At 69.4% G+C, this 57,671-nt stretch carries 36 protein-coding genes and 4 pseudogenes (2 of these 40 cut by a window edge); 21 read left to right on the top strand and 19 right to left on the bottom strand.

Going from position 1 to position 57,671, the window contains the following annotated elements; translation table 11 throughout:
- The 8 genes from eccD to ABZS42_RS03940 all read left to right on the top strand — a co-directional run.
- Nucleotides 1-229: the 3' end of a type VII secretion integral membrane protein EccD gene (gene eccD, locus ABZS42_RS03975; protein ID WP_355142321.1), read on the top strand. Its footprint begins 1,178 nt before the window's first position; the window shows 229 of its 1,407 coding nt (coding positions 1,179-1,407); its start codon lies off the left edge, out of view; it ends in the stop codon at nucleotides 227-229.
- A 7-nt stretch (nucleotides 230-236) separates the two neighbouring features.
- Nucleotides 237-1,592, top strand: a complete 1,356-nt coding sequence (gene eccB, locus ABZS42_RS03970) for a type VII secretion protein EccB (RefSeq protein ID WP_355142319.1) — start codon at nucleotides 237-239, stop codon at nucleotides 1,590-1,592.
- Nucleotides 1,593-1,602: 10 nt separating this feature from the next.
- Nucleotides 1,603-4,413, top strand: a complete 2,811-nt coding sequence (locus ABZS42_RS03965) for a hypothetical protein (RefSeq protein WP_355142317.1) — start codon at nucleotides 1,603-1,605, stop codon at nucleotides 4,411-4,413.
- 7 nt (nucleotides 4,414-4,420) lie between these two features.
- Nucleotides 4,421-7,741 carry a right-handed parallel beta-helix repeat-containing protein gene (locus ABZS42_RS03960; protein WP_355142315.1) on the top strand — a complete coding sequence of 1,107 codons (3,321 nt, stop codon included), beginning with the start codon at nucleotides 4,421-4,423 and terminating at the stop codon, nucleotides 7,739-7,741.
- 11 nt (nucleotides 7,742-7,752) lie between these two features.
- Nucleotides 7,753-8,052: a YbaB/EbfC family nucleoid-associated protein gene (locus ABZS42_RS03955; RefSeq protein WP_355142313.1), complete on the top strand. Its 300-nt coding sequence runs from the start codon at nucleotides 7,753-7,755 to the stop codon at nucleotides 8,050-8,052.
- A 44-nt stretch (nucleotides 8,053-8,096) separates the two neighbouring features.
- Nucleotides 8,097-9,077 carry a GlcNAc-transferase family protein gene (locus tag ABZS42_RS03950; protein ID WP_355142311.1) on the top strand — a complete coding sequence of 327 codons (981 nt, stop codon included), beginning with the start codon at nucleotides 8,097-8,099 and terminating at the stop codon, nucleotides 9,075-9,077.
- A gap of 166 nt (nucleotides 9,078-9,243) precedes the next feature.
- Nucleotides 9,244-11,466 (top strand): discoidin domain-containing protein, encoded by a 2,223-nt coding sequence (locus ABZS42_RS03945; protein WP_355142309.1) that lies wholly within the window; start codon nucleotides 9,244-9,246, stop codon nucleotides 11,464-11,466.
- Between the two features lie 601 nt (nucleotides 11,467-12,067).
- A complete protein-coding gene (locus ABZS42_RS03940; RefSeq protein ID WP_355142307.1) occupies nucleotides 12,068-14,167 on the top strand; it encodes a BTAD domain-containing putative transcriptional regulator in 2,100 nt (699 codons plus the stop codon).
- 10 nt (nucleotides 14,168-14,177) lie between these two features.
- On the opposite strand, the gene ABZS42_RS03935 is transcribed toward ABZS42_RS03940, so the two are convergent.
- Nucleotides 14,178-15,122 carry an NmrA/HSCARG family protein gene (locus ABZS42_RS03935; RefSeq protein ID WP_355142305.1) on the bottom strand — a complete coding sequence of 315 codons (945 nt, stop codon included), beginning with the start codon at nucleotides 15,120-15,122 and terminating at the stop codon, nucleotides 14,178-14,180.
- A gap of 249 nt (nucleotides 15,123-15,371) precedes the next feature.
- Between ABZS42_RS03935 and ABZS42_RS03930 the strand changes: the two are divergent.
- Together ABZS42_RS03930 and ABZS42_RS03925 are read left to right on the top strand one after the other, a co-directional pair.
- Nucleotides 15,372-15,842 (top strand): annotated as a pseudogene (locus ABZS42_RS03930) (ATP-dependent RecD-like DNA helicase); the annotation flags it as partial.
- A 92-nt stretch (nucleotides 15,843-15,934) separates the two neighbouring features.
- A pseudogene (locus tag ABZS42_RS03925) lies at nucleotides 15,935-16,662 on the top strand (IS5 family transposase).
- A gap of 283 nt (nucleotides 16,663-16,945) precedes the next feature.
- On the opposite strand, the gene ABZS42_RS03920 reads toward ABZS42_RS03925, so the two are convergent.
- Complete coding sequence (locus ABZS42_RS03920; RefSeq protein WP_355142303.1) at nucleotides 16,946-17,830, bottom strand: ABC transporter substrate-binding protein; 885 nt, start codon at nucleotides 17,828-17,830, stop codon at nucleotides 16,946-16,948.
- A 192-nt stretch (nucleotides 17,831-18,022) separates the two neighbouring features.
- Between ABZS42_RS03920 and ABZS42_RS03915 the strand changes: the two genes are divergently transcribed.
- Entirely contained in the window at nucleotides 18,023-18,313 is a 291-nt protein-coding gene (locus ABZS42_RS03915) for a transposase (RefSeq protein ID WP_355142301.1), read from the top strand.
- A gap of 120 nt (nucleotides 18,314-18,433) precedes the next feature.
- Here ABZS42_RS03915 and ABZS42_RS03910 read toward each other — a convergent pair whose 3' ends face one another.
- Nucleotides 18,434-21,439: an AAA family ATPase gene (locus ABZS42_RS03910; RefSeq protein ID WP_355142299.1), complete on the bottom strand. Its 3,006-nt coding sequence runs from the start codon at nucleotides 21,437-21,439 to the stop codon at nucleotides 18,434-18,436.
- Nucleotides 21,440-21,588: 149 nt separating this feature from the next.
- Complete coding sequence (locus tag ABZS42_RS03905) at nucleotides 21,589-24,918, bottom strand: S8 family peptidase (protein WP_355142297.1); 3,330 nt, start codon at nucleotides 24,916-24,918, stop codon at nucleotides 21,589-21,591.
- A 772-nt stretch (nucleotides 24,919-25,690) separates the two neighbouring features.
- Here ABZS42_RS03905 and ABZS42_RS03900 point away from each other — a divergent pair.
- Nucleotides 25,691-25,948 (top strand): hypothetical protein, encoded by a 258-nt coding sequence (locus tag ABZS42_RS03900; RefSeq protein ID WP_355142357.1) that lies wholly within the window; start codon nucleotides 25,691-25,693, stop codon nucleotides 25,946-25,948.
- A gap of 11 nt (nucleotides 25,949-25,959) precedes the next feature.
- On the opposite strand, the pseudogene ABZS42_RS03895 reads toward ABZS42_RS03900, so the two are convergent.
- Nucleotides 25,960-26,235: pseudogene (locus ABZS42_RS03895) on the bottom strand (DDE-type integrase/transposase/recombinase); the annotation flags it as partial.
- A complete protein-coding gene (locus tag ABZS42_RS03890) occupies nucleotides 26,184-26,762 on the bottom strand; it encodes a DinB family protein (RefSeq protein ID WP_355142295.1) in 579 nt (192 codons plus the stop codon). The pseudogene ABZS42_RS03895 and the gene ABZS42_RS03890, both read right to left, overlap by 52 nt.
- Before the next feature lie 217 nt (nucleotides 26,763-26,979).
- On the opposite strand from ABZS42_RS03890, the gene ABZS42_RS03885 reads away from it, so the two are divergent.
- Nucleotides 26,980-28,551: a nucleotidyl transferase AbiEii/AbiGii toxin family protein gene (locus ABZS42_RS03885; RefSeq protein ID WP_355142293.1), complete on the top strand. Its 1,572-nt coding sequence runs from the start codon at nucleotides 26,980-26,982 to the stop codon at nucleotides 28,549-28,551.
- A gap of 1,048 nt (nucleotides 28,552-29,599) precedes the next feature.
- A complete protein-coding gene (locus ABZS42_RS03880) occupies nucleotides 29,600-31,186 on the top strand; it encodes a HEAT repeat domain-containing protein (protein WP_355142291.1) in 1,587 nt (528 codons plus the stop codon).
- A 197-nt stretch (nucleotides 31,187-31,383) separates the two neighbouring features.
- Here the strand turns inward: ABZS42_RS03880 and ABZS42_RS03875 are convergent, their stop codons facing one another.
- Nucleotides 31,384-31,785, bottom strand: a complete 402-nt coding sequence (locus tag ABZS42_RS03875) for a hypothetical protein (RefSeq protein ID WP_355142289.1) — start codon at nucleotides 31,783-31,785, stop codon at nucleotides 31,384-31,386.
- Between the two features lie 375 nt (nucleotides 31,786-32,160).
- Nucleotides 32,161-33,291, bottom strand: a complete 1,131-nt coding sequence (locus ABZS42_RS03870; RefSeq protein ID WP_355142287.1) for a DUF4236 domain-containing protein — start codon at nucleotides 33,289-33,291, stop codon at nucleotides 32,161-32,163.
- 525 nt (nucleotides 33,292-33,816) lie between these two features.
- On the opposite strand from ABZS42_RS03870, the gene ABZS42_RS03865 reads away from it, so the two are divergent.
- The 4 genes from ABZS42_RS03865 to ABZS42_RS03850 all read left to right on the top strand — a co-directional run bounded on the left by ABZS42_RS03865 (nucleotide 33,817) and on the right by ABZS42_RS03850 (nucleotide 36,709).
- The gene (locus tag ABZS42_RS03865; protein WP_355142285.1) at nucleotides 33,817-35,166 is read left to right on the top strand and encodes a hypothetical protein; all 1,350 of its coding nucleotides are present in this window, start codon (nucleotides 33,817-33,819) and stop codon (nucleotides 35,164-35,166) included.
- 200 nt (nucleotides 35,167-35,366) lie between these two features.
- On the top strand, nucleotides 35,367-35,960 hold the full coding sequence (locus ABZS42_RS03860) for a DUF305 domain-containing protein (protein WP_355142283.1): 594 nt from the start codon (nucleotides 35,367-35,369) through the stop codon (nucleotides 35,958-35,960).
- 320 nt (nucleotides 35,961-36,280) lie between these two features.
- Nucleotides 36,281-36,508, top strand: a complete 228-nt coding sequence (locus tag ABZS42_RS03855; protein WP_355142281.1) for a transposase family protein — start codon at nucleotides 36,281-36,283, stop codon at nucleotides 36,506-36,508.
- A 57-nt stretch (nucleotides 36,509-36,565) separates the two neighbouring features.
- Nucleotides 36,566-36,709 (top strand): hypothetical protein, encoded by a 144-nt coding sequence (locus ABZS42_RS03850; protein WP_355142279.1) that lies wholly within the window; start codon nucleotides 36,566-36,568, stop codon nucleotides 36,707-36,709.
- Nucleotides 36,710-36,886: 177 nt separating this feature from the next.
- Here ABZS42_RS03850 and ABZS42_RS03845 read toward each other — a convergent pair.
- The 4 genes and pseudogenes from ABZS42_RS03845 to ABZS42_RS03830 form a co-directional block, all read right to left on the bottom strand.
- A pseudogene (locus tag ABZS42_RS03845) lies at nucleotides 36,887-37,000 on the bottom strand (IS5/IS1182 family transposase); the annotation flags it as partial.
- A gap of 279 nt (nucleotides 37,001-37,279) precedes the next feature.
- Nucleotides 37,280-38,722 (bottom strand): MFS transporter, encoded by a 1,443-nt coding sequence (locus ABZS42_RS03840; protein WP_355142277.1) that lies wholly within the window; start codon nucleotides 38,720-38,722, stop codon nucleotides 37,280-37,282.
- A gap of 61 nt (nucleotides 38,723-38,783) precedes the next feature.
- On the bottom strand, nucleotides 38,784-39,623 hold the full coding sequence (locus ABZS42_RS03835) for a helix-turn-helix transcriptional regulator (protein ID WP_355142275.1): 840 nt from the start codon (nucleotides 39,621-39,623) through the stop codon (nucleotides 38,784-38,786).
- 208 nt (nucleotides 39,624-39,831) lie between these two features.
- Nucleotides 39,832-40,404 (bottom strand): TetR family transcriptional regulator, encoded by a 573-nt coding sequence (locus ABZS42_RS03830; RefSeq protein ID WP_355142273.1) that lies wholly within the window; start codon nucleotides 40,402-40,404, stop codon nucleotides 39,832-39,834.
- Between the two features lie 127 nt (nucleotides 40,405-40,531).
- On the opposite strand from ABZS42_RS03830, the gene ABZS42_RS03825 reads away from it, so the two are divergent.
- Nucleotides 40,532-41,431 carry an NAD-dependent epimerase/dehydratase family protein gene (locus ABZS42_RS03825; protein WP_355142271.1) on the top strand — a complete coding sequence of 300 codons (900 nt, stop codon included), beginning with the start codon at nucleotides 40,532-40,534 and terminating at the stop codon, nucleotides 41,429-41,431.
- A 168-nt stretch (nucleotides 41,432-41,599) separates the two neighbouring features.
- Here the strand turns inward: ABZS42_RS03825 and ABZS42_RS03820 are convergent, their stop codons facing one another.
- From ABZS42_RS03820 to ABZS42_RS03810, 3 genes are all read right to left on the bottom strand, one after another.
- Entirely contained in the window at nucleotides 41,600-42,136 is a 537-nt protein-coding gene (locus ABZS42_RS03820; RefSeq protein ID WP_355142269.1) for a DUF6745 domain-containing protein, read from the bottom strand.
- A 492-nt stretch (nucleotides 42,137-42,628) separates the two neighbouring features.
- On the bottom strand, nucleotides 42,629-43,048 hold the full coding sequence (locus ABZS42_RS03815) for a DUF4231 domain-containing protein (RefSeq protein WP_355142267.1): 420 nt from the start codon (nucleotides 43,046-43,048) through the stop codon (nucleotides 42,629-42,631).
- A 61-nt stretch (nucleotides 43,049-43,109) separates the two neighbouring features.
- Complete coding sequence (locus ABZS42_RS03810) at nucleotides 43,110-44,393, bottom strand: S1 RNA-binding domain-containing protein (RefSeq protein ID WP_355142265.1); 1,284 nt, start codon at nucleotides 44,391-44,393, stop codon at nucleotides 43,110-43,112.
- Between the two features lie 196 nt (nucleotides 44,394-44,589).
- On the opposite strand from ABZS42_RS03810, the gene ABZS42_RS03805 reads away from it, so the two are divergent.
- Nucleotides 44,590-45,774 carry a hypothetical protein gene (locus tag ABZS42_RS03805; protein WP_355142263.1) on the top strand — a complete coding sequence of 395 codons (1,185 nt, stop codon included), beginning with the start codon at nucleotides 44,590-44,592 and terminating at the stop codon, nucleotides 45,772-45,774.
- Here ABZS42_RS03805 and ABZS42_RS03800 read toward each other — a convergent pair whose 3' ends face one another.
- The 3 genes from ABZS42_RS03800 to ABZS42_RS03790 all read right to left on the bottom strand — a co-directional run bounded on the left by ABZS42_RS03800 (nucleotide 45,775) and on the right by ABZS42_RS03790 (nucleotide 56,376).
- Nucleotides 45,775-51,588 carry an ATP-binding protein gene (locus tag ABZS42_RS03800; RefSeq protein WP_355142261.1) on the bottom strand — a complete coding sequence of 1,938 codons (5,814 nt, stop codon included), beginning with the start codon at nucleotides 51,586-51,588 and terminating at the stop codon, nucleotides 45,775-45,777. It abuts the gene before it with no gap.
- A complete protein-coding gene (locus tag ABZS42_RS03795) occupies nucleotides 51,585-55,253 on the bottom strand; it encodes an AAA domain-containing protein (RefSeq protein WP_355142259.1) in 3,669 nt (1,222 codons plus the stop codon). Before ABZS42_RS03795 ends, ABZS42_RS03800 begins: the two co-directional genes overlap by 4 nt.
- 586 nt (nucleotides 55,254-55,839) lie before the next feature.
- Nucleotides 55,840-56,376, bottom strand: a complete 537-nt coding sequence (locus tag ABZS42_RS03790; protein ID WP_355142257.1) for a GNAT family N-acetyltransferase — start codon at nucleotides 56,374-56,376, stop codon at nucleotides 55,840-55,842.
- Between ABZS42_RS03790 and ABZS42_RS03785 the strand changes: the two genes are divergently transcribed.
- On the top strand, nucleotides 56,318-57,031 hold the full coding sequence (locus ABZS42_RS03785; RefSeq protein WP_355142255.1) for an FAD-dependent oxidoreductase: 714 nt from the start codon (nucleotides 56,318-56,320) through the stop codon (nucleotides 57,029-57,031). The two genes, ABZS42_RS03790 and ABZS42_RS03785, sit on opposite strands and share 59 nt — an antisense overlap.
- Nucleotides 57,032-57,069: 38 nt before the next feature.
- On the opposite strand, the gene ABZS42_RS03780 is transcribed toward ABZS42_RS03785, so the two are convergent.
- Nucleotides 57,070-57,671: the 3' portion of a low temperature requirement protein A gene (locus ABZS42_RS03780; RefSeq protein WP_355142253.1), read on the bottom strand. 634 nt of this gene lie beyond the right edge of the window; 602 of the gene's 1,236 nt are visible here — the last part of the coding sequence; its start codon lies off the right edge, out of view; it ends in the stop codon at nucleotides 57,070-57,072.

The raw sequence follows: 57,671 nt of genomic DNA, 5'->3' as shown, positions 1-57,671 counted from the left end.
GAAGCTCTCCCAGATGCTCGGGCCCGGCTGGCGCTACGTTCTGTTCGCCGTGCTGCTCGCCGTGCTGCTCGCGCTGGTCATGGCCGCGCTGCGACCCTGGCCGCGGCGGATGCTGCCGTTCTGGGAGTACTCCGCGACCTTCCTCGACGTGGCCACCGGCGCCGCTGTGCTGCCGGTGCTGGCGCAGACCCTCGGCTTCTACGCCGGGGCCCGTGGACTGTTCGGGTAGGTGACAGGTGCAGACTCAACGTGACCACGTGCACGCCCACCAGTTCATGATGGGCCGGCTCAGCTCGGCACTGGTCGAGGGCGACCCGAGCAATGCGCAGGTCCCCGGGCGGCGCGCCCTGACCGGGCTCACGGTCGGAGTCCTGCTCGCCGTACTCGTGATCGGCGGCTTCGGTGTCTACGGCTGGATCGTTCCGGGCGGCAGCAGCGTGTACAAACAGGACAGTGTGATCCTGGTGGAAAAGGAGAGCGGCACCCGGTACGTCTACCTGGACGGGCTGCTACACCCCACCGCGAACCTCACCTCCGCGATGCTGATCCAGGGCGACCGGGCCCAGGTCAAGCTGATCTCGAAGGCGTCACTGCGGGACCTGCCCCGAGGGGGGACGTTAGGGATCGCCGGCGCACCCCAGTCGGTGCCCACCGACGCCCTGGTCGCCGGTCCGTGGCTGACCTGCCTGCCCGGGTCGGTGGTGGACGACCCCGGCCCCGGCGTCGGCGTGAATCTCGACCCCCGTGCCGTCTCCGTGCCCCTGCCGGCCGACCGGTTCACCGTCGTACGCGGCCAGGACGACGTCGTCTACCTGCTCGCCCACGGTAGGCGGTTACGCGTGACCGACGATGCCGTACTGGTCGCGCTGGGTGCGAGCACCGCCCGCGTGGTTCGCGCCCCACAGATGTGGTTGGCGTGGATTCCGGCCGGCCCGGCACTCGGCCCACCCGACATCCCGGGCGCCGGCGAGCCCGGGCCGGTGATCGGTGGCCGCTCCTACCGGGTCGGCACTCTGTTCCATCAGCGAGCCGCATCCGGGGCCGAGCAGCTCTTGGTGCTCCGCAAGGACGGCCTGGCGGCGATCAGCCGCACCGAGTTCATGGTCGCCGAGGCGGCGAACGATACTTCTCCGGTCGAGCTCGACGCCGCGCAACTCGTGGACGCGCCGAAGTCGGCCGACCGATCGCTGACCAACCGGCTGCCCGACCTGACCGGGCTGACCTGGTATGACCCGGGGGACCTGGTGCTCTGCCTGCGTCAGGCGCCGGTCTCCGCCCAGGAGGTCGGAAGCACGCTCGTGTACGCGGCGCGCGCACAGTCCGGCGTCGACGCGAACGGCGGTGTCTCGACGCTCGTGGCACCCGGCAGCGGCATGGCGGTCGTGCCCGTACCGCTGCAGCAGCGAAGCGAGCCGCAGGTCTCCTTCATCTCCGAGGAGGGCACCGTGTACGCGCTGGCCGGCGACGACAGCGTCAGGGCGTTGAAGCTCGACAAGGCCGGCCTGGTGCCGTTCCCGAAGAGTCTGCTGGGTGCGCTGCGGCAGGGGCCGCTGTTGAGCCGCGAGGCCATCCACGGTCTCGCAACGGGGTAGGTGGGTCGACATGAGATGGGGCATCCGGGGTGCGGCTCAGGGGGAGAAGGACAATCCCCTCAGTTTCGTCCGTCACACCGTGGGCAACGCGCTTGTCCTGCACGTACGGGAGGAGATCAGCCCGGAGGCGCAGTCGCTCGCACTGTCCATGGTCGAGGACAGTGAGAACGACCTGGTCGTAATCGACCTGGCCGAAGGGCTGCCGGTGGCCTCGTGGGAGTCGATGGCCGGTGTGCTGCCCCGCCGCCGTAAGGGCATCCGACTGGTCGCCTGCGGCCGGCACCACAACGCGGCGGCGATGGCCGGCCAGTGGCTGTCCGAGCGATTGGGCCGCACGGTCATCGCTCCCGACGGTGACTTGATCCGTGGCGGGGCGGGCGCGCTGTTCGTGCACTCGACCCCGGGCAGCGGATGGGTGCGCTTCCGGCCAGGTAGGTCACCGGCCTGGGACTCCAAGCGCTACCCGACCCCGCTGTGGGACCGTGCGGTCACCGAGAACTGGACCCCCAGCTCGACCGGGGAGATCGAGCCGCTGCCGGGCGGGGTGTGGATCCACGACACCCGGGAGCTGGAGACCGTGGCCACGCATCGGAAGCTGCTGACCGGCGCGGTGCCGTGCCAGCCGGAGACGATGACGGTGCTGCTCGGCTGCCCGGGCACCGCGCCACTCCCGCTCGACGACGTGGTCCGGTTCTGGCGTGTGCTGGATGCCGACGACCGTTCCCGGGTTCGCTTCGTGCAGTACGGTGACGTCCGGCTACCCGAGGGGGAGTCGTTCGGCCAGGCCCTCGCCGACCTGCTGGAAAGCAGCCTCGTCTGCTACACCGGTTTGCCGGTGGGCAGCCCGCGCCGGTACGACGTCCGCACAGTCCGCCCGGACGGTTCGCTGGGCTGGCCCCCGTTCGCCCGCAGACTCGGCTACGAACCGCGTGCGCACCCGAATTCGAAGGCCCTTCGCCCCGTTGTGCTGAATCACCGTCCGCCGCTGCGCTGGACCGAGGAGATCGCTCCGCGGGTGTACTGGTACGCCCCCGACGCGGTGGTCGAGGTGGTCCAGGCGGGTCTCTGGGTGCGCTCGGCCGAGGAACCGGCGAACGCGGAACGCGTCCGCGCCGCGGTCCTCGATCCGGAGGGGGCGACGGTGATCTTCGACGACACCGTTGAAGCACACTCGACCCGGATGCGTGAGCTGGCCACCGATCTGGCTGCCAGACTGGACGAGCGGGCCGGTACCGGCAGCGCGCTGCTGCCGTCGTCCGTACTGGTGCCGGGCCTGAAGCCGGTCGGCCGCGCGCAGGCCGTGCTGGATCTCGACGCGGTGGCCCGGGTGACCACGTCGCCAGCCCCTGCCGTTGCCAAGGTCACTCCGCCTGAGCCGGCCGCGGTCGAGGCGACGGTCGCATTCGAGATCCCCGCCCCACCCGGCGCGGACCGATCCGCCACACCCGAACGTCCGCAGCCCTCGGCGCGGCCGGTGAGCGCCCGTGCCCAGGTGCCGGCCCCGACGCTCTCCCCACCCAAACTGCCACCACCGCCGGCAGCGGCCCCGCCACCGCCGGAGGGGTTGTCGCCATCCGCACCGGTGTCGGTCGCTGAGCCGCCCCAGCCGCACGACGAGGTCGCGACGAGACCGCGCGTGCTCGATCCGGGAGACTCGATACGTTTCGCCGTGCTACGGCCGGCGGACATCGCCTCCGCTGGGCCGCAGCCGGTACCGCAGTCCCCGGTTCCGCCGGTTCTGGTTCCTCCGGCTCCGGTTGCGCCGCCCGTCGCCCCGGTCTCCCCAGCGGTGGAACCGGTGGCGGCGGTCGAGCCGGTCGTGGTGGCCGACCCGGTCGCACCGGCGGCTCCGGTTGCGCCGGTCCAAACCTTCGAGGTGCCCGAGCCGGTCCAGGCGGCGGGCATTGTCGAGTCGGTGCAGGCGGCCGGGCCGACTGGGGAAGCCGAGGTCGCCGGTCCGCCGTCCGCTGCCGAGCGGGTCCGGACCGATGCGTCCGAGTCGCCGGTACCGGTGCGGATCCAGCCCGTCCCCACCGCCGGTGCCAGCGCCCTGCTGCCCAACCGCGCCCTCGACGACGAGCGGAGCTGGCTGCGCCGTACGCTCAGCCGCGAGTTCGACATGATGGCCAGCTCGGTCTCCCGGATCATGTCCGAGCACCCGGGCATGCAGCACGCGGGCCTGAGCGCCGACGACGTGCTGGCCGACTCGGTGGCGGTGCGCCTCTACCTCACCAGCCGCGGCGAGCGGATCGACGTGGGCTTGCGGTCCGGCAGCAACGGCCCGCACGTGCCGTTCGCCCGGTGCGTGGTCTCCGGCCTTTCCCGGCTCCCGTCGTTCCGTGGCGCCACGATGTTCCGCACGTCCCCGCGCGAGCAGGAGTGGGAGCTCTACCGCAGGCGCAAGCTCGTCACCGACTGGAGCTTCGTGAACGTGCTGACCCAGCCGTACGACGGCCAGGAAGGCGACACCGACGTGCTGATCTGGTCGATGACCGCGCGGCGGACGACTCTGCTGGAGCCGGAGGGAGGCGACCGGATCGAGGACCGGGCGCTGTTCCTGCCCGGGACCAGCTTCAAAATCCTGGAACTGCGGGCACCGGCGGAGAGCGGCCGTGGAGTGATCCTAATGCGCGAGATCGGCAGCAACGAGATCGACGACAACGGCCGGGTCGACCCGAACCGGTTCTCGCTCGACGATCTCGCGGTCACCACCCTGAAACGCAGCATCGAGCGCTGGGCGGGCATGGAGGCGAAGAAGCGCATCGGCGCGGACGGGCGTGGTCGCTTCAGCGTGCTGCCCGGCCTGGAACGAAAGCGGTGATCTGACGATGGGTCGACAGGTTCTGATGGTGGGTGGCCGCGAGCCGGGCTCCTACCCGACGATCGGTGCGGCGTTGGCCCGGGCGGAGACGGGCGCGACGATCGCCGTTCATCCCGGCAGATACGTGGAGAAGCTCGTCGTCGGCAACCGCGTGACGATCGGCGCCGAGCCGGGTGGTGCGGTCGAGGTGCACGTGGAGGAGGGCAGCGTTCTCGTCGTACACGGCGAGGGCGTCCAGCTGCGCGGCATCACGCTGTCCAGCAGCGACCCAAAGCTCGCAGCGGTCGACGTCTACTCGGGTGAGGTCGCGCTCGACGACTGCCGGATCAACGGCTCGGCCTGGGTCGCACTGCTGGCCCGGATGCAGGGTTCGGTGGCCCTGCGCGGCTGCGAGGTGCGCGCCCCGTCCGGCGCCGGCATCGTGGTGATGTCGTCGGGCGCCAGCACGGTCGAGGACACGGTCGTACGCGAGGTAGGCACCTCCGGCATCGTCGTCGGGGAGACCAGCACCCTGACCCTGCGCCGCTGCGAGGTGCACGGAACCCAGGCCAACAGCGTCTGCGTCAACGGCGATGGCCGGCTGGTCATGGAGCACTGCGAGATCAGCGGCGCGGGGAAGCCCGCACTCGTCGTCGAACAGCGCGGGTGGGCGCGGATCACGGGCCTCACCGTCCGGGAGAGCGCGAACGTCGACCTGTTCCTGCGGGGCGAAATCGACGTGGTGATCAGGGACTCGCAGTTCGTCGGCGCGGCCGTGCAGTCAGCACACATCACCGACGGCGCCACGCCCGAGTTCAGGGGGTGCACGTTCAGCGGTGCCGGTCACACCGCTGTGCACGTCACCGGCAAGGCGCGTCCCACGTTCACCGGCTGTGTGGTCGCCGACGTGCCGATCGGCCTCAACGTGGACGGCGAGGCGGCACTAGGCTTCACCGGACTCACCGTGCGCGGCACCCGGGACCACGTGGCAATCATCGGCGGCGCCGGCTCGGCGACCGTACGCAACCTGAGCGCCGAGGTCGGACAGGGCGCCGGCGTCGTGGTCCGCGACGGCGCCACGCTCGACGGGGCCGACCTGGTCTTCAACGCCGGTGGCGCGGTCGCGCTCGAACTCGGCGGTGCCGCGCGGGGCACCGTGCGGGAGGCCCGCTTCAACGGTACGGCTTCCAGCGCGCTCGTCGTGGGCGGCGGTGCCCAGCTGGATCTGCAATCGGCCATGCTGCGCGGCACCGGACTCATCGTGGATGCGGCCGAGCTGCGGTTGCGGGACAGCGAGGTCGCCGACGCCCCCGACGACGGCCTCCTGGTCAGCGGCGGCGGCACGCTCACGGCGAGCCAGCTTCGGGTTCGTGCGGCGCGGCACGCCGGGGTGAGGCTGTCGGCGGGCAGCCGGGCCCAGCTCGTCGACTGCGAGATCCTCGACAGCGGCGACGCCGGCGTCAGCATCGAGACCACCGAGCCGGTGACCCTGAACCGCTGTGTCGTGCGGGCCAGCGGCGGTGTCGACGTGCACCGGATCGACGGCGCGCAACTCACCATGGAGGCGCTGACGACCGGCCAGAAGCCGGCGGCGCCGACGGGCCCGGCCACGTCGGCGGCTCCCGGCGGCCGGCCGGCCACGACTGCGGTGCACCCGGCGGACGACACCCCGGCGACCGAGCCCGAGGGCGAGCTGAACGGTCCGCTGCGCGAGCTGAACGCCCTGACCGGTCTGCGCGGCGTGAAGCACGAGGTCACCTCGCTGATCAACCTGATCAAGATGTCCCAGGTCCGGCAGCAGATGGGCCTGCCCATGCCGCCGATGAGTCGGCACCTGGTCTTCGCGGGACCGCCCGGCACGGGTAAGACGACCGTCGCCCGCCTGTACGGTTCAGTGCTCGCTGAGCTCGGCATCCTGTCCAAGGGGCACATGGTCGAGGCGGCGCGCGCGGACCTGGTCGGCCAGTACATCGGCTCCACCGCCATCAAGACCACCGAGTTGGTCACCAAGGCACTCGGCGGGGTGCTCTTCATCGACGAGGCGTACACGCTTTCGGCCGGCTCGGGAGGCTCCGGTCCGGACTTCGGGCAGGAAGCCATCGACGCCCTGATGAAGATGATGGAGGACCACCGCGACGAGCTGGTCGTCATCGTCGCCGGGTACTCAAATCTGATGGAGAAGTTCCTCGAGTCGAACCCTGGTCTGGCGTCCCGGTTCACCCGGACCATCGAGTTCCCCAACTACTCGGTGGCCGAGCTCGTCACCATCACCTCGAACCTGAGCAGCAGCCTCTACTACGAGTTGACCGACGACGCGATCGACGCGCTGAACGCGTACTTCGAGCGGATCCCGAAGGGCGCCACATTCGGTAACGGGCGCGTGGCACGCAAGCTGTTCGAGGCGATGATCAACAATCAGGCTTCCCGGCTTGCGACCGCGCCACCGGTCAAGGACACCGAGCTGAACCGGCTCACCGCGGCCGACGTCGCGCCCGAGCTGGCCCTGCTCGACGACCTGCCGGTCGAGCAGGCCGATCAGCCGGACGCCAGCACCAACCCGAGCGGCGCGATCAACGCGTCTCGTAGCTGGCGGCGGATCTGCGAACTGGTGGGCGCCACCTCGGTCCGCGACGCCGTGGGCGCCACCCTGCTGCAGCTCTGCGAGCTGCGCAACCGGAACCGGTCGTATGGCAGACACGGCAACGTCATGCTCGGCGGGCCGCCCGGCAGCGGTCGCGGCGAGTTCGCCAGGCTGTACGCGGCCGCGCTGTCCGAACTCACCCTGGTGCCGGTCGGCCAACTGGTGCGGGCCTCGACCGTACGTGAGCTGGCCGCGCAGTGGCCGGGGCAGGCAGGCAGCCTGGTACGCGCGACGTTGCGGGACGCCGAAGGCGGAGTGCTGGTGGTCGAGTACGCCGATGAACCCACCGGTGGTGGCATCGAGGTCGTCGAGTCGCTTGTCGAGCAGGTGCGAAGCGCACCCGGTGACCCGATGCTCGTACTGATCGGCGAGACCGCCGAGCTGGCCGAGCTGCGCAAGGCGGTGCCCGGCCTCGCGGAGGTGTTCGGCCAGCAGTGGGTCGTGCCGGCGTACTCGACCACGGAACTCGCCGAGATCGTGGTGCGACACCTGCTCCGCCGCGGCCACGAGGTGCCCGACGACGTACGGGCCGCGATCGGTGAGCTGGTGGTGGGGCTGCCGGAACCGACCGTACGTGCCGCGCACCAGATCTCGTGGGGGCTTGCCCGTACTGCCGCGTCCCGCACCCTGGCCCTCGCGGACCTGACCGGGTTCGGGCCCGGCCGAGAACCCCTCCGGCAATCGAGCGGCCTGGCCGCCGTCGGATAACAGGAGAAGAAGTGCAGCCAGAGTTTCAGGAGTTTCTCGACAACGCCCGTGCGTTCGAGCAGCAGATGCGCGACGCGCATACCGAGCTTGAGCGTACGGTGGTGACCGGCCGCTCCGGCGACGGCCTGGTGACCCTGCTCGCCAGTGGCCTGGGCCAGCTCAAGTCGGTACTGATCGACCCGCGGGTGTTCGAGCAGCACGACGTGGACCGACTACAGGAGGCGATCGCCGAGGCCATCCGGGCAGCCGCCGGAGCAGCCAGCAGGCTGGCCGAGCAGAAGATGGGCCCGGTCGAGATCAACCTCTCCTGAACGGTGACGCAAGACGTGCGCGAGAAGAACCGCGGCACCGCCCGATGACCATCTTCGTGTCGGTGGCCGCGTACCGAGATCCGGAGTTGGTCCCGACCGTGCTGGACTGTCTCGCCAAGGCGAAGGAGCCGGACGCGCTGCGGATCGTGGTGTGCTGGCAGCATCTGGGCGACGAGGACGTCTCGGCTATTGCCGGCGATCCGCGGGTGGAACTGCTGGACGTCGACGCGCGGCAGAGCCGGGGAGCCTGCTGGGCGCGGGCGGAGATCATGGAGCGGCACGCCAGCGAGGACTGGTTCCTCCAGGTCGACAGCCACACCCGGTTCGCGCCGGGCTGGGATGCCCGGCTGATCGAACTGGCCGACCGGACCGGGTCCGCCAAACCGATCCTGAGCTGCTATCCACCCACATACGACCCGACCGGCGAGCTTGCCGGCGAGGACGTGCCGACCGAGATCACCCTGGACCGCTGGTCCGACGACGGTCTGCCGATCCTCGCGCAGCGTACGATCCCGAACTGGGAGCGGCTGCCGGATCCGGTACCTGCGCGGTTCGTGGCCGGGGGCTTCCTGTTCGCGCCCGGCACGTTCGCCCACGAGGTGCCGTACGACCCGAACGTCTACTTCCAGGGCGAAGAGATCAGCGTCTCGGTGCGCGCGTACACCTGGGGGTTCGACCTGTTCCACCCGACCGACGTGCTGTCCTGGCACTACTACATCCGCCCGGACGGGCCACGGCACTGGAACGACCACGACAACGCTGGTGCGGGCAAGACCTGGTTCACGTTGGACAAGGCGAGCCGTCGCCGGGTCCGTAACCTGCTGCGGTACCCGTCGATAGGCCGGTACGGCGTGGGGCCCGTACGCACGGTCGCGGAGTACGAGGCGTACGCGGGGGTGGGTTTCCGGGCTTGTACCGAACGGAGCTACCTTGATCGTGACTATCGAATGCCCGCCGGGGGCTGCCGTCCTTCATCGACAGTGATCGGGCCGGAAGCTCTGCGTTGCGGCACCGCCCCGCGCTGACCGCCGCGGCCTACCGCCACCTAGTGCGGTAAATGTCCGATGGGCTGTCCCCGATGATCGTTTGTCGCCGTGGGCCGCATCATCCTGCGATCCCTGTTTCCACGCTGCGACGTCAATAACGTACCTACCCGCCAACGTTCGATCTTAATTGCAAGGAGTGGAACGAGTGGTAAATCCCAACAGGTGGCTCGCTGCCGCCGGGGTGATGGTGCTGGCTGCGGCCGTGGGCATCGCCCCGGGGCCCGCGCCGGCCTCGGCCGCGGCGGCCGACGCCGGTTGGACCGGCACCTGGTCTGTCGCGTACGAGAACAGCGGTGGAGTCTTTCCGGCCCAGTCGACGGCCCGGCAGATCGTGCACACCAGCATCGGCGGCACGATGGCTCGGCTGCGCCTGTCCAACGTATTCAACGACGAACCCCTGACGCTGAGTGACTTCCACCTCGCCCAACGATCCTCTGGTGCCTCCATCGTGGCGTCCACCGATCGGGCTGTCACGTTCGGCGGTCAGTCGTCGGTGACCATCCCGGCGGGTGGCCAGGCGACCAGCGACCCGGTGTCGTTCCAGGTGCTGGCCGAATCCGACGCCGCCGTCAGCTTCTACGTCCCGGTACGGACCGAGGGCGTATCGTCGAAGCAATTCGCCTTCTCCGAGCAGTACCTCGCCAACGGCAACGTCACCGGCGCGACCTCGCTGGCGGTGACCCAGACCTACTCCAGCTACTTCATCGTCTCGGACCTGGAGGTGATGAACCCGGCGGCAACGGGTGCCGTAGTGGCGCTCGGGGCGTCAATCACCGAGGGGCACCTCTCGTCGTTCAACGCCAACCGTCGCTGGACGAACCTGCTCGCCACCCGGCTCAACGCCTCCGGGCGTACGGTGGGCGTGCTCAACGAGGGGATCGCCGGAAACCAGTTGCTCGGGGTCGGCGTCGGGCCGAGCGCTCTGGACCGGTTCGACCGGGACGTGCTGAGCCGTTCCGGTGTCCGGTCGGTAATCTTCTCCGACAACCCGATCAACGACCTGGGTAGTGGCCGGGAACCTACCGGCGCCCAGCTGATCGACGGGCTCCAGCAGCTGATCGTCAAGGCGCACGGGGCGGGAGTCGCCTTCTACTGCACCACCCTCACCCCGTTCGAGGGCTCCTCCGGCTGGACCTCCAGCCGAGAGATCGCACGCGGGCAGTACAACGCGTACGTGCGCGGCGCGAACTCGGGCTGCGACGCGACGATCGACTTCGACACGGCCACCCACGACCCGGCCGCGCCGACGAAGTTCCGGCCCGACTTCGACTCCGGGGATCATCTGCATCCCAACGACGCCGGCATGCAGGCGATGGCCAACGTCATCCCACTGACCCTGTTCGGCTCCGCTGCGCCGACGCCGCCCCCGCTCACGCTGGCCGAGTCATACAACAACGTAGCGGTGACCACGGACGCCAACACCAACCCGGGGAACTTCGACGGCGGCGGGGCCAGCTTCTCGGCGGAAGCACTGGCCGGCGTCGGCGTACGAGCCGGCGGTACGGTCACCGCGGCCGGCCTTGCCCTCACCTGGCCGGCCGGCGCGGGCACCGGCCAGCGGGACAACACGATCGCGACCGGCCAGACCATCGCGCTCTCCGGCACAGGCAACACCCTCGGATTGCTCTTCTCGACCAGCTACGGTCCGGTGACGGGCACCGGATCGGTCCAGTACACCGATGGCACCGTCCAAGCATTCGACGTGACGTCGCCGGACTGGTTCGTGACCAATCAGCCCGGCGGCGGAGTCAGCCTTGCGGCGGTGGCGCCATACCAGAACCGGCAGGGCAACACCCGCTTCGACGGTCCCGCGGCGCTGTTCGCCGAGGCCGTGCCGCTCGCGTCGGCTAAGACCGTGGCGAGCGTCAAACTCCCGAATTTGGGCGTCGCGCCGGTGCAGTCTGGCGTACCGAGTCTGCACCTCTTCGCGATGACGGTGGGTACCGTCGACGGTGGTGGCAGTGGCACGCACACGCTGTTGTCGCGTACGGGTTGGTCGGCGTCGGCGTCGCCGAGCAGTGCGACGGATGTGCCGGCCAGGATGTTGGACGGTAATGCGTCGACACGGTGGAGCACCGGGACGGCGATGGCCCCCGGTCAGACGGTCACGGTCGACATGGGTGCGGTACGCAACATCAGTCAGATCACGATGGATTCAGCGGGAAGCACCGGGGATTACGCGCGCAGCTACCAGGTGAGTCTGTCGTCCGACGGGGTGAACTGGGGTCCGCCGGTGGCGACCGGTACGGGTACCGGCCCGCTGGTGACGGTGGGATTCCCGGCTACCACCGCACGGTACATCCGGGTGACGCAGACCGGCAGCAGCTCGACGTGGTGGTCGATCGCAGAGTTCAACGCCTACTCCTGAGGCTCCTCGCCCGGCTGGGCCGCCCACATCACGGGCGGCCCCGCCGCCGGAGCCGGCGCCCGCGGACCCCCGTTACGTCCGAGCCGGCGTCGAATTCCTTGGGATCAGCTCCTTGGGATGCCGATCGGCTCCGGCAAGAGCCACTTGCTCTCCGTGCTAATAGCAACGGAAACGTCGCGCCGGCCCTTTGGGTTGACGGCGGGAAAGCGGCCAGGTCACCCCGTTGGCTCACCATTGGCGATGGACGTGCCATGTCGTCGACGAGGCGCGCTGTCGGCACCCGCAAAGGTTTGTCGATTGAGTATCGCGACGGTCGCTGATGGCGGACCGAACTGGCCGACGTCTTTGACCATTGCCGAATCCCAAGACATTGACCTGAACCAGGGAGGAGCTAGATGGCGAGCACTCTTGAGGCGGGCGTCCGAAGCGAAGCTGGGACCGCGCCATGGAAATCCTCGCCTCAGGCCCTGATCCGGGCGCCGCCACGGCTCACCCAACCCCTACTAACTTCGTAGAACCCGTGATGCCGGAAATGGCCGGATCAGGAATCCTGGTGACCCTTATGGGTGTTGTTGGCCGTTGGCTCGGAAAGAGGACGCCGATGAGGAAGTTGCGGTTCGAGGTACTCGGTCCGGTGCGTGCCTGGTGCGAGAGCACCGAGCTGGAGCTGGGCTCGCCACAGCAACGGGCGATACTCGGCGTGCTCCTGCTGCGCGCCGGGGCGCCGGCGTGCCCCGTGGATCTGATCAACGCCATCTGGGGCGAGAGGCCGCCCAGTGCCGCCGCAGGGATGGTCCGCTCGTACATTTACCGTCTGCGGCAGGCGCTCACCACCGCTGGTGAGCCCGCCGCCTCGGTGATCAAATCCGTACCCGGCGGATACGCGATCCCAGTCGAGTCGATCACCCTCGATCTCACAATCTTCCAACTGCGCCTCAGGGCCGCGCGAGAGGCGCACCGGGCGGGCGATGCGCTGGCCGAGGCCGCAGCGCTGCGCGAGGCGCTCGCGCTGTGGAAGGGGACCCCGCTCGCCGGGGTACACGGAGAGTACGCGGAGAACGAACGTACCCGGCTCATCCAGCTTCGCCTAGCCACGATCGAGGATCGGGTCGCCGTCGACATCGAGCTCGGGCGACACGCGGAGGCCGCCGACGAGCTCGCCACCCTGATCGCCGAGGTCCCGCTCCGCGAACGGCCACGTGAGCTGCTCATGCTCGCGTATTACCGGTCCGGACGACAGGCCGCGGCACTCGCCGTCTTCCACGAGACCCGCAACCTGCTCGAGGAGCAGCTCGGCATCGAGCCGTGGCCGGGTCTGAAGGAGATGCAGCAGCGTATCCTCAACTCCGATCCGACCCTGCTGCTCGCCGCCGCGCCCACACCCTCGCGGCCGGTCACCGTACAGCAGCCGAAACCGGCTCAGCTACCGCCCGATCTGCCGGATCTCGTCGGCCGGGCCGAGCTTCGTGACGTGGTAGTGAGCGCCCTGACCGCGCGCACTCCGAGCGTGCCTGTGGTGGGGCTCACCGGGCCCGGTGGAGTCGGGAAGACGGCCCTGGCGCTGAGTGCCGCGCACGCCGTGATCGAAGAGTTCCCGGATGGTCAGTTCTTCGTCGAGTTCGACGACACTGATCGGTCCTGCCTGGACCCGGGCACCGTTTTGGGCGGCATGCTGCGTTCCTTGGGCGCGCCGGAGGGGACGCTGCCCGACTCCACCGCGGAACGGAGGGCCTTGTGGCGGACGACGACCGCCGGTCGCCGCATTCTCGTGGTGCTGGACAACCCGCCGGACGAGCGGATGGTGCAACAGCTGGTGCCGGGCCCCGATGGTGCCGCAGTGATGATCACGACGTGGCGGCGCTTCACCGGGTTGGCCGGCGTGCAGCGGGTAAACGTGGGTGAACTATCTGAGGAGGAAGGGCTGGCACTGCTTGAGCAGATCATCGGCCGGGAGCGGGTGGCAGCCGAGCCCGCCGCGGCACGCCGACTGATACGTGAGACCGCCGGTCTACCGCACACGATCAGAACACTCGCCGCACAGCTCGCGCACCGCCCCGGCTGGAGACTCACCACCATCTTCGAGCGGGAAGACGGCCGCAGGCCCGACACTCCCGAGCGTCCGTCCGTGTGTACGGTCGTGGACGAGCCCTTCGAACCGGCTTTCCGCGAGCTTTCTCCGGAGCAGGCGCGCGCGCTGCGGCTCGCGGCGATCCCTGACGGCCCCGACGTCTCGCTCCCGGCCGCGGCGGCCACACTTGACCGGACCGTGTTCGAGACCGAGAACCTACTCGAGGCTGCGGCTGACGTTCACCTCCTCGAGCCGACGTGCTTCGGGCGCTACCGATACCACCGTCCGATCCGCCACTTCGCCCGTAACAAGGCTTGGCACGAGGATGGGGAGGCAGGGATACATGCGGCCCTCGGCCGACTCATCCGGTTCTACCTCGCCTCGGTGCGCGCGGCGTTGGGCGCCACTGACGAGCTCCCGCTCACGGTGCCACGGGGACAGGAGCCCGGGCCGCCGACGCGAGGATTCACCTTCCCCGACGCCGAGGCGGCCCGGTCCTGGCTCCTGCTCGAGCAGGAGCACATGCGCGCTATCGCCATACAGTCCGCGAACCAGGCGGAGGCGGAGGCCGAACTGCTGATGTCCCTGCTCGGCTTCCGCCTCGACGCCCGACCTCAGGCTGCTATCGGCTGAGGTCGTACGGTCAGGCCGAGAACCGGTCCTTGTGCTTCTCAGCCCAGGTGGCAAAGTCCTGCAGCGCCGGAAAGACCTTGCGCAGGCTCTCGGGGTCACGGGAGCCCGCGAAGTTCTCCTCGGTCTCGTAGTAGTACTGGAACATGTTGCCGAGGTCGTCCGCACCGGGGAAACCAAGTGCGCGGAAGGCGTCGAAGGTCATCGGCCGGTAGACCACATCCTCACCCAGGGTCTTGCTCAGCTGAGCGGCGTACTGCTCGCCGGTGAGGTTTTCGCCGCCGATGTTCAGCGACTTGCCGATGAACTCCTCGCCGCGCTTGAAGATGGCGAGCGCGACCCCGCCGATGTCCTCGGCGGCGATGCCGGAGAGCTTACGCTCACCCATCGGTACCGTGATTGCGCGCTTGCCGTCGTCGGTGCGAGTGAGAGGGAAGAACGTGCAAAAGTCTTCCCAGTAGAACGTGGTGTTGAGGAAGGTCGTCGGTACGCCAGCCTCAGTGAAGTACGCGTTCCCCTCGCCTTTGCCGTCGAAGTGCGGCACGTTGTATTTGCCCTCGAGCGTCGGCATCCGGTCGTTGTCAACTGGAATCTCGTTGCGGCTGTCGGGCAACGTCGACCAGACCACGTGCTTCAGACCGGCTGCCTTGGCGGCCGACGCCGCGTTGGCGATCTGACCCTTCTCCCGTTCGACCGAAATGTACTCCCAGTAGTTGGTGACGACGAACGCACCATAGGCCCCCTGCAGAACCTTGACGATGCTCTCCCGGTCGTCCAGGTTCGCTGCAACAACCTCCGCTCCCGCCTTGGCGAGCTCCTGCGCCTTCTCCGACTGCGGGTTACGGGTGATCGCGCGAACCGCGAACTCGCCATCCGGGTCTGCCAGGATCGCACGGGCCATCCCGCCGCCCTGAGCTCCGGTGGCGCCGAACACGGCAATAATCTTCTTCTCGGACACCGAGATCTCCTAGCTAGTCAACACGGGCCGATCCGTCGGGCCCCGTGGCTCCGGCCATATAAACCGATCGGCGTTCACGTCGTGTCCACGTCGTGTCCACGTCGTGTCCACGCGCGCATGCACGCTCCTCCGGGCCCTCGTGTCGGCACACTTCACCGGCCTCACCCGGGGGGCTACGGCGACGACCCAGTCAGCCAATCTGCCGGCGCAGGGGAGCGCGCCGACGGAGAGCCAGTGGCAGAGGGCAAGATGATGGCCGTGCCCGCCGCCCCGAGTCCGCCGCTCGCCACACTCGACGCGGTGTTGGAGCGGTTGACCTATGTGAACGAGGAGACCGGATACACCGTCGCCCGAGTGGCCACCGACCTTGGCAGCGACCTGCTGACGGTGGTGGGTGCGCTGCTGGGCGCGCATCCGGGGGAGAGCCTGCGGCTGCATGGACGGTGGTCGTCGCACCAGAAGTACGGCCGGCAGTTCGAGGTCGACTCGTACACCACCGTCTTGCCGGCGACGATCCAGGGCACCCAGCCCTATCTCGGCTCTGGCCTCGCGAAGGGCATCGCGCCGGTGTTCGCCGAGCGGATCGTGGCGCACTTTGGTCTGGACACCACCCTCCAGGTGATCGAGGATGAACCCGCCCTCCTGGTGGAGGTGCCGGGTCTGGGCCCCAAACGCACCGCGAAGATCACCGCAGCGTGGGAGGAGCAGAAGGCCATTAAGAGTTCCTAACATAATGGTCTCTGTGCTTGTCGTCCTTGATAGAGGACGATCTACGATGCTGGGCCGTGAGGCGTGGTGAGCAGCCGCCGTGGATCGTGCCGGACGGGCTGTGGCAGCGTATCGAGCCGTTGCTGCCCAAGCCCGTGCGCAACCCCGTCACCCGGGACGTAAGCGGATTCCGGATCGGCAGTTGGGGTTCGGCTCGGGGATGACGTGTTGGCGGTGGCTGGAGGAGTGGAACCGGGCCGGGGTGTGGCAGCGGCTGCACGAACTGCTGCCGGCCGAACTCCAGTCGGCCGGGAAGTTGGACTGGTCCCGCGCCGTGATCGACTCCTCGCATGTGCGGGCCGCGAGGCGTGGCCCAAAAGCGGTCCGAGCCCGGCGGACCGCGCCCGCCCGGGCTCGAAGCACCATGTCCTGACCGAGGGTGCCGGCATCCCCCTGGCTGTGTCGCTGAGCGGCGGCAACCGCAACGACGTCACCGAACTGCTCCCGCTGATCGACAAGATCCCGCCGGTACGCGGCCGTCGTGGCCGGCCCCGCCAGCGTCCTGACCAGTTGTTCGCCGACCGCGCCTACGATCATGACAAGTACCGCAAGGCAGTGCGCGGCAAGGGCATCCGCCCGCGCATCGCCCGCCGTGGCCAGCCCCACGGATCCGGTCTCGGTGTGTTCCGGTGGGTCGTCGAGCGCACGATCGCTGGTACCACAGCATGCGACGGCTACGCATCCGCTGGGAACGCCGTGATGACATACCGAAGCCTTCCTCGGCCTCGCCACCTGCATCATCACGTACCGACACGTCGTACGACTTTGTTAGGACCTCTAAGACTCTTACGCCGATGATCATCGATCGCCCGTAGGCGCGTGACCTGGTGGACCGCCTGCCTCGGTGTCGATTTAGGGGTCGCATTCGCTCGGAAACTGCTCGGTGGGTCGGGCACCGGCATTCATCGATGTTCTTGGATAATGTCCGGAGCTTGCGGTCGAGGATCGGGATGCTGTAGAGCGCGGCGAGGGCCGCAGCGGTTCGGCCTCGACGGCGCGCAGTTGGCGGGTCGTGACGTCAGCGGGAACCACGGGCTGTAGGGGGTTATCCGTTGTCATGCCACCCGGGTGATGGTGCCCACGGGCGGTTCGGGCACGGCGTCGGGGTGCAGGATCGCGGCGATCGCTTCGACGCCGTCGACGAGCCGCGGACCTGGGCGTACGACGAGGCCGTCCGCGTCGATCGCCCACACCGCGGCCCCGGGAAACCTCGGCGCGACCGTTTCGGCCTGCTGCGCCGCGCCGTCGAGCCGGAATCCACAGGGCGTGACGAGTACGACGTCGGGGGCGGCGTCACTGAGTTCCTGCCAGGTTGTCTGCACCGACCGGGCACCGGGGCGGGCGGCAACCGGGTTGCCGCCGGCGCTTCGCACCAGGTCGGGTACCCAGTGCCCGGCGGTGAACGGCGGGTCGACCCACTCCACGACCGCGACGCGGGGCCGCGGCCGACCGGCGACCGCCGCCGCGACGGCCTCGAGCCGGGCGCGCAGGCCGGTTACCAGCGCTTCGGATCGTTCGGGTACGCCGGCTCGGGCGCCTACCGCAAGGATCGTGTCGAGGACCTCGTCGAGCGTGTGCGGGTCCAGGGACAGTACGTCGGCGTGGCAGCCGAGGTAGTCCAAGGCGTCTGAGACCTGGCCTGAGGGCAGGGCGCACACTCGGCAGAGGTCCTGCGTGAGGATCAGCTCAGGTTTCAGGCCGGCCAGCGCGTCCCTGTGCAGGGTGTAGAGGTCGATGCCTGCTGCCATCTGTGCCTTTACGTAGGCGTCGATCTCGTGTGGAGTGAGGCCGCGGGTGTCCCGGCCGCCGACCACGACGGTCTTGTCGCCCCGTGCGGCGGGCGGCACCTCACACTCGAACGTCACGCCAACCAGGTCGTCACCCAAACCGAGGGAGTAGACGATCTCCGTCGCGGACGGCAGCAGGGACACCAGACGCATACGGCCATACTGCCCGATCCCGCTGCGATGAGCGAGTTGACTCAACCGCGCCGTGAGGGCGCTGTTGCGTTGTCTGATCGGCGGACGTGTTGAACCCCGGTTTGGTCGGAGGTCAGATGGGAGTTTTCCCCTGCTCCTGGACACTTGAGCCTTGGATCGTGATGGTCCGGGGAGATCAGTAGTCCCTGACAGATGGTGAACAAGCACTACCCCGCCGAGGGTAAGGCCGACGCGGTCGCGTTGTACCGGTCTCGACCCGGGGCGACGATCGCGCAGATCGCTGACGATCTCGGGGTCAATCGGGAGACGTTGCGTAGTTGGATCAGCGCCGGGGTGCAGCGCCGGGCCGGCGGCACCGGCGGCCGGCTCGGTGGAGGACGAGAACGCGGCGTTGCGGCGGCGGATCCGGGAGCTGGAGGAGGAACGGGACATTCTGCTGAAGGCGGCCCGGTATTTCGCGTCCGGTACGCCAACAGCGAGTGACGGAGAAGGAGCATGTTCGGACACCTGTCGGTCAGGCGCCCCGCCAGGTTGTGACGGGAGTGGTTCCGCGCCACGCAGGCTGCAGCGGCGGACCCTGGCAACGTCGTGTACCGCGCCTGATCACTTCTCGCTGACACGATTCTGTGTTGGTCCGGTCAGTCGGTCGGCGATGGCCTGGCGCGAATGCACGTCGAGCTTGCGCATCGCAGCGGCCAGATGGCGCTTGACCGTGTTGACGGAAAGGAAGAGGCCAGCTGCGATCTCCTTGTTGGTCTTCCCGCCGGCGGCCATCTCCGCGACCTTGAGCTCCTGGGGCGACAACCTGTCGCCATACCCGCGGCGACCACCGCGAAATGCCGTGGGCACCGGCACGCCGAGTGCGCGCGCCACGCGGGTTGTTCGCGCGAGGTCCCAGGTGGCTCCGAGGCGTTGGTAGCCGGCCATCGCCGAGCGCAGGGTCTCCTCGCCCTGTGTCCGCCCTGTCGGGGCGTCGGCCTTCAGCAGCCACGTGCCCGCCTCCTCGCGTGCTTGTGCTGCCTCATAGGGGCAACTGAGGCGGTCGTACGCATCTGCGGCGGCGAAGAAGTGACGCGCTGCAGCGAACGGCGAACCGGTCGCGCCGGCTATGAAACCGCGGGCATGCGGCACCGCGGCCGCCGCGTAGGGTGCGTCGAGGCCTCGACTCCGGCCGCTCCAATGCGCAAGGAGCTCCCGAGCCTGGCCAGGCTGCTCGTCGGCCACCATCGCCGCGCACATGGCCGGGAGCGCACGCAACGCGGAGACCTCGAACGGCACAGGGTTCAACGTGTCCGCCAATCGGCGGGACTCGGAGGCCGCACGAGCAGCGTCGCCACCGCCCAGCGCCAGGCGAATCAGCGTATTCGCGGCGAGTGGGATCAAATCGAACGCCCCAGCCTTCTCGAGCCGCCTCACGAGTTTTCGGAGTGCCTGGTTGGCGCTCCCGACATCTCCTCTTGCGGCGGCCAGACAGCCCGCGACGAGGTCGAGTTCACGCCTTTCGAAGGCCTCCCGATCGAAGTGGTTGATGAGGACCGAAACCCGCTCGTCCAGGTCAGCCCAGTAACCGACGCCATGGTCGAGGAGCGACCGGGTGGCGCGTACGAGGAGCTCTCGGTACCAGTTCTCACCGTCAATGGCTCCCTCGAGCGCGATGGCAAGCAGCTGGCCTGCGACGGCATGGTGTCCGGCGTAGTAGGCGTTCTGCGCCACGGAATGGAAGGCATTGACCTCCACGAAGTGCCGGGGTGTGTCACCGGTCTGCCGGCGGATCCGCACGGTCATGGCCCGCCACTGGGCATCCCCCACGGCGACCTGCACCATGGCCACCTTGCCCAACAGCGCCACCTGCCAGGCCCTGCCTTCGATCGAGGGAACGATCTCCACGAGCCTGCGCAGCCATCGCTTGTGCTCGGCCAGTGGCACACCGGGCGCGATCGGGGCTGCGAGCCCGACCATCGCCTGCGCGATCGAGATCGCGTTGGTGAGATCCGGGAGTGCGCGGATGAACTGGGCGCGTTGAAGCGTGGCGTCGGCCCCCGCCTGCGCGAGGGCAACTGCTCGGATGAGGTTCAGCTCCCCCCGTGTCTCCGGCGACAATCCGTCTTCCGACACCTGGGACAGCAGTTCGACCGTCTCGTCGACGGAACGCATGGTTCTGATCGCCGCTGACCCGAACTTGATGGCCACGCGGGCCCGCCGCTCGTGCTCGAGCCACTCTTCACGGAGCAGGTCCTGCAGCAGCCGCATCGCCTCGTCGTGATGACCGAGCCGGCCGGCCTGGTCGGCGGCCAGTTCGGCGGCCTCGGCCCACTCGGCCAGACGGCCCGCGTACCGCAGGTGATGCGTCACCTGTCCTCGAGGGCGCGAGGACAGGCCGCTGAGGGCGTCTGCGGCGCGGCTGTGCAGATCCTGCCTGCGCGGTGGGGCGATGTCTTCGTAGACTGCCTGGGCCGCGAGCGTGTGCCGGAACGCGAGGGAGCCGGCATGGTCGACGAGCAGTCGTGACTCCAGCACCTCCTCCAGGGCAAGCCCCGCGTCACCGCGCAGCGTGCGGCAGCTCCGCATCAGCACCCCCAACGTCGCCGGCAGCTGCAGGACCGCCGCGGCCTCCACCATCGCCCTGGCGTCGTCGGAGAGCCGGCTCACTCGCTCCAGCACCGGATCGCGGATGCCGGACGGCACCTCCAGGCGATCGATGTCCTTGCGTTCCCATACTCCGTCGTGCTGCACGAGGGTGCCGCGCGTCTGCAGCAGCGCCAACAGCTCCTCGATCGCAAACGGCAACCCCGACGCCCGCTCACACAGATGTGCCGCAAACTCCTGGGAGACCGCATCCGCGCCCAGGACCGCCGCCGTCAACTCCTGGGTCTGGGCGCCGTCGAACGCAGTCAGATGAATGTGGGTTCGTGTCACCGACGCGGGCATCTTCGCTGTCGCCGCCCGCAGCTGCGCGGTCGCCTCACCGTCCCGGTAGGTCAGCACCATCGACAGCATCCGCGGCGGGTCCGAGACCACGTAGCTCACGAAGTCGAGAGTGTGGTCGTCGGCCCAGTGCAGGTCCTCCAGCACCAGGACCGCGCGGCCGAGGCCGGCCAGCACCTCCAGGAGCGCACGGAACACCCGATGCCGCTCCGCATTCCGATCATCGAGCGCCGGCGGCTGCGGCGGCAGGGAATCCGCCACCTCCGGAACCAGCGGCCGCAACGCGCCGGCCACCGGCGACAACGCCATTCCCCGCAGCTCCGCACCGAGGTCCTTGACCACCTCCATCACCGGGCCGAGCGGAAACGGCTCCCGGATCGGCCGGCATGCCCCTACCAGCACACGCCCCGCGTCGGATCGCACCCGCAGCTCGGAGATCAGCCTGGTCTTCCCGATCCCCGCCTCGCCCTCGACGACGACGATCGCCGGTGGCGCCGACACCGCCGTCGTGAGTGCGGTCAACTCCTCGGTCCGGCCTACCATCGACGGCGCGACCACCCGCTTGCCGCCGGCGACGTTCCGCCCTCTGGCTCCAGCTGACCCCGCCGTGCCACCTCCGTCGGGGTCGCGGCGGGGCTTCGGCCCCGGCTCGGTAGAGCCGTGCCAGACCTCATTGACGGCCACGGTGTCCCTACCTCCAAACACGGTGATCATCGGTGAACGGGACCATACCCAAACGCGCGGTGCCGGGCGCTGGTCGACAGGTCCCGCTCATACGACCGGCCCACCGAACGCCGCGAAGGCGTCCGATGGGCCGGGTCGATGTTGCTGGGCTACGACGTGGTGTAGGCGTCCACGATCGTCTGGCTGAAGGTTCTGTTGCGATTGCGGAACTCCGCCTTGAACGACAGGCTGCCGCCCGCCGCGGGGTTCGCCACGCTCACCGCTCCGTGTGCGACCACAAGGCGATGCCAGGTCGCGCCATGGTCGTAGGAGGCGTACACCTTCGGCGAGGCTGGCTTCCAGGAGTCAGTCGAGCCCTGGACGTCGACCTTCACCTCGCCGCGGGTCCCAGCCGCCGCGGTACCGTCGGCGCGAAGCTTCGGCTCATAGCGCACCACGCCGACCGGGATCGGGGTGGGCGCCTTGGTGTGCGCCGAGGTGAACGTCGCGGTCCAGACGACCTTCTTACTGACGGCGAAGGTGCCCGTGGCGGTCCGGTCTGCTGTGGTGACCAGTTCGTAGGTGGCCTCACCCGGCGGCAGGTCGAAGCTGTTGGCGTCGAGGATGTCGGTCACCCTCGCGTACTCCTTCCCGTTGCGGTAGAGGACGGTGGACGAGGACGCGGTGTCGTACCGGCTCGTGCCATCGTGACCGGCGCCGTCGGCGAACGGGTTGATCGCGCCGCTGAGCCGGTCGCCGTCCCTCGTCAACCCAGCCGGAGCGCCGGTGATGGCGTCCGCCACGAGCGACGGGCCGAAAACGGGTTCGTTCCAGTGCTCCCGGTAGGTGTGACCGGCCTTGTAGTAGCGGAACGGCTGTGCGTACGCGGCCTCGACCGGGCCGAAGCGCTGCTCGAACATCCGCTGCCAGTTCTGGTTTCCCGTCAGGTAGACCGTGTTCGTCATCGGCAGGTCGGGGTCGTCGGAGGGTACCGGCGCCTTGATGGAGGGTGCCGAGTAGAACACCCCCCACCGGTTCGGGGCGTTCGAGCCGGCGTCGACGTCGATCCGGGCGAGGTCCCCCACCGACGGGTGCAGGTCAAGGCCGGTGTAGAAGCCCTCGGCCAGATCCGTGAGGTGGTAGGCGACGCCGGTCGTCGGGTTCACGAGGTTGGCGATGAGATGCGTGTACGCCGTCCCGGCCGGAGGCTTCGGACCGACCCACCGCGTCCGGAAACCCTGCGGGAACTCCTGCACGTACATGCTGACGGGGTTCACCTCGTCAGGCCCGGTGACCGTGGCATACGCGGTTCTCAGCACGGCACCCGGGTCCGGTGCCTTGATGTCGATCGGCCGCGTCGTTCGCGCGTCGACCTCGATGGTCGTGTCCTCGGTCAGCCGCATCTCGGGAGCAGCCACCCAGTCGTCACCGATGTACCGCAACGTGGCGGGCTCGATGAGTGGCACGTCGCCGAGCACCGTGTAGGTGCCCGCGTGCATGCGCAGGGTCGCCGTACCGGCATCGCCGGAGACCTTCGTCATGATGCCGCGGTCGAAGTCGTACACCCATCCGTGCCACTTGTCCTTCCCGGGCACCGAGCCGTCACGGGCGGTCGCCTTGAACGTCAGTTCGTGCATCTGTTCCTCGCGGTTCACCGCACCGACCGTGCGCACGGTCGTGCCGTCACCGGTCGCTGTTATCGCCAGGTCGTAGACGCCGAAAAGGTCACCGCCGAGGCGGGTGTCGGCGATCACGTCCACTGACGCGACACCGTCGGCCGGGATGGTGACCTGAGTCGCCGAGAAGGTGAAGAAGCCGGCGGGGGCGGACACCCCGTCCGGGCCGGTGCCCTCGACGGTGAGGTCCAGCGTCACCGGCTTGGTGCCGAAGTTACGGTACGTCAGTGTCTTCGTCAGCGGCGCGTCGTCGTCGTGCGGCCAGAGCGCGGCGCCGAAACTGAGCGAGGACTGCTCGGCAATCACGTCCTGTGCGATCGCAGCGGCCAGGTCGACGATGCCGCTCCCGCCCTCCATGGGCGTGTACGGGCCGGGCGCGGCCGACCCGACCAGAGCCGACTTGATCTGCGCGGGGGTCCAGTCCGGGTGCTCCTGGCGCAGGATCGCTGCGGCACCGGCGACGTGCGGCGTCGCCATCGACGTACCGGACATCGGGATGTAGCCGGGAGCGGGGTGCGGGCTGTAGCTGTCGATGCGGCTGCCCGCTGCCCCGGCCGCCACGATGCCGACGCCAGGTCCGGTGATGTCCGGCTTGAGACCGCTGTCCCCGGTCCGAGGACCGCGCGAGGAGAACTCCGCGAGCGCGCCCGTGCGGTCGACGGCGCCGACGCTGAGCGCGTCCTCGACGCTCGCGGGGGATCCCAGGGTGCCGTCGATCGGGCCGTCGTTGCCAGCCGCGATCACGAACAGCGCCCGGTCGGAGAGCCGCTCCACGGCCTCTTCCACCGGGCTGACGCCGGGCTGGTCGGCTTCGCCGAGGGACATGTTGATGATGTCGGCGCCCTGCTCGACGGCCCACTCCATGCCGGCCACGATCCAGGAGTCGACGCCGAGCCCGTCGTCGTTCATCACCTTGCCGTTGATCAACCGGGCGCCCGACGCGACGCCCCGGTACTTGCCGTCGGAGGCGGCACCGGTGCCGGCGACGGTGGAGGCGACGTGCGTGCCGTGACCGAAGTGATCCTGCTCGTCGGCCGAGTCGGTGAAGTTCTTCGCGGCCACGACCTGGGTGGCCAGGTCCGCGTGCGTCGTAGCGATGCCGGTGTCGAGCACGGCGACCTGCACGCCCTCGCCGTCGTAGCCGGCCTCCCAGGCCGTCGGGGCGCCGATCTGCGCCACGCTCTGGTCGAGCGTCGCGTGGGCGAGGCCGTCGAGCCGGATCCGCGCGACGCCCGGCGCGAGGGTCCGGCCCGCGGTCGACGCCCTGGTGAGCTTCCCCCACGCCGAGGCGGCGGCGCCCTTGCCCACGGTCAGCGCGTCCGCGTGCACGGACTTCAGCTCGGCACGCATGGCCGCGCCAGTGGTCCCGCGGACCGCGGCGCGCGCCGCGGGCGCCTGCGACTTGGCGGCAGCCCCGCTCCGCGCGTACTGGACGATGACCGGCACACCGCTGCCCGTCATCTTCTCGTAGGCGGGGTTGCTCAGCTCGGTGACGTCGAAGAGCCGCTGGTCAAGCTTGCCCTCCGAGATGAGCGCGCCGACATCGCTCGGCAGCACGTACGAGTGCCCCTTGAGCTCGGTCATGGTCACCGGGATCGACTCCCGATCCTTCGCGGGCTGGAATCCGAGTGCCCGGCCATCTGCGTCGACTCGAACCGTGTCGCCGGTGACCAGTACCACCTCCTTCCCGGCCAACGACGTCGGCTGTGCTGCGGAGGTGTCCGGGGAGGTCGGCTGAACTGCGGCCGCAGCTCCTGAATTGAGCGTGCAGGCGAGAGCGGTGGCGGCGACGATCGTCGCGACCTCCCGCAACTTGCGTGACATGTGGTCTCCGAGGGTTCAGGCAGGGGCCGACTCCCAGGAGGCGGCGCTTGCTCAGAGCTGATGTGGGTTAAGAAGTGGATGAATGACGTGTCGACCTCGTAGAAGTCCTCCTCGAGGCACGTGACGTGGGGTCGTCTCGGGTCCGGCCTGAAAGAAAGGTGGTCACGTGACCTTTGCTGTCAACCGCCGGTTGCAGGCGGGGCGTTGGGCGAGGCCGAACCGTCAGCCGTGGCCGTCGGCGCTCTGAGGGCCGGTGGCGCCAGCAGCGACCACGGCGCGCTCGGGGAGCACAGCTGTCGACGGCACCGAGGAACGGTCGTCTGGTCTATGCGTGATCCACTCAACACGAGACTCCTCTGTGCTCGTGGCGCTCATGCTGCGCCGCGGTGACGTCCTCGCCGGTAGGTCCTACCGCGACCCCGCCGCTCACACCGGACGCCATCCGTCGTTGGAGGAAGACTCATCCGAGCCAGCATTGTCGGATGGCTCGCACGTGTCACCGCCAGTGGTGCCAAGCAGCAACGACGTGTCGTCGCTGGGAGGTTGAGTCGATCCGCGGGAGGACTGTGCGCCGCGGACATCGGGCTCCACGGGATCGCGATCGGTCATCGCAGGAGTGTGCAGCGTGGTCGGACCGTAGTCATGACCCCCGCGAGGGTCATTCTCGAGGGACTGCTCCAAAGACGGGCGACACATCCCCGTTGGGCCTGCCCCGTTTTGACGGACATCCGAGATCAGGGGGCCTGGGGTCTCCGCGAGGATGTCCAGCATCATGGAGAGCAGGGGAAAGAAGCGGCCACGGCCTCGGCGTTCGTTCAGGCCGGAGTTCAAGGCCGAGATCGTCGAGTTGTGCCAGCGTGGTGACCGCGCGCTCGGGCAGGTCAGCCAGGACTTCGACCGGCGCTGTTGCGTTGTGGGTTCGAGGGACATGCTGAGCCCGCTTCGGGTCCGCGGCCAGATCGCGTGGGCCAGATCGGTGAACGCGGCGGCGATCCTCTTCGCCGGCGGGACATCGACGGTGAGTTCGTAGTGGCCGCGTCGTAGGTTCTGCATCAAGGCGTGTCCGGCGATGATCACTTGTGCGGTTGGGTCGGTTCGTAACCCGCGCATCGGTTTCAGCCGGTGCTTGAGTTGGCTGTGGTCGGCCTCGATTGGATTGTTCGCGTGCCGTTCGACGTGGTGCCAGGCGGAGGGGATGAGGTCGTCGAGGACGGCGGGGCGCGCACCCGGGCGCCAAGAGGGCTCTGGCCACGAAGATCGCGTCCTCAGGCGAACTCGCGCGCGGTGGATTCCAGCCTCTGGCGGTAGGCGGCCCACCACGATTCGTCGCCCTCGACCACGCTGTCGCCGGGCCGCCGCCAGCCGACCTGGCCGTCGATCAGTTCGCGCAGGATGTCGGCGTGCCCGGCGTGGCGGTTCAGTTCGGCGAGCACATGCACGAGGATGAGGTGCAGCGTTACCGGCGTGTGTTGCCACCACCGCACCGAGCCGGGTGCGTCGATCGGGAGCGTCTCGATCGTGGCGTCCGCGTGTGCCCAGACTCGGTGCCACAGGCCGATGATGTCGTCGCGGGACTCGTCGGCTGCGGCCCACATGTCCGTGTTCGGCTCAGCGTCGTCGTCCAGGCCCGCGACGGGTTCAGGAAAGGGGCGGTCGAACACCTCGCCGAAATACCCGGCGGTCACCGAGGCTGCGTGCTTGACCAGCCCGAGCAGGTTCGTGCCGGTCGGTACGAGCGGGCGCCGTACGTCGTACTCCGACAGCCCGTCGAGCTTTCCGAGCAGCGCCTCGCGCGCCTCCCGCAGGTACCGATAGAGATTCGCCTTGGCGTCGAGGTCTGTCATGCCGCCCAGGATCTCACCGCCGCGCCCGCCGTGATGCCCTGTACGTCCGCGTTCCGAACCGCGGATCTGTGGCGGCTGGCGTGCCTGTGCTGGGCCGGTGGAGGCACCGCGAGCGAGTATCCGTCAATCGACGACCTGGAAAAGTCCGACAAAAGCCACGTCATGCTGCGCGGGAATCGCGTTTCCCGGCCTGATGGCCGTGCCATAGACTCCGCCGATGCTTGAGGTGTCGGGGGACTTCGAGATCCACATTACGGCTCATGCTTCTCAGGCCGAGAAATTGTGGGCGTTCGCCAGCGAGCATGGCGTGAAGTTCGTCCATATTGTGCTCGATCGTGGCGCGTACAGCTCTCAACCGATGCTCACCCTGGGCGGCCGAGGCACCCTGACCGACCAGCACGCCGCGGTGCAGCGTTGGCAACGCGAACTGCGCGAAGCGGGGATATACCCGTGCCGTTCGAAGGTCGAGGCGGCGCCGTGGTGCGTCGGCGTACCGCAGTCGGATGAGCAGGCGGCGGTCGAGCCGGGTGGCCGGTATTTCGAGCATCACGTCAAACTGCTGCTACCCAGTACAGTGGTGGCGGACCTGGTGGCTCTCACCGATTTGGTCGCGCCGCACGGGGCACGGTTGTCACGTAACGCTCGTCGGGAGTTGGTGGACGGCGCGCAGGAACGGTTCGTTAACCAGCGCTGTCACGGTGTCGGGCTCGCCACGGCCAGGCGGCGGCTGGACGAGCTCGTCGAGACCCTCCGAGTCGCGGGCCACGAGCCCACGACGGTGGAGCAGGAGTACGTCGTCTTCGACAGCGACCTCCACCACGACCACGGCTGGCTGGACCCGCCCACGCCGAGTGCGAGCGGTTGGGCGCTGGAGCGTGAGAACAGGATGAGGTCTGCGCCGGCTGGCTTGCCGGACTACCCGCCGACCTACTGGCCGCTAGCCGCCAGCCCGATGGTCCGCCAGAGGGCGGCGTTCGACCCTGCCCTCAAGCAGTACCCGAACGCCTACCGGGCCGGCGAACCGGACTTCGTCGTGGCGGCCACCGGCCAGTTGTGGGCCAACGCCCGGCGCGCCGCCATGAATCACGTCTTGGCGGCCATCGCCGCAACCACCTGGGGTCAGCATCTGGTGCTGCGTGGCAGCGTCACCATGGCGGCCTGGGTCGGCGACGCCGCCCGCGAGCCGGGCGACCTCGACTTCGTCGTTACCCCGCACACCATCACCAGCGACAGCACCGACGCCCGCACGCTGCTCGATGACATCAAGACCGCCATCCGAACCGCAATTGGCGGCGGCCTGCAACCAGACCGAATCACCGAGTCCGCCATCTGGACGTACGAACGCGCTGACGGACGCCGCCTGCTCGTCCCGTTCAGCACACCGGAGGCACCGGAGGGCCACGTACAGATCGACATCGTCTTCGGCGAACGACTTCCACTCCCGCCAGAGGCGCTGAGCCTGCCCGACGTCAACGAGCCGTTACTGGCCGCGCCCGCTCCGCTGGCGCTGGCGTGGAAGCTGCTGTGGCTGGCCACCGACACGTACCCGCAAGGCAAGGACCTCTACGACGCCGTCCTGCTCGCCGAACACACCACTGTCGACCCAGCTCTCGTTCGCCAGCTCATGCGACCGGAGCTCGGCGCCGAAGCCGACAACTTCACGGCCGAAACCGTGCTGTCCTGGAAGGTCGACTGGTCCAACTTCACCGACGAGTACGCCGAAATCTCGGGCACCGCCGAGCAGTGGACCAGGCGGCTGGCACTGGCCCTCGATCACTCCTGGACCTGACCAAGCGAGAACAGGTCGGCAGGACCGGCACCCGCTCCATCCGGCTGTCGTGACAGTTGGCAGCACGCGATAGGCGGCAGATCAGTACTTAGTTCGGCTATGAACGCGCACCACGTCGGGTCGTGGAGTCGCCCGGCTGAGGGGGGCTTGCGTGCAAAGACGCCCGAACTCCTGGCTCGGGACCCGTCAAATTAGGCGGCTATCAGCCGAGCGGGATGGCGCCGACAAGACAACCCGTGATGGGTATCGGTTCGTGCCGATCTCGGACATGTCATTTCCACACGAAGTGTGATGGTTCTTCGTGTTTCGCGCGATCCCCGTCCGGTCCAGCAGGTGGTCTTCGCGGAATTAGAGGATCTTTGGCTGTGGTGAGGTCTTGGTGCGGGTGCTCGTATGGCCGTGCCGGCAGCGGTAACCGGGACGCCCGTGGACCCAGTCGGAGTCGATGATGCGCCCGCGGACGCTGCAGAACACGAGGCCGGCCAGGAGGTAGTTGCGAGGAGCACCATCCGCGGGGGTGGGCGCGGTGTGGATGGCCTGGGGCTGCGAAACTGCTCCTCGCTCACCAGCGGCGGGTGAGCGATCTGGCGGGAGATGACCCACTGCGGGGGCGGCGTTCCAGCGCTGGATTTCGTGGTGTCGGGTGAGGGTGCCGTCGGGCTCGATGTTGTCGTGGTCGGTGCGTTGCCGGTTCCAGACCTGGTGACCGGCGTGGATTCGTTCTGAACGGCCGGCGAGGATCCAGCATCCACTGGGCGGGGGAGTCGAGTGCCGGTGTCACGTCGCGGTTCAGGCCGTCCTCGGTCTCCCAGTGCGACGCGTCGAGCTGGATGATCTGGCAGCCGTGACCGTCCCGTCAACTGGTGGCCTGTTCTCACAGGGATGTGCTGGGGCGAGACCAGTGCCTCAACGCGTGCCAGGCACGCAGCGGTGAGAGCAGCGAAGCCGTCGAGCGGCGTACATGTTCAGCCCGCCCCTGCGCTGCGGGGTCGATGACTGGGCCGAATCGAGTTCGACCGGGGTTTGTCGGCTCGGGCACGATGGCGGGGTGATCTGGGGGAGACGGGGCAGCGGGGTTCAGCCGTCGGCGGTAGGGAAGGGCACGCCACTCGGGGCAGTGCACGTCGCGGTCAACGGCGCCGCCGCCGGCCGGTGGGAGGCGTTGAACCATCTGGCCGAGGTGCTTTTCGAGGTCGATGCCGCCGGTGACGAGGTGGTGGCGCGATCGGCGTTGAGGCTGGTGGCCGGCGTTGCGGGTTTGGTGGCCCGGCTGGACCGGCACGCGCGGCAGGCACCGTGGTACGGCCCGTACCAGGAGTGCGCATTGCGGCGGGTCGGGGCGCGTTTCTCGGCCGCGACGTCGGGGCCTGTCGCGATGGCGCTGGCGAGCATGCACGGTGACGGGCGGATCCGGGAACGCGCGGTAACGGCGATGGTCGATCGTCCGTGCCCGGAGGTGATGCCGTTCCTGGTGCTGCGTACCGGTGATTGGGTCAAGCCGGTACGGGATCGGGCGCGCGCCGGGCTGGCGTTGTTGCTCGCCGACGATCCGGGTGGCTATCTACCAGCGGTGCTGCCGATAGCGTTGCGCCTCGACGCGCGCCTGCGAGGTGGCTTCGCCGTCACCCAGATACGGGCGGCGTTGCTGTCGGCACCTGCGGAGGTGTGGCGCGGGCTGCTGGGATCGGGTGGCCGCCGGCAACGCCGGTTCGTGTTCGACATCGTCCTGGCTCAGGGCTGGCTGCGTCTGCCCGACTACGTGACCTGCGCCGAGACTGACTCGGATGTGGGGATTCGGGTCCGGGCGGCGGACGCGGCATGCCGTGAGGCGGTCTGGACCCGCCGGCACGACGTTCTGCGTCGCCTGGCCCGGTCGGTTCGTGCCGAGGTGCGGGTGGTCGCGTTGACCGGGCTGGTCCGGGTCGGTCAGGACTGCGACGTTACGGCGTACCTGGACGACGACGCGCCGCTGGTCCGGGCGGTGGCCCGGGACGCGGCCCGGCGGCTCGGCGTCGACGCCCGGGAGCACTACCGGACTACGGTCAGCGCCGGAGAGCCGGCGCTGGGTGCGATCGCTGGGCTTGCCGAGACCGGCTCAGCAGCGGATGCCCCGCTGCTGCGGCCGCTGCTGACCCACCCGCAAGCCAGGGTCCGCGCCCAGGCGGTACGAGCCCTGCGCCTGCTCGACGCGGTTGTGGCACAGGAGGTGCTTCCGCTGCTGCGGGATCCGTCGCCGGCGGTGGTCCGGGAGGTGACCGCCGCGTTGGGGCCCTTGCCCGGTGCCCTACCGCCGGGCCTTCCGTGGCAGCTGCTCGGGGACGCCCGGATGGAGTTGCGTCGGGCCGGCTATCGCCTCCTGCGTGGCCACGGCGTCGACGTCCAATTGCGCGCTGCCCTGGTCCTCACCCTCGACCCGGACCATCGCCTGGCCCAACGTGGCAAGGCCGACGTGACCCGCCTCGCCCGCGACGGCGCACGAACCACCTGGCGCCGCACTCCACCACCCGAGCTGCCGGTCACCGCCGCGCAGCACGGCGAGCTCGCCGCGTTGGCGGCACGAGCGGCGGCGGCACTCGGCGAAGACACCAGCCTGATGCTCACCAGATGGTTGGCGCGTACCCGCCCCGACGGATGAGTGCGCTCCCCGCCTCACAATGGTCCGTGACCCATCCCGGGCCGGCGGATCTGCTCGTGTGCCTGCGTACGGACATGTCAGGTGTTTAGGTCTGCCCATTGCGCGGAGGTCGGCAGCCCTCCGTAGTCCAGCTGGTAGGCCATCGCGCGCTTGGTGGCCGAGTCCAGGGTCTCGGGCAGGTGATCGAACGAGGCGGGTCAAACATCCACCAGCGAGAAGACTTCCTGGCCGTCCCGCATCGTCAGCAGCAGCATGCATCGCCAGTGCGGGGAGAACTCAGGCCGCCGCCCGGGCGGGTGCACGAACACGGGGCGTAGGTAGTGCACGGCCTCAATGGCGGCGTGTTCGGAGAGCCAGCCGGCGCCGTGGTGGCGGTTGAACCCGTCCGACGCTGAGGGTGACTGGCTGGTGTCCGACGCGGCGATGCGGCGGAGCGCCCTGCGCACCGGTGGTGTCTGCTGGGCAAGCTGTATCAGCAGGTCCGGGGGACAGGACGGGTTGCCGGCGGCTTTCGCGGCGACCCGCGGACCGTGCGCCGCCACCATGGTCCATAACTGCGCATCGCGCAAGGCCGGGTTGGCGGCGAGGGATGTGAGCACCTGGCGTCGCGGTCGCCGGCGAGTTGATCGATGATCTGGCGGGGAAGGTCGTGTCGCGCGGCGAGGAGCATCCGCACGGCCGGGACCGTCGAAGCAGCGAGGTCGCTGATCTCGGCGGGTGTGGCTGCCGCGATGCGCGGCAGCAGGGTGGGGCCGATCTTCGCCGATGCGGCCAGCTCGGCGAGGACATCTAGAGGCACGGCTGGGTTGTGAGCGAGGCGCCGGCGTACGTCATAGGTGGTGTCGCTGGCCATGGCCCGGATGAGTGCTTCGTCGATGGCCGGTCATCGGCAGTTTTTGGAAGGGTCCGGGCGGATCTCGCAGACGGCGGAATCCGGCCCGCTCCGCTCAGGTGGTTCAGCGGGTCGGGCGGGGTTACTGGAGGAGGTCCGTGAGGTCGACCGCGTTGATAAGCGCGGCGAGTTCAGGTTCTGCGGCGAGGTTGAGGGGTTGCGGGTCGCCGGTGCGTGGCCGGGGATTCTGGAGCAGTTCGCTGTTCGTGTCGTTGACGATCGCCACCGCGTCGGCGGTGTCCCAGCGCACGCCGTTGAGCGCGGAGCGGTGGATCTTGACGGCGAGGAGGCACGACATGCGGGGGCGGCCGTAGCTGTCGGCGCCGTCGTGGCGTAGGACGGCGACTCGTGCGGATTCGATGGCGGGCGCGACGGCGAGGGCTTCGCGGATGGTGACCAGGATTTGGCCGCTGATGAACTGCTTGTAGTAGTCGGAGCGGTCGCGTTGGGGCAGTTTCCGTAGTGACGGGTTGCCGGCCTGGGTGGTGGTGGGCATCCGGTCGGGTACGACCTGGTCGACGCCGGGTACGAGGACCACGAGTGACACCTCGCTGCCGGTGACGCCGACGGCGGCGCTCGGTGCTTCGTTGTCCTCGAACGCCTCCTCCAACGTCTCAATGACCACGTCGGGATTGTTGGCGCAGAGTTGCTGCCACCGCAGGTCGAGGTGCTGCTGCCATGCTGCCTGCTGTTGGAGGCGGTCGGCCCACTGGCGTTGCGTCTCGGCTTCGGTCCATTGCGCGGCCTGCTGTTTGGCGGCGGCTCGTTTGCTGCGGTCGAAGAGGCCGATCCCGGCGAGGGCGTGCTGCTCGTAGTGCTTGTAGATGCTCGCGCGGTCCGGCGGGGCGGGTGGCGGCGCGATCGGCCGGGTCGCGGTGGGGAACTCGACGCGGTGCAGCGCCAGGATGCGCAGGAATGCCTGCGCGAGGCGCTGGGCTTCCTCGGCGCGCTGCACCTGCGCCGCTTGGCGCTGCTGCGCGGCGAGCTGCCTCTGATAGGCCGCCGTCGACGGGGTCGCCCCGCGTGAACGGCTGCTCCGGCGCGCGCCGCCTCCCAGGGAGGAGTAGAAGCCGACCGGGCCGATGCCGGTGGACACCCCAGTGCGTCCGGCGCCGACGTGTACTCGCGCTACCCGCGGTCCGACGCTCGTGCGGATGCCCCGCGAGGACGCGCGAATACGTACGCCCGGTGCCAGCTTGATCGAGAACCCCACCAGCCGACCGTAGGCCGATGGCCCCGGAACCGGCTCAGCTTGTTGACCGATGCCCGCTCAAGCGACCGGCGACTGTCGAAGTCGGATGTGCGGCACCGTCCTGTCTGATCAGGCGATTCCCCGCGCGGCCGACTGTTGGTGAGCTCGTCCGCCCGCCGACCGACGTACTTGGCCAAGCGCAAGCCGGTGCTGCTATCGGCCCAGACCATCAGCCCGTGGATCGTTCCTGCGTCTCGACATATGTCCATGAATGGATCACAGGCTTCCTGCACATGTCTAATGACGACCAATCGGGCCTTCCGTAGCGTGGCGTTGAAAACCAGTGCGTGGCCTGTGGCAACCAACTTAACCAGCACGAGAAGCGGTTCCATGGCCACGCCATGAGTACAAAACCCGGGCATCGCGATCCGCAGCGCTACAAGAACGGTGCGACGTCCTGACACGAGGAGGCTGCCTTTTATGTTAATCCCAGGTCCGGCGCGCCGATCGCGCTGGGGACTGCGCGCAGCGGCGCTCAGCAGCGTCATGGTCGCCGCGTCGCTTGCACTAGTCGGCCCAGCGGCCGCGGAGGGTGACCAGCTTGCGGTGGACGAAATCTCGCACAGCAAGAACATCGAGCTGGTGGCGAACATCCCGCGGCAGGGTCCGCTTGAGGGTCAGACCCACAGTGACATGGCGTTCTGGGGCGACTACCTGTTCCAGGGCAGCTATGGCGGGATCACGATCTATGACATCTCACACCCGCAGCGGCCTCAGACCGTGACCCAGATCAGCTGTCCCGGCTCGCAGGGCGACGTTACCGTCAGCCCCGACGGCAACCTGCTGTTCATGTCGGTAGACGCGCCGCGGTCGGACGACACCTGCACGAGCAGTTCGTCGAACGCGGCCGAGCCGACCGCTTGGGAAGGCATCCGCATCTTCGACATCACCGACAAGGCAAACCCGGTGTATGTCAAGGCGGTGCGGACCGACTGCGGATCCCACACGCACACGTACGTTCCGGGGGACGCGGACACGGCCTACCTCTACGTCTCCTCCTACAGCCCGAACAGCAGATTCCCCAACTGCCAGCCGCCGCATGACTCGATCTCCATCGTCGAGGTCCCGCTGGACAACCCGACGACCGCGTCGGTCGTCAACGAGCCACTGCTCTTCCCCGATGTCACGGGGGCGAACAACACCTCCGGCTGCCATGACATCACGGTCTTCCCTGAGGGGAAGCTCGCCGCCGGTGCCTGCATGGGCGATGGCGTCCTGATTGACATCTCGGATCCCGTGAACCCGCGCAAGCTCGGCGGTGTCCGCGACACCAACTTCGCCTTCTGGCACTCGGCGACGTTGACCAATGGCGGAAAGGGTGTCATCTTCACCGACGAGCTCGGCGGTGGAAACGCGCCCACATGCAACGAGGCGATCGGACCGAACAGGGGAGCCGACGCGATCTACGACATCGTCGGCGAGGGCGACGACCGTCGGTTGGAGTTCCGCAGTTACTTCAAGATCCCGCGCTCTCAGCAGAACACCGAGAACTGTGTCGCACACAACGGCATGCTGCTTCCGGTCAAGGGCCGCGACGTGTACGTGCAGTCCTGGTACCAGGGCGGCGTCTCGGTGTTCGACTTCACCGATCGCTCGAACCCGCAGGAGATCGCCTTCTTCGAGCGCGGTCCCCTGAGCGAGACGTCCCTGGTCCTCGGCGGCAGCTGGTCGGCGTACTGGTACAACGGGTACATCTACTCCAGCGACATCACCAAGGGGCTGGACGTTCTCAAGATCAAGGGCCTCGAAGGCGTGAGCAGCGCCAACTTCGAAAAGTTGCCCTACCTGAACCCGCAGACCCAAGACAACTACAAAGACACTGGCAACCGCAGCTGACGTACGCAAACGGGCCCCGGCAGCGCGTCCTGCCGGGGCCCTGCCGCCCATACTCTCAAGCCATCATCCACGCTTATCCCGTCTCGTAGGGTGGCGAGACAGAAAAGCAACTGAGAAAGGACGGGCGCACAATGAGATTTCGTCTAGCCATAGGTGCGGTACTGGTAGCCGCTTGTTCGCTCCTCGCGACAACTACACTGGTGACGGTCGGGTCGGCCGCGCCGCCGCTGGCAGCCAAGAGCGGAAAGCCGCCAAAGCCGACGTCGACGCCAACGCCGACGCCGACGCCGACGGCAACGCCGCTCCCGGTGAATCCTGCTGACTCGGACTTTGCCAGCATGATGGTCCCGCACCACTACCAGGCGCTCCTGATGAGCCGGTTGGCGCCCACCAGGGCCAACGACCAGGCCGTGCTCTCGATCGCCGGCAATATCGATGCCGAGCAGGGCCTCGAGATCACGATGTTGCAGGCCTGGCAGTCCTGGAATGGCCTTGAGGTCACGAATGCCGAGGAGGCATACCAGGAACACCTGCAGGACCCGATGATGCTCGAAATGATGGGGATGGCCACCCCGGAGCAGATGACTGCCCTGAGCGCGGCGACCGGCGCTGACTTTGAGGTGATGTTCCTCCAGTTGATGATCCGGCACCACCAAGGCGCGCTCGACATGTGCGCAGACATCCTCGCCAACGGCAGTGACGAGACTCTCGGGCTGTGGGCGAACGACATGTACGTAACGCAGCAGGCGCAGATCAACTGGATGCAAGACCTGCTGGCGAGCAAGACGTCGTAAAGCCCATACGGGCGACAGTCGGGTTTCGTTGGTATGAGGGTCTTCCGTTGATCGATGGTACCCATTTCCCGACTGGCCCGCTGTTCTGGCCGACCTACCTGTGTGACACGTTCTACCGGCTCTTCGAATTTGAGCGGGGTTCACGGTTGAGCCGACCCGAGCGTGAAGGGCTCGCAGCTCGCCACTGATCATCTGAGTGTCTAGTTCGGATGGTCACAAGTGAATAGCTGCGAGCATGGTCAACGATATGACCCGGCTGCTGGGCCTGGACGGGATGGCCTGGTCGCTGAGCGGGTCGAGCTGGGCGCGCGGGCGTCCCGGTGGTGGACCTGTCCACCGGCTGTGAGCAGGCACGATGCTGCCCGCAGTGCGGACAACGTGCGCTGAAGGTGAAGCAGTGGACACCAACCTGGCTGCGGAACCTGCCAGTCGGAGGCCGGACGGTACGACTTCGCTGGCGCAAACGGCGCTGGTACTGCCCGACCCCGGCCCGTCCGCGTAGTCGCTCACCGAGCAGGTCGCGCAGGTCCCGGCCCGTGCCCGGCTGACCAGCTAGGCTGCGGCAGGCGGCCGAGGCGGCAGCCGCCGGCGGCTGCCGGACGATCGTGCAAGCCGCCCGGGACCACGGCATCTCCTGGCCGGTCGTCGCTGCCGCCTCCACCGCCCACGCGAGAGCGGTGCTGCCGGACGAGCCGGAGCCGGTCGCAGTGCTGGGCATCGACGAGGTTCGGCGTGGCAAGCCGCACTGAATCTGGGATGCCCACGGCGCCTCCTGGACCGTGACGGCGGACCGCTGGCACGTCGGCTTCTGCGATCTGTCCGGTGGTCAGGGGCTGCTCGCCCAGGTTGAAGGCCGCACCGCGACTTATTTGCCTAAAGGACGTCTCGTAACTCGGTGAAGGCGTTGCCCGGAACCGCTGCTGGTGTCACCCGGTGAGGATGATGTTGTGGAGGTGGGCGATGCCGGAAACGGTGTCGGTCAATGTGTGGGCGACGCGGCGGTAGTCGCGCAGAATCTTGAAGCACTTCATGCGGGCCAGAGCTTCGGCGACGTCAACCCGATCGGCGTCCGCACACCAGAGGAACGTATCGCGGCCTTCGAGAACGGTCCTACCCGCGATTGGTACAACCCGGTCAACGTCAAGGCGCACCGTAAGGGTGGCCACTTCGGCGCCCTCGAGAACCCCGAGGCCTGGATTGCCGACCTCCGCGACACCTTCCGCGAACTGCGCTGACCATGCCGGCTCCGCCCCAGCCGGGGGGCGGAGCCAGGGACGTTGAAACTCCCATGCCTCGCACTGCAACCGTCGCACCGTGGGCTACCTAGCCCGGGAGTTCGCCGGCTCGGCCCGGGCTTCCGGCGCGGCCTGCCGACGCCGGATCAGGGTGGCCAGTACCGCGGTGGCCAGCACGCAGATCAGGGCCAGGTACGAGTAGCGTTCGGCACTTCTCGCGTACGCCGCCAAGCTCGTGCTCGTCCCGACGGTGGCGAAGAAGAGCGACCCGAGAATCGCCACACCGGCAGCGCTGGCGAACTGCTGTGTCGTGGTCAGCAACCCGGCTGCCGCGCCGGCCCGGGAGGGCTCCACGTTGGCCAGTACCGAGCCGATCAGGGCGAGGAAGGCGACCCCGCTGCCCAAACCCGTGATGGCGGTGGCCGGCACCAGCCACGCCACCGTGACATCGCCGCGCAGCACGTGCAGCTCGACGATCATCACGATCAAGCCGAGTGCGACGATCAGGCTGCCGAGCGTGACGGCCCGGGCGCCCATCCGGGCCACGACGCTCCGGCCGAGCACCGAGACCAGGGCGAACACCACGCCCATCGGGAGGAAGGCCAGGCCTGCCTGCAGCGCGGACAGGTGCAACCCGTCCTGCCAGACCAGAGTGAGGACCAGGAAGTAGCTGCCGAAGTACCCCATGAAGGCGGCGTTGGCGGGCAGGCCGGCCGTGAACGCCCGGCTGCGGAACAGTTGTACGTCCAGGACTGGCTCGGCGTGGCGGCGCTCCCACCAGAGCGTGGCGCAGAACGTGGGAATCGCCAGCACCATCAGGACGAAGCCCCACGCGGGCCAGCCCTGCTCGCGGCCGAGGATGAGCGGGACCAGCACGAGACCGAGCGAGGCTGCGATCCCGATCGCACCGAGCACGTCGAACCGATGGCGGCGATCGGTGCGTAGGTGGCGTGGCAGTAGCCGAGCCGCAGCGAGCACCGCCACCACGCTGATCGGCACGTTGAGCAAGAAGATGACGCGCCAGCCGAGCCCGAACAGATCGGCTTGGACGAGTACGCCGCCGAGGATCTGCCCGGCGACACTGCCGAGGGCGAGCGTCACACCGAACCAGGACATGGCCTTCGGCCGTTCCGCCGCCGGGAAGACCGAAGTGATCAGTGCGAGGACCTGTGGCACCATCATCGCCCCGGTCAGGCCCTGGAGGAGTCGTGCGGCGATCAGTTGGCCCGGCGTCTGGGCGATGCCGCACAGTAGTGAGGCGAGTGCGAACGCGGTGATGCCGATGAGGAACATGCGTCGGTGGCCGATCTGGTCACCCAGTCGTCCGCCGATCACCATCCCGGCGGCGTACGTGAACGCGTATCCCCCGACCACCATCTGGAGAGCGGCCTGCCCGGCGTGCAGGTCGTGTTGCAGTGAGGGGGCGGCGACGTTGACGACGTTGAAGTCGAACAGCGTCATGAAGCTGGCGCTCAGGACCGCGGGCAGCATGGCCCAGCGGCGCGGGTAGGGCTGGTCGATCGTCACCCGGGCGACGGTAGGCGCGCAGAGCGGCCCCAACCTGGCTCAGTGATGGCCAGGATCCCGGTCACATTGGATCGCGGGCCATCAGCTCGTGCCATGCGCGTTCGGCGTCGGATCCGGGCTCGGGCGAGAGCACGATCAGGATCTGTCCCTCGGCGTGCCGGACCATCAGGCTCTCCACGGTGAGCTCGATCCGGCCGGCTTGGGGATGATGGAAGGTCTTTCGGCGACGGTCAGCGAGTGACACCGTCTGGTCCTGCCAGACCCGGCGGAACAGTTCACTCGAGCCGGCCATGTCGTCGACCAGGTCCCGGGCACCGCCGACAAGTGGCTTTCGCCCACTTCGCAGCCGCAAGATTCCGATCATCTCGGCCGTGATCGCGGTCCAGTCCCCGCCGTGCAGTTCGCGGGCTTCGGGAGCGCTGAGCATGTATCGGATGGCGTTGCGCTCGTGCGGCGGCATGGCGTCGAAGCCGGCGTAGAGCCGCCGACCGGCCGGGTTCATGGCGAGCACGTCCATGCTGGCGTTGATCAGAACGGCCGGTGTCGGGCCCAGCGCACGCATCAGAGCGCGGGTCTCGGGGCGTACGGGAACCGGATCGCCCTGCGGTGGCGCCGGTTCGGCCAGGCGATGCAGGTACTTGCGGTCGGCCTCGGGCAGGTTCAGCGCACGCGCGATCGCGTCGAGCACGCCGGGCGAGGCAGCGGAGTGCCGGCCCTGTTCGAGGCGCGTGTAGTAGTCGACGCTCATCCCGGCCAGCGCCGCCAGTTCCTCACGGCGCAGGCCCGGGACCCGGCGGCGCCGCGCGCTGACCACACCCGCCTCGGTGGGATCGAGTCGCGCCCGGCGCGACCGCAGAAATTCGCCGAGCGCGGCATTCGGTCGAATCGCACTTTCCTGCATGATTCCAGCCTACCGATGTGGCTCTTGGCGAATGCGCCAAGATCACCTGTCGATGTCCTGCCCGGCCCGTCCTGAAATGAGGAGTTCTGGGCGCGCACCCCTCCCAGGCGGCACCAGGCCCTGCGCCCTCACCGCTGCCCCCTGCGCCGGAGTCGGTGCGCTGGCGTTTCGCTCTGACCGGCCGCAGCCGCCGTACGCGCCCGAAGGGTTATGGCCGCCGGGCGGTGAGCAGACCTTGCCACCGGGCGAGCACGTCGTCCTGAATCTCGGCGAACGGGCGCGTCTCGTCCTCGGCGATCCAGGCGGTGAACGCGGTCCGGAAGATCGTTGCCACGGTCTCGGCCGCCAGGGCCGCGGCGATCGGGTCGATGCCGCGTTCCCGCAGTGCGCGGGTCAGGGCCGACGTCAGCGAGGACATCTTCAGTAGTTCGCGCTCCTGGAAGCCGGGGTGGGCCTGCAGGATGGCGTTACGCGTGCGGGACCAGGCGCGGCGCTCGTCCGGGAAGAACTCGGCCACGCCTGCCAGGGCAGCGGTGATCAGCGAGACCGGGTCGTCGTCCGGGGCCTTGTCGAGGCCGTGGAGGAAGTTCTGCTCGAACTCGTCGTGGCCGGGGAAGAGGACCTCGCGCTTGTCGGCGAAGTAGCGGAAGAACGTGCGCTCGGTGAGGCCGGCCGCTGCCGCGATCTCGGCGACCGTGACGCCGTCGAAGCCGTGCTCGACGAAGAGGTCGATCGCGGCCGCTTGGAGGCGCTCCCGTGCGCCGGACTGCCATCGAGCCATGGGCTCATTCTAGGCCCCGCGCCCGGCGATGCCAGTGACTGACATCACCGGGCGCGCGCGATGACAGTGGCCGACATGACGGACTACCGTCATTTCAGTCACTGACATCAAGTTTGCGGAGGTCGTCATGCGGGTTTTCGTAACGGGAGCAAGCGGGTGGATCGGCTCCCATACGGTCGACGAGTTGGTCGCCGCCGGGCACGAGGTGGTCGGCCTGGCCCGTACCGACCGGGCCGAGGCCGCCCTCAAGGCCAGACACGCGCTGGTCCTGCACGGCGACCTGGACGACCTCGACGCGCTGCGCCGGGGCGCCACGGAGGCCGAGGCCGTCGTCCACCTCGCCAACAAGCACGACTGGACGAACCAGGCCGAGACCAACCGGGCCGAGCGCACCGCGGTCGAGACCCTCGCCGAGACGCTGGCCGGCACCGACCGGCCGTTCGTGGTCGCCTCCGGCGTGGCCGGGCTCGCGCAGGGCCGCCCGGCCCTGGAGACCGACGCGAACCCGAACGTCGGTCCCGACTCCCCGCGCGGCGGCACCGAGAACCTGGCGTTCGACTACGTGGACCGCGGCGTCCGCAGCATCGCCGCCCGGTTCGCGGTGACGACCCACGGCACCCGGGACCACGGCTTCATCGCGCTGATCGTGGCCGCCGCCCGGCGTACGGGAGTCGCGGCCTATGTGGGCGACGGCACGCAGGCCTGGTCCGCGGTGCACGTCACCGACGCGGCCCGGCTCCTGCGGCTCGGCATCGAGCAGGCACCGGCCGGAACCCGCCTGCACGCCGTCGCCGAGGAGGGCGTGCCGGCCAGGGCGATCGCCGAGGCCGTCGGCGAGGTGCTCGGCCTTCCGACCGCCTCGGTGACACCGGCGCAGGCCGTCGAGCACTTCGGCGGCTTCATCGGCACGTTCTTTGGCATGGACGTGCGGGCGTCGAGTGCCGCGACCCGCGCCGCCTTCGACTGGACGCCGACCGGACCGACGCTGCTCGACGGCATCCGGGCGGGCGCCTACACCGCGGAGTGAGTCAGATCCAGCCCCGCTCGCAAGCGGTACGCGCGGTGGCCACAGCCCGGGACCGTGTCCTGGTCGAGCAGCCGGGAGTGACAGTGTCCTCCATCCTGGTCAATTGCCGGGTGTGATCGGGCCGGCCGGAACAGGCGAGTTCCTGTCCCGGCCGGCTATCGGCTCAGGTCACCTGGTCAGGGACGGTTGCCAACCGTCGCGGTAGCGCAGGCCGCGAGGTTGAAGCCGGACTTCGTCGTGCGCTGTTCCGGAGACCGGTTCGGTTCGTACGGCTTGGGGTCGGTCGACCACGACGCAGACGTCGTCGCTGGGCCACCACCAGCCGCAGGATCGGGCCAGGCCGGCCCAGGCGTTGAGGTGTTCGGCCTCGTCCGGCCCGTACCGGGCAAGGCCGAGTCGATGCAGCACGTCGTAGTAGGCGATCCATGACGCGTCCTGCTGCCCGTACCAGCAGACGGGCACCGGAGCCTCGCCCGCGAGGACCGCGCGTACGGGCAGGTAGTACCCGTGCGCGAGGCTCCGGTGCAACGCCGTACGTACGCCTTGGTGTAGCACGACCGCGAGCGGAACGCCGCTGTCGAGAGCTTGTAGCGGTGCCAGTTCGGGCCAGGGTTCCTTGCTCCTGCTCGCGCGCACGGGTGACAGTTCGGGATCGGTGTGCGTGACACCCGCACTGAGCGCGCCGCGCAGCTGGGAGGCGATCATGGCGATGTCACTCGCCAGCGGTGGTGTCCCGCGCAATCGAGGGTCCCGGACGCGCTCGTAGAGTTGGGCGAGGGTGGGCCAGCCGGTGATCAGGGGGCGTGCCTTGTCCGGCGAGTCGACCCATTCGAAACGAGGTCGCGGCCGCGATGCCCGGGCGTAGATGGCAGTCAGGCACCGCTCGGCGGTCGACTTGTCAGCCGGCTGTGTGGACAAGCCGTGGCCGAGCCATTCCTGACGGATTCGGATGGCCTGCCGCCACAGGTCATGGGGGCTGCCGCTGCGAACGGCCTGTGGATGTTCCGCGGCATCGTTGCGCCGCGCGGGGGCGCTCACAGCGCCAGGGCGTCGCCGCCCTTCCGGTACGAGATCATGGAACGACTATGGCCCACAACGCGGCGCCGACGCAAGGCGGTTCGCGCCGCGCCACCTGGGACGGGACATGCTGGTGGCCCGGGTTGAACCCGGGCCACCGTCGGTGCGGTTGGGGGGACGTCACCGCGCCACTCGCTCCTCCGCGAGTTTCGTCCACCGACGCATCTCGTCGCGCTCGATCTGCGTGACGGCCACGACGAGTCGCTGGTCGCGCGTGGCCGGGTCGTCGTACGGCGCGGCGCCGACCCGGTACAGCCGTCGGACGCCCTCCACGGATTCCCGTGCGTGGCTGAAGCGCAGGTAGTTCTCCTGCCAGTGGAACATCGCCCGGAGCCCGGCGATGATCATCAGGCACGACCCGAGCGCGGCGGTGAGCAGGGTGGCGCTCGGCAGGAAGGCCGCGACGATCGGAATGGCCGTGGACAGCGCGATGGTGATGGCCTCGCAGCGCCGGTACGCCCGGCGGGACCGTTTCGCGGCGACGAGGTACCACTCGTAGGAAGCGTCCGTCACGGCGAGCGCGTAGTTGTTGTCGGTCATCGGGTTCACCTCGTTTCTCGATGGTGCCGGTGGGGCGGCCCGCAGGTCGCCCCACCGGCGCTCAGGCGGCCAGCTCCGCCGGGGCCTCGGTCTCGCCCTCCAGGTCGCGGACCCGGATGCGGCCCTGCTCGTTGACGTCGGTGATCTCCACCGCCAGCAGCTCGCCCCGCTCGAGCCGGCCGCGGTTGAGGTCCGCGCGCACCTCCGGGCTCATGTCGGTGCAGTGCAGCATGGCGGTACGCCCGGAGCCGGGCAGCTCGACCAGCGCGTACCCGCCGGAGCGGCCCTGCTCCGGCATCACCTTGACCACTTCGGCGTCGCACCGCTCGCCCCGCTTGTGCGGCACGGCCACCTGGGGCCGCAGGACGGTGACCCGCCTCTCGTCGGCCTCGACCAGGGCGAGGTGGATCCGCCGCTGCCGGGGGTCGACCTTCACCACGCCGGCGGTGACCTTCGTGCCCACGGTGAGTCGGACACCCTTGAGGGCCGCTGCCGGGATCAGGCCGTTGACCCCGTGGGCCACGTGGACGAAGGCGCCGACGCCGGCGACCACGTTGACCACCTTCCCGGTGAAGACGTGCGCGGACGGGAAGTCCGCCGCCAGCTGCGGCCACGGGTTGCTCTGCCCGGCGACCAGCGTGTACCGGGTGTGGCCGTCGCTGGTCTCGAAGGCGCCGTCGAGCACCTCGCCGGCGGAGAAGCGCTGCGCCATGTCGCTGACGATGCGCGTCAGGTCGACGTCGGCCGGGCCGAGGACGCCGTACTGGCCCTTCTCGGCCTCGACCACCACGTGCTCCCGGCTGACGTTGACCACCCGCGCCGGCACGGGACGAATGGTGCTCGTCGCCATCGGCACCAGTCGCAGCTCGGCGTGGGCCTCCTCGCGGAGGATGTCCAGCCGGCTGCGCAGCTCGCCCTTCATCCGCTCCATGTCCTTCCAGCCCTGGCTGTACGAGATGTAGCGCAGCCCCGGCAGGTCGGACGGCACGTCGCCCGCGCACTGGGTCAGCGGGATGATCGGCTTGTTGAGCAGGTACGCCCAGGCGAACTCGATCATCACGTTGCGGTTCGACCCGGTGAGGTCGACGATGACGATCTGTCCCTCCTGGAGCCGGGCCCAGACGTTGTCGAGGACCGTGTCGCCGCCGTCGTACAGCGAGTCGGTGCGCACCGGGTTGAGACCGGCGCCCTCGATCACCGGCACGAGGACCTCGTGGTAGTGCTCGTCGAAGTCGTAGTGCACCACGTCGCCCTGGTCGTTGTGGAAGTCACGCTTGCCGAACGGCATGACCACGAAGACGTTGCCGGAGACGGGGCCGCGGTCCCGGATGAGTCGGTTGAACATGGTGGCTCCTCTGCTCGTTCTCGAAGCCCCGGTGGCTCCGAGATACGACGATGGTCGGTGCGCCGGGCTGAAACCGGCAGATTCCATCGCTGAGATCGGGCTGAGCTTCTTCCCTTTTCCGCCCGCGGATTTCAGCGTCGACGCAGGCCGGTTTCACCACAGACGACGGCTGGATCCCGGCGGTTAGGGTGGCGGTGTGAGTTCCGGTCTGGGCGAGCGGTTGGAGATCCTGGTGCTGGGGCCGGTCGTGCTGCGCCGAGGCGGAGCGAAGACAGCCGTCCTTGACGGCAAGCCCGCCGAGGCGTTGCTGGCACTGGTGACCGCGAGGGATGGCTGGGTCTACACCTGGCAGGCCGTCCGGACGTGGCGGCCGCCGTCGGGCCGGGGCCAGCTCACCGAGAGTGCGGTGCACCAGCGCATGCGTAAGCTGCGCGAGTACGGGGTGCCGATCGAGACCGGCCCCCGCAACAGCGGCAGGTACCGGCTGATCCCCGAACGCTGCCGGGTGGACGCCTGGGACTTCGTCACCGGAGTCCAGGCCGGAGCGGACATCGATGGACTCACCCGGATGTGGCGGCAGGCCCCGTCGCCCGGGATGCTCGACACGCTGCTGCGCGGCGCCGTCGGCGAGGCCCGGCGGAAGCTGATCGAGCGGATCGCCGGCTTGGACGACCCCGCCCAGGACCGCCTCGCCGATCTGGACCGCTTCACGGCGATCTTCCCCGACGACCGGGGTGTCGACCGGATCCGTCGGCACGGCCCACGCAGACGTAAGCGGCTGCTGGTCGTGGAGGACGACCCGGACATGCTGGAGGAGATCTGCGGCCGGCTGGAGCCGACGTACCGGTGCGTGCGGGTCCAGAGCATCGAGGAGTGGCAGGCCCTCCGCGATCGCGGTCTCGACGGCATCGACGGTGCACTCGTGGACCTGCACCTCACCCCGGACCGGGACGACAAGCGCGGTCAGGACATCGTGAGCTACCTGTGCAACGCAACCGAGATACCGGCCGCGCTGGTGACCGCGAACGCCCCGGACCGCAGTACGTACGGCAGCGTTGCCCATTGCAAGGAGTTCCGGCTGGTCGACATCGTCGACAAGCAGCAGCGGGACTGGTGGGAGCCCTTACAGCGGACGGTGCGGTTCCTCGTCTCCGACGCCGAGGCCGATCGACAGCACCGGCTTAAGACCTGGCTGGAGCACGCCTTGCGGACGAGGGAACGGGCCAACGCCAGTGTGGCACCCGGCAGCGTCGGCGCGCGGCAGATGCAGGACTGCCGCGTGGCGTACGGCGAAGTGAACCAGGCGATCCTCTTGGAGCCGATCGAGGATGCGGCCCGCAAGGTCGACGAGTTCTGCCGGCTTTGGCGGGTACGGAACTGATCAGGAATCGCCCGCCGACACGTCGGTGCCGTCGACGGCGAGCGGGAGCACGACTCTGACGTGAGCGCCGCCCAGCGAACCCGTCCCGTCCATCAGATGCAGCGTCCCACCGAAGTCGGCAATCCACTCCGTGGCCGTCCGCACCCCGATGCCGCGGCCGCCCCAGGCCGAGCTGCGTCCACCCCTGCGCAGCCGGTCCCGTACGTCCGGCGAGACGCCGACGCCGTCATCCTCGATGTCGATCCGGCACGTGGGTACGGCATCCACGGACGCGACGGCCGTGACCCTGACCCTCAGCTGCCCGAAACCACGGCCGGTCGCCTCACAGGCGCGGCGACTGTTGTCGAACAGGTTGTGAAAGGCCTGTCCGGTCAACCACCGATTGGCCGTGACCCGCAGCGACTCGTCGCCGTCGACCTCGCACTTGACGTCCGGGTTGGTGTGGTAGATGTCCCTGGCCGTCTCCCGCAGCAACTCGACGAGTGCGAAGGTCTGGTTCGGCTCGGTGGCCGCCCGGTACATCTCGAGGATCGACCGCTGGGCGTCGAGGACGCCGGCCACACGCTCGATGTTGCCTTCGTCCAGGGCACTGCGCGCGGTGGCCAGGCGGCCGGCGACGTGGTGGCCGATGAGCTGCACCACCCGCTCGCTGATGGCCGCCCGCCGTACCGCCATCGCCTCCGTCAGAGCCTGGTGGGTGACCTCCACCGCGGTCCTCGCCAGGTCGTCCGGGTTGTGCCGGGGGCGCTTCGTCGTCAGCAGGTCTTGTATCCCGTTCGCCGGCAGGCGGTACGCCCCGGTCGGCACCTCGACGAGCAGGCCGGTATGCAGCAGCTTGCGCAGCGCCAACGCGAGATCGGTGTGCGCGATGACGAGCTGGGCGTGCGCCTCAGCACCCACCGCCGCAATGCCCTCGCGCAGATCCTCCTCGTCGAACACCGGCCCGCAGAACGCTGCAGCGATCCGCAGCGCCAGTAGCGCCGGCAGGTCACCGGCCAAGGGCTGGAGCAGGCGGTCCGTGGCGTTCTCGCGCCACGTGTCGTCGTTGCGCACCCGGTTGAGGGCGGCGACATCGAGCCGCTCCGACCGGGCGGGATCGGTGAACAGGGCGTCCAGCAGGGGACCGAGCACCTCCAGCCGGCCGCCGCAGTCGTGGTGCACCGCCTCGACGGTGACCCCGTCGACGGGCTGACCGAGCAGGTGCAGCAGCCAGAGGACCTGTGGTTCGGAGACGGGGCCGTACGCGTCGGCCAGCAGCGGCGTGGGCCCGAGCTGGGTCCCGATCCGCCGTAGCAGGCCGACGAACCGGGTGATCGTCGGCGCCGGCGGCTCCGGTACGGGCGCCGCGAGCCGGAGCAGGAACGCCAGGTCCACGACGGCGACGCCGGGCCGGGGTCGGCCTGGACCGTCGAAGCCGGGCACGAGCCACAGCAGCGGACCGTCCACCGGTGGTGGCTCGTCCGGCCCGGCTATCCAGACCGCCATCCCGTTGCGGCCGAGGATGGGCAGTGCCGGCAGCATGCCGTAGTCGGGCAGCCAGATCCGGGTCAGGTGGCCGTTACCGATCTGCTGGACGGAGTAGATGCCGTGTTCCCCGCCCACGAGCCGCTGCAGCGTCATGCGCACGCCCGCCGCCTGCCGCGCCGTGATCGGCTCAGCCAATTCGTGAAGCGCGGTGAGGAGGGCCCAGGCGGCGTTGTCCGCCTCGGGCGGACGCCAGGACGGAAAGGTCAGCGGGGCATCCAGGTGCCCGCCGAAGTACCACGAGAGCGCCATCCCCCGCGACGACTGCCCGAACGGCCAGACATCGGCGAGCGCCGGGATGGCGCGCGGACCCGGCGACGGCATCTCGACCGGCTCGTCGTCGTCCAGTAACCGCCGCGCGACATCGAACTCCCGCGCCTCGATGCACTCCTCGACGATCGCCGCCCAGGCGTCGATCGTCCGGAGATCGGCGTCGTCCGACGTGCGACGCAGTTCGGACGTCCGCTCGTGGAGTGCGTCGCGCAGGTTCGTGGCGCATGCCGTCTCGGCGTCGCGAACCTCGGTCTCCATCAGGGAAAGTAGTTCCTCCGCGTCAGCCCGGCGGTCCGCCGCTGCTTCGGCGATGTCGGGGCGATCGATACTGAGCCCGGCGCGGCGGGCCCGTCGGCGCAGCGCGTTCACCTCGTACCCGATTCGCGAAACGGCGGCCGTGCGCGCGACGTCCAGCTCCGCGAGCATCTGCTCGGCGACAACTGCGCTCAGGACGTGTGCCCGACGCAGGTCTTCCGCGGCGGCGAACTCCCCGGCGGCGACGAGCCGTCCCGCCGCCTCCTGCGGGTCCGGCTGCACGAGGTCCAGATCGGCGAGGAGAAGGCGGGCCGCCTCCGGCGGTGTGAGGCCGGCGGCCGAGCGGTGCACCCTCGCCGCCAGGCTGGGGTAGCTCCACCGCCCCGGCCAGATCCGCACCAGTCCCACAAGATCCTCGGCAATCTCATCGGGGACCTCGACGCGCAGCGCCGGCTGATCACCGGCGACGAGGTGGTCCAGCTCGTCGCGCAGGGTCGCGGCGAGCGGAGCCGCCAGCGGCCCGGTGTCGAGGAGGTTCGGGCGCAGCCGCCCGTACCCGTCGGCGAACTGTTCGGCGGCGGCCCGCAGCTCGGCGTGATGCTCCGGCGGCGACGCGTCTTCGGCGACGATCTCCAGCAGGTGACGGGCCGCCGAGACCACCTCCGCGAGCCGGCGGACGTACATCGCGCGCGGCCTGCCGACGAAGAGCTTCGAGCGGGGCGCGACTGCCTGCCAGGTCCGGTCGAGCAGCCGGCCGACGGTCTCATCGACCATGCGGAGCGGCGGGAACTCGGCGTCGAGGAGCCGGCTCAGGGCGGACATGTCCCGGCGTCGGACCATGTCGCCGATCCGTCCGAACGGCCCACTGGCCTTGAACAGCGCAGAGTGTGTCTTGAGCGCACCCTCGATGCGCGACGGTTCCGGCTGCGCCTCGGCGAGCTTGCGTTCCATCTGCTCCCACGCCGCCGCGATCCGGGTGTCCCGCTGCCGTGCCCATGTCACCGAGGCCATGAGAGCGAAGACGGACGCCCCGACCGTCCGGTCGACGAGTTCGGTCGCCGAGCGGGCCAGCTCCGCCCACGGGCCGGCGACGCGCGTCGCGAGCTCCCCGGCCGCGAGGGTTGTCGACTCGTCCGGGTTGGTGAGCAGCTCACCGGCCGCGATGATCAGTAGTGCTTCGTTTTCCGCGTCGGTGTTCTCGCCGATCGTGGCCGTGAACAGTGCGTCGCCGGCGCCGGGCAGGCCGCGGGCGGCCGCCGCCAGCATCAGCGGCGCGCGAGGCTCGAGGTCCTCGTGCGAGTCCGCGCCGCCCACCAGAGCCGCCTCCATGTACCGGCGGTCCCGCCACAGGCCACCGACGAGGTGCCGGCGGCACCGGCGGACGACGGCCGCGTCGGTGTTCCCGGCGCGCTCGGTCTGGCAGTACGCCGCCGCGACCTGGGCGAGGCCCTCCGCGCCGACCTCAATCAGCGCGTCGACGACCTGCCACGGATCCGCTTCGCTGCACTCCAGCACCGCCCGGACCACGCCGGCAGCGGGTCCCCCGGCCTGGGCGCGGTCCACCAGCGTCCGGACGGCCTCCGACACCGCACGGTCGTACCGCTGGGCGGCGGGTACGGCGGGTGGCTGGGCAGCCCTGGACACCTGCCGAGTGACGTGGTCGGGTTCGCCGCACTGCTCGGCGAGGCGGTCGGCCAGCGCTGCGTCCGAGAACCGGACGCTCAGCTCGGTACTGAGCGTGTGCCGGCCCCCGTGCGCTCCGTACCCGCCCTGGGACAGGTAGTTGTAGCTGCCCACGACCACCTCGTCGTCCCACACGAGGACCTTGGCGTGACCGCTGTCGACGTGTAGCCGGAAGCGTTGCGGGTACGTCGTGGCGAGAGCGGAGAGCGCCTCGTGCGCGTCGACGAAACGATCCGTCCTGCCCTTCGGGTCATAGCCCACGGTCACCGCGACGCCGGCGTCGAGCAGTCGACGGATGGCTTCCACCATGCGACTGTCGACGATCTCGTCGCTCAGTCGTCCCGACGTGACCACCAGGCGGCGGCGGGCGTTCCGCAGAGCGTGCCACAGCAGCTCCCGGTGGGTGCCGTCCTCGACCAGCCGGACCGCGGGTCTGCTCCGTTCGGTCAGCCGCCCGCGCAGCCAGTCGGCGTGCGCCTGCCAGGCGCGGGCCCAGGCCTCCACGGATTCGGGGTGTTCGTCGTCGTCCGGCGGCGGCGCCGGGAGCGCCTCGACGGTGCGCTGAGCCACCGGGGCCGTCCGGTCGAAGTCGTGGGTGTGGTGCAGGATGCTGCGACTGATCGTCCCCGGCACGTTGGTGCGTACCCACGCGAGCAGATCGCGGATGGCCTCGTCACCACCACCGTCGGGTACCCGCACCAGCACGCCGATGTCGTGGCGCTGAGGATTGGCGGAGAGCAGGTTGCGCGAGGTGACCAGCGCCTCGCGGTCGTCGCGGACGACCACCTTGGCGTGGGTCCGAGCCGGCACCTGCGGTCGCAGCAGAGGCGTCGCGCGCGACATCCGCACCAGGCTGTTGAGGGCGTTCTCCACGTCCTCGGGCAACCGGTACCGGTGTCCGACGCCCCACACCACCACGACCTGCACGCCCCGGTCGATCGCCCGGCGCAGGGCCGGAACCAGCGGGGCCAGTGCCGAGTAGGTGACGAACGGGCAGACGATCACGAGTTGGCGCTGCGCGGTGTCGATCATCCGGCGCACCACCTCGTCGTGGTCGTCCGGACCGCTCACCACGTCGATGTCCATCTCGCGGTCGATCCGCGCGGCCAGCATCGCCTCGATCCGACGGGCCTCGGCGGCGAGGGTGAGATGTTCGTTGCCGCGCTGACCGGCCACGGTGCCCGCGCACCTGGCCGCGTCGCTGGTCAGCCGCTCGATCAGCTCCTCGACACCGGGTGGCTCGGGAAGCCGTTGTTCAGCCGCCTCCCGTAGGCGTATCGCCCACTGGCTGCGCGGGTTCTCCTCCACGAGACGCGTCAACACGTCCGATGCCCGTTCACGACGATCCGCCGGGAACCGGGCGTCGACGACCTTGACGATGAGGCGTTCGGTGGCCTCGCTGACCTCGGATCGGACCTGGAGGCGCATCCACCGCTGGGCGCCGTTGGCACGTTGGTCGGCGGTCGGGGTGCGGATGGACAGGATCCGCCGTGGCCGTGACCAGGTGCTCGTCGTGGCGAGATCGGTCGTCGGGTCGCCCGTCGCCGACTGCTCGGACCGGTCCTGCTGCCACAACCAGTCCCGCGCGGCGGCGTGCAGGTCGGCCTGTGCCGCGTCGGCCAGCGACAGGGCGGAAGACGCCAGCGCCCGCACGGCCGTCAGATGGTCCTCTGGAGATCGTCGGCCATTGGCCGGACTCACGTGGCCCGTCAGCGGCTCGATCATCAACTCGATCGCGCGTTCCTCGGCGTCCACACCGGAGAGCTCGGCGAGCCGTCCGGTGCGCCACAGCTCGGCCACGTCGGGGCTGAGATCGATCGATCCCGTGGCGAAGTCCACGACCAGATGACCCGCTCGCCAGAGATCGTGGACCAGATCGAGGACCACCCGATGGCCCAGCCCCATCAGGCGTGCGAGGACCTGTACGTCGACCGGCCGGGCCGTACCGTCACTCGGATCGCCGGCCGCCCCGACGACGCGCAACGTGGTCTCTTCGAGCGGTGAGAGACTGTCCCCGAAGCCCAGCTTGACCCGGACCTGGCCGGTCTCGCAGGGGAGGTGCAACACCGTGGTGGTCATCCCTCGATCACCTCCGCCGCCGGCAGGACCACACCGTAGTGCTCGATCGCCGAACAGAGCCGACCCCAGAACGGTCCGTCCCCCGTCGCCCCGGTCTCGGCACCGACGTCGCCGTCGCTGTTCCTGAAATGCTGGAAGTTCCCGACGATCACGAGGAGGCGCCGGGCGCGGGACAACATGACGTTGATGAGGTTCGGTTGGGCGAGGTGCCCGAGGCTGCTCCACGCCACACCGGCCGGCCCGTGACGGCGGTCGCGCACCAGCGACACGAGCACGACGTCGGCCTCGCGCCCCTGGAAGGCGTGGATCGTCGAGATGTACGGGCGTAGCGCATCGTGCTGCTGCAGCAGCCGTGCCTGCGCGCGGTACGGGCTCAGCACCGCCAACGGCTCCGAGCTGTAGCCGTGCTGACGCGGTTGCGGTCGGGGCGTGATGTGGTCGACGAGGGCGGCCAGCAGCCGGGCCTCGCCCCGGTTGATCCAGCGCGGTTCGTCGCTGCAGTCGGGGACGTCGCGGGTGTCCAGCCACACCAGCGACTGGCCGCGCAGCGGCTCGGGGGAGCGGATCGGTGCCGCCGGGATGTCGGCGCCGGTGTGCAGCAGGCCGGGAGGCAACCCGTCGGCGTTCACCTGATCCGACACCGGGTAGAACACCCGGCTCACCACCTGGGCGATCGGCTCGCGCATCCGGAACTGGGTGGTGAGCTGACGCAGCGGCAACCGCCCGCGTTCGCTCTCCGTGTCGGGCAGCCGGTCGAACAGCTGGCGAAGCGTGTCGAACGCGCCGAGGTAGACCTCCCGCTGCTCGGCCAGCATCGCCAGCTCGGGTGCGGGATCTCCGACGCAGCTGTCGATGAAGCGCTCGAAGTCGGCGCGCCGGTGGGCACCGAGCTGCCGGTGGTCCCCGACCAGGGTCCAGGACGTGCCGCAGGTCAGGGGCATCGCCAGCTCGGTCGGCCACGCCTTGGCGGCCTCCTCGACGATCACCCAGTCGAACCGGCTGCGGGTGCCTCCCGGGGTGACGGTCTGCGGAGTCGCGGTCACACACGTGGCGAAGACCAGGTTGGCGGAGCGTTCGAGCCGGTCGCCCAGCTCTGGCAGGACGTTCTCACCCGTGGCGGGGTCGAGCAGGCCGCGCCACCTCAGCAGCGCGTCGCGCAGGTCGTCCCGCACGTCACCGGCCAGCACCTCGTCCACCCGCCGCCGGGTCCGCTCCGCCGAGCGCACCGCGAGCACGTTCCGTGTCCACGGCATGATGTCCTGATGTGGCAGCGAGCCACTGCGGGACATGACACGCATTGCGGTGAGGTCCATCCGGTCGGTCGGTGCGCCGTCGGCGCCGAGCTCGCCGACGCGGTGCAGAATGCGTTGGGCGAGGTTGTCCAGCGCGTGACCCGACTGCGCCGAGATCAGCACCCGAGCTGCGGGCTCCTCCACCAGGTAGCTGGCGACGGCTTCACTGACCACCGTCGTCTTCCCGGTGCCGGGTGGCCCCTGAACGGCGTAGAACGGCCGGTGGGTCAGCAGGTCGCGAACGACGGCACGACTGAGCTCGCCCTGCAGCCGGTCTCCGGCGTGCGCCCACCGGCGCTGGCGTAGGCGCACCGACCGCGGACTGCGCAACTGGCTGAGCAACCCACGGGTGCGCGTCAGGTCCAAACGCGCTGCCGCCTGGCGCGCCAGCGCAGCCCGCTGACCCCGATCGGAACGGGGCCTGATCCACCCACGCTCCGGTATCCGCTCCGTCCCTTCCGACCGGTGCAAGACAATTCGGTCGTCCCCCAACCGCTCCGGCACCACCGTCCAGACCGACCGGATCGGCTCGGAACCGGGGCGTCCGCCCCGGTCGGGCAGGATCTCGACCCCGGCGGACGCCTGGTCGTCGTCCTCGATGCCGAGGAAGAAATCGCCCATCGCCGGTCGCAGCCAGGGGGAGTCGACGAACTTGGTCAGGAGGGCGTCGGAGTTGACGTACCTGCGCTCGCGGTCCGGTTCCCATTCGATGGTGACCCTGTGGGGGGAGGTGTCGGTCCGCACGTAGGCGTAGGTGCGGGCGTTGAGCTCCGCGCCCTGGTAGGAGAGCAACCAGTCCAGGGCTGCCGCGTACTCGTGGTGCGCGACCTGGTCTGGTGATCCGTCCGTCAGCCGGTCCCGCAGCGGCTTCCACGACGGGCGGCCGGCCAGTTGCGCGTCCATCACCGAGTCCGCGACATCCATGTTCACGACCTCGATCGCCGGCACGTCCACTGCGGCGGAGGTGCGCCGCAGCTCCTCGAAAACGCGCCGGGTCGACGGGTGCTCGCGCGCGGCCACGTACTTGATGATCAGAGCGTTGTCGAGGGGCGGCCCGAACGATCCCCAGGCGCGGCGCTGGTAGTGCTGGCAGAACCACAGCGCCGAGCGGCCCACGAGCACGGTCCGAGCCTGACGGCGCTCCTCTATCCCGCCGGTACGCACGAACGGCACCGCGCCATTGATCGAGTGCATGAGCTTCGCGTTGGCCAGCTCGTGGTGCATCCACGCGGCGAGTTCGTCCCGCGACTCCGGCGTGTCGGTCGAATGGCCCAGCCACTGCCAGCCAGCCAGTGTGGGGATGCACTCGCGCGGGATGTCGACGACGAGGTAGGGCCGTTCCGGCTCGGCTCCCAACAGGTGCCACATGATCGTGTCGACGTCGACAGCCAGTTGCCGGCACACCTCGGCGGTCGTGGGCCGGTTGGCTGGACGCTCGTCGAGCATCGCGCGCAGGAGTGCGGCCAGGCGGCTCGGGACCTCGTCCCCGGACAGCGCAGCGATCATCCGTCGATGGATCTCCCGGTGGCGCGCCACCAGGTCGTCGGGAAGCGGGTCGGCGTCCAGAACCGTGGCGTCGCAGAACCAGTCCCACACCACGGCGGCCAAGCTGTACACGTCCGACGTGGGAGTCTCGCGCAGCGGCTCGGTCGACGATTCGGCGCAGAGGAACGCGAGTCGTTCGAAGGGCTGGCAGGAGAGGGTCCGTGCGTCCGGCGCGCCCGGGCCCAGGAACAGCGTCCGCAACTCGCTCCGCTGCGCGGTCGAGTCGACGCTGCGGCGCAGCAGATTTCCGATGAGCGCGCTCATCTCGAAGCGGGCGATCCAGATCCGCGCACCCGTCGAGGTGTCCGCGAGGATCGATCCGGGAACCAGGTTCCGGTGCAGGACGCCGAGATCGTGCAGTTCGGCGAGCGCCTCCGCGAGTCGCTGGAACTGGGCGAGCGCGAGCGCGGGTTGCGAGCGCATCCAGGCGGCGGCACCGGGATCGGCGAGGGTGCGGTCCGAACCGGCGGCCGCGATCACCGCGACCCCATTCGCGGAGGAGCCCATCTTCGCGGTGGCCTCCGGCTCCTCGTAGCCGCCGTCCAGCACCTCCGGCAGGGCGTCCTGCCCGGAGGCACCGAGGCGCAGCAGGACACGCACCTCCTGCTCCCACAGTTGACCGCCTACCTCGGCGAGGCCGACGTAGGCGTGCAGGTCCACGGCCTTGCCGACGCGATCGATGAGCCGGTACCGCCGCAGGCGACCGGGGAGCAGGTCCACACCGCGGGGCAGCGTGTCTCCGGTCGGTGGGAGCGTGTACGGGCCATAGCGGGCGGTCGCCGGGTCGACACACAGATGGTGGATGAGCCTGTCGACGTCGTCTGTCATCCGCGCTCCGCTTCTTCGCCCGGCAGCGGGTCGGAGCGGGCGGGGCCCGCATGACCGCTTCGTGAGCGTGGGCCCTGTGCTCATGCTCAGCGGTGCCGGCAGGTGGATGTACGACCTGACCGGCAACGCCGGTCCGGGAAGGCGTATGGGCTTTGAATCTACGGATTCGGCAGACGATTCGACAGGCGCCGTTCGCACAATGATTGACGGATGTCTGTCAGAGGAGATGCCGGACAGACGGGTTGTCGCCGGCTGGCTCACACAGGCGCCGCATTGCGGACCGGGCGCGGCCTCGGAGGCGGGAACCAGTACGAGCAGCGTCTGCTCGCGGTCCTCGGTCGTCCGTACGGCCTCGGAGTGCAGCCGGTCCTGTTCCGGTCCTCAGCAGGGCCGGCCGGCTTCCGGTCCTCAGCAGGCCGGGCCGCTCATCGCCCGCCGCCATCACCTTCAGCAACCGGTCCCCAGCCGCTGAAATCTACCAACCAAAATCGCCGGAGACACCGTTGGCGAGACAGGCCCTGCTGTCCGTCGCCCGCCCGGCGGCCGACCAGCCCCGGGCCGGCCACCGGCCCGAGGTTGTGCCCCCTCAGCCGAGCTTCTTGACCAGCGTCTCGAACGCCAGGTCGTGACGGCGGGGCAGGCCGAACCGCTCGTCGCCGTAGGGGAACGGGGTGAGTTCCCCGGTGCGGACGTAGCCGCGCCGCTCGTACCAGGCGATCAGGTCGTCCCGTTGCGTGATGACGGTCATCCGCATCTCCCCGGCGCCCCACTCGCGCTCGGCGTGGCGCTCGGCCACGTCGAGCAGTTCGCGCCCCAGCCCACCGCCTTGCCGGAACGGTGCGACGGCGAACATGCCGAAGTAGGTGTGGTCGTCGCGGCGTTCCACCTGGCAGCAGGCGACGAGTCCGGTCTCCTCCTCGACGACGAGCACCGAGCCGCTCGGGTCCGTCAGCGCGGTGGTCACCATGTCGCGGTCGGTGCGCTGGCCGTCGAGCAGGTCCGCCTCGTGCGTCCAGCCGGCCCGGCTGCTCTCCCCCCGGTACGCCGACTCGACCAGGTCGACGATGGCGTCGACGTCGGCGAGACCCGCGATGCGGACGGTACGGTCGGCGGCGCTGGTCATCGGCGGAACTCCCCAGGTAGAGACAGTCGTTCAGCATCGTATGCGGCCGACCGGACGTCACCTGCCGGACGCTGACACAGCGGAGTGGTCAACGGCCGTTCTCGGCGGCGTTCCGGCGCAGACGGGACGGTGTTGTGCCGGTCGTGGCCCGGATGGCCTTTCCGAAGGCGGAGGGGGAGCGGTAGCCGACGCGGCCGGGCGTGCACCACGTACGGCGCAACCGCGACTCGATGCCGCGGGTGTGCGGACCACCGACAGCGGCGCGGTCGAGGTGGATCAGTATCTCCGCACCAGCCGACCGGACATCTTCGCGGTGGGCGACGTCAACGGCGGGCCTCAGTTCACCTACATCGCCCTCGACGACTACCGGATCGTCGCCGACCAGATGGCGGGTGAGGGGAAGCGCTCCACGGCCGACCGGGTGGCCGTGCCGTACACCCTCTTCATGACGCCACCGCTGGCCCGCGCCGGCACGGTCGAGACCGACGCCATCCTCGGAGCCGCGCTGCTCAGCGTGGACGAGCAGGAACTGGTGAACACCGTGGCGCCGGCGATCCGCGGCGGGGTGACCGCCGGCAGCCTGCGGGACGCGATCTGGACCCACCCCAGCTCAACGGAGGCGTTCAACGAGGTACTGGCCAACGTGGTGCGTTGACCGGCCGCCGTCACAGCCTGGCGCGCTCGATCGCACGATCAGTCCCCGGCCGCCGGATCGCCGGACACCTCCGGCCTGATCCGCGCGACGGAATCCTCCAGCGGCCGCCGCCGGCTGCGCACCGCGTCGAGCAGCGCGACAAGAGCCAGCACTCCGGCGACCACGCTCAGTCCGGTCATCGGCGGCCAACGGGTCAACCCCGTCGTGACCAGCAGCAGGATCGCCAAACCGGTCATCCGTGACCGGGAGACCCGGCCCAAGACCGTGTAGTCCAGCCGAATCCGAGCGACGAGGAAGAGCGCGGGGCCGCCCACCACGAACAGAAGCCACGTCGGCCGCGACGGCCCGAACGGATGATCGATCACCAGTGCGTAGCCGACCGCAGTGACCAGCACGCTGAACACGATCAACGCATGGATCCGCTCCGACGCCGTAGCCAATCGGCCGGGCATGCCCGCCCGCCCCAGCGCCTCGTTCAGCAGCCGGCCGGCGCGGTGGAAGTAGATCCGCCACAACAGCACGCTGGTGGTGAAGGCGATCGTGAAGGCAGCGACTCGTTCCGCCGAGTAGTCGACGCCGCTGAAGACGGTGCCGATGACCAGGATCGACTCACCGAGCGCGATGAGGAACATCTGCTGGT

This window comes from Micromonospora sp. NPDC005367 (genome assembly GCF_040606825.1).
In the GTDB taxonomy this organism is placed as follows: domain Bacteria; phylum Actinomycetota; class Actinomycetes; order Mycobacteriales; family Micromonosporaceae; genus Micromonospora.
This window is presented reverse-complemented; position numbering and strand designations above follow the sequence as displayed.

Bases quoted from the DNA above. Each gene is read 5' to 3' on its own strand.
- ABZS42_RS03965 (WP_355142317.1), top strand. From the start codon at position 1,603: ATGAGATGGGGCATCCGGGGTGCGGCTCAGGGGGAGAAGGACAATCCC.
- ABZS42_RS03960 (WP_355142315.1), top strand. From the start codon at position 4,421: ATGGGTCGACAGGTTCTGATGGTGGGTGGCCGCGAGCCGGGCTCCTAC.
- ABZS42_RS03950 (WP_355142311.1), top strand. From the start codon at position 8,097: ATGACCATCTTCGTGTCGGTGGCCGCGTACCGAGATCCGGAGTTGGTC.
- ABZS42_RS03940 (WP_355142307.1), top strand. From the start codon at position 12,068: ATGAGGAAGTTGCGGTTCGAGGTACTCGGTCCGGTGCGTGCCTGGTGC.
- ABZS42_RS03920 (WP_355142303.1), bottom strand. From the start codon at position 17,830: ATGCGTCTGGTGTCCCTGCTGCCGTCCGCGACGGAGATCGTCTACTCC.
- ABZS42_RS03915 (WP_355142301.1), top strand. From the start codon at position 18,023: ATGGTGAACAAGCACTACCCCGCCGAGGGTAAGGCCGACGCGGTCGCG.
- ABZS42_RS03905 (WP_355142297.1), bottom strand. From the start codon at position 24,918: ATGTCACGCAAGTTGCGGGAGGTCGCGACGATCGTCGCCGCCACCGCT.
- ABZS42_RS03900 (WP_355142357.1), top strand. From the start codon at position 25,691: ATGGAGAGCAGGGGAAAGAAGCGGCCACGGCCTCGGCGTTCGTTCAGG.
- ABZS42_RS03890 (WP_355142295.1), bottom strand. From the start codon at position 26,762: ATGACAGACCTCGACGCCAAGGCGAATCTCTATCGGTACCTGCGGGAG.
- ABZS42_RS03885 (WP_355142293.1), top strand. From the start codon at position 26,980: ATGCTTGAGGTGTCGGGGGACTTCGAGATCCACATTACGGCTCATGCT.
- ABZS42_RS03865 (WP_355142285.1), top strand. From the start codon at position 33,817: ATGGTCGCCGCGTCGCTTGCACTAGTCGGCCCAGCGGCCGCGGAGGGT.
- ABZS42_RS03835 (WP_355142275.1), bottom strand. From the start codon at position 39,623: ATGCAGGAAAGTGCGATTCGACCGAATGCCGCGCTCGGCGAATTTCTG.
- ABZS42_RS03830 (WP_355142273.1), bottom strand. From the start codon at position 40,404: ATGGCTCGATGGCAGTCCGGCGCACGGGAGCGCCTCCAAGCGGCCGCG.
- ABZS42_RS03825 (WP_355142271.1), top strand. From the start codon at position 40,532: ATGCGGGTTTTCGTAACGGGAGCAAGCGGGTGGATCGGCTCCCATACG.
- ABZS42_RS03820 (WP_355142269.1), bottom strand. From the start codon at position 42,136: ATGATCGCCTCCCAGCTGCGCGGCGCGCTCAGTGCGGGTGTCACGCAC.
- ABZS42_RS03815 (WP_355142267.1), bottom strand. From the start codon at position 43,048: ATGACCGACAACAACTACGCGCTCGCCGTGACGGACGCTTCCTACGAG.
- ABZS42_RS03810 (WP_355142265.1), bottom strand. From the start codon at position 44,393: ATGTTCAACCGACTCATCCGGGACCGCGGCCCCGTCTCCGGCAACGTC.
- ABZS42_RS03800 (WP_355142261.1), bottom strand. From the start codon at position 51,588: ATGACCACCACGGTGTTGCACCTCCCCTGCGAGACCGGCCAGGTCCGG.
- ABZS42_RS03795 (WP_355142259.1), bottom strand. From the start codon at position 55,253: ATGACAGACGACGTCGACAGGCTCATCCACCATCTGTGTGTCGACCCG.
- ABZS42_RS03785 (WP_355142255.1), top strand. From the start codon at position 56,318: ATGGCGTCGACGTCGGCGAGACCCGCGATGCGGACGGTACGGTCGGCG.
- ABZS42_RS03790 (WP_355142257.1), bottom strand. From the start codon at position 56,376: ATGACCAGCGCCGCCGACCGTACCGTCCGCATCGCGGGTCTCGCCGAC.